50 protein-coding genes, 3 tRNA genes and 2 riboswitches (2 of these 55 cut by a window edge) are annotated in these 55,100 nt (G+C 68.3%); of the genes, 16 read left to right on the forward strand and 37 right to left on the reverse strand.

Going from position 1 to position 55,100, the window contains the following annotated elements; translation table 11 throughout:
* The 5 genes from AC1DH3_RS15545 to rpsB all read right to left on the reverse strand — a co-directional run.
* Positions 1-187, reverse strand: the 5' end (the start) of a protein-coding gene (locus AC1DH3_RS15545; protein ID WP_476893532.1) for a phosphatidate cytidylyltransferase. Its footprint begins 734 nt before the window's first position; 187 of the gene's 921 nt are visible here — the first part of the coding sequence; it begins with the start codon at positions 185-187; the stop codon falls past the left edge of the window.
* Complete coding sequence (gene frr, locus AC1DH3_RS15550; protein WP_138769830.1) at positions 187-744, reverse strand: ribosome recycling factor; 558 nt, start codon at positions 742-744, stop codon at positions 187-189. Before frr ends, AC1DH3_RS15545 begins: the two co-directional genes overlap by 1 nt.
* A gap of 74 nt (positions 745-818) precedes the next feature.
* Positions 819-1,556, reverse strand: coding sequence for a UMP kinase (gene pyrH / locus AC1DH3_RS15555; protein WP_146335261.1), 738 nt, complete (start codon positions 1,554-1,556; stop codon positions 819-821).
* 137 nt (positions 1,557-1,693) lie between these two features.
* The gene (tsf, locus tag AC1DH3_RS15560; protein ID WP_441419319.1) at positions 1,694-2,530 is read right to left on the reverse strand and encodes a translation elongation factor Ts; all 837 of its coding nucleotides are present in this window, start codon (positions 2,528-2,530) and stop codon (positions 1,694-1,696) included.
* Between the two features lie 144 nt (positions 2,531-2,674).
* Positions 2,675-3,583, reverse strand: a complete 909-nt coding sequence (gene rpsB / locus AC1DH3_RS15565) for a 30S ribosomal protein S2 (RefSeq protein ID WP_476893531.1) — start codon at positions 3,581-3,583, stop codon at positions 2,675-2,677.
* A 463-nt stretch (positions 3,584-4,046) separates the two neighbouring features.
* Here rpsB and AC1DH3_RS15570 point away from each other — a divergent pair, with 463 nt between their 5' ends.
* A complete protein-coding gene (locus AC1DH3_RS15570; RefSeq protein WP_476909717.1) occupies positions 4,047-4,562 on the forward strand; it encodes a murein hydrolase activator EnvC family protein in 516 nt (171 codons plus the stop codon).
* 56 nt (positions 4,563-4,618) lie between these two features.
* Here AC1DH3_RS15570 and AC1DH3_RS15575 read toward each other — a convergent pair whose 3' ends face one another.
* From AC1DH3_RS15575 to AC1DH3_RS15600, 6 genes are all read right to left on the reverse strand, one after another.
* A complete protein-coding gene (locus AC1DH3_RS15575; protein ID WP_441419316.1) occupies positions 4,619-5,809 on the reverse strand; it encodes an acyl-CoA dehydrogenase family protein in 1,191 nt (396 codons plus the stop codon).
* Between the two features lie 371 nt (positions 5,810-6,180).
* A tRNA-Ile gene (locus AC1DH3_RS15580) sits at positions 6,181-6,254 on the reverse strand.
* Between the two features lie 111 nt (positions 6,255-6,365).
* Positions 6,366-7,565: a glycosyltransferase gene (locus AC1DH3_RS15585; RefSeq protein WP_441419370.1), complete on the reverse strand. Its 1,200-nt coding sequence runs from the start codon at positions 7,563-7,565 to the stop codon at positions 6,366-6,368.
* A 108-nt stretch (positions 7,566-7,673) separates the two neighbouring features.
* Positions 7,674-8,579, reverse strand: coding sequence for a DMT family transporter (locus tag AC1DH3_RS15590; protein ID WP_476909718.1), 906 nt, complete (start codon positions 8,577-8,579; stop codon positions 7,674-7,676).
* Positions 8,579-9,241, reverse strand: coding sequence for a CDP-alcohol phosphatidyltransferase family protein (locus tag AC1DH3_RS15595; RefSeq protein WP_441419314.1), 663 nt, complete (start codon positions 9,239-9,241; stop codon positions 8,579-8,581). The genes AC1DH3_RS15590 and AC1DH3_RS15595 overlap by 1 nt, the downstream gene beginning before the upstream one ends.
* 55 nt (positions 9,242-9,296) lie before the next feature.
* Entirely contained in the window at positions 9,297-10,190 is an 894-nt protein-coding gene (locus AC1DH3_RS15600; RefSeq protein WP_476909719.1) for a phage holin family protein, read from the reverse strand.
* A 437-nt stretch (positions 10,191-10,627) separates the two neighbouring features.
* On the opposite strand from AC1DH3_RS15600, the gene AC1DH3_RS15605 reads away from it, so the two are divergent.
* Together AC1DH3_RS15605 and AC1DH3_RS15610 are read left to right on the forward strand one after the other, a co-directional pair.
* Positions 10,628-11,788, forward strand: coding sequence for a multidrug effflux MFS transporter (locus AC1DH3_RS15605; RefSeq protein WP_441419369.1), 1,161 nt, complete (start codon positions 10,628-10,630; stop codon positions 11,786-11,788).
* Between the two features lie 483 nt (positions 11,789-12,271).
* Entirely contained in the window at positions 12,272-12,679 is a 408-nt protein-coding gene (locus tag AC1DH3_RS15610) for a hypothetical protein (protein ID WP_476893526.1), read from the forward strand.
* Positions 12,680-12,821: 142 nt separating this feature from the next.
* Here the strand turns inward: AC1DH3_RS15610 and AC1DH3_RS15615 are convergent.
* The 6 genes from AC1DH3_RS15615 to AC1DH3_RS15640 form a co-directional block, all read right to left on the reverse strand.
* Positions 12,822-12,894, reverse strand: a tRNA-Asn gene (locus tag AC1DH3_RS15615).
* Positions 12,895-13,042: 148 nt separating this feature from the next.
* Positions 13,043-13,115 (reverse strand) — tRNA-Asn (locus AC1DH3_RS15620).
* A gap of 65 nt (positions 13,116-13,180) precedes the next feature.
* Positions 13,181-15,124 (reverse strand): DNA primase, encoded by a 1,944-nt coding sequence (gene dnaG / locus AC1DH3_RS15625; protein ID WP_476909720.1) that lies wholly within the window; start codon positions 15,122-15,124, stop codon positions 13,181-13,183.
* Positions 15,125-15,188: 64 nt separating this feature from the next.
* The gene (locus tag AC1DH3_RS15630; protein WP_441419310.1) at positions 15,189-16,487 is read right to left on the reverse strand and encodes a deoxyguanosinetriphosphate triphosphohydrolase; all 1,299 of its coding nucleotides are present in this window, start codon (positions 16,485-16,487) and stop codon (positions 15,189-15,191) included.
* Positions 16,471-17,649, reverse strand: coding sequence for a tRNA dihydrouridine synthase DusB (gene dusB / locus AC1DH3_RS15635; RefSeq protein WP_441419309.1), 1,179 nt, complete (start codon positions 17,647-17,649; stop codon positions 16,471-16,473). The genes AC1DH3_RS15630 and dusB overlap by 17 nt, the downstream gene beginning before the upstream one ends.
* Positions 17,650-17,741: 92 nt before the next feature.
* Positions 17,742-19,190 carry a YibE/F family protein gene (locus AC1DH3_RS15640; RefSeq protein ID WP_476909721.1) on the reverse strand — a complete coding sequence of 483 codons (1,449 nt, stop codon included), beginning with the start codon at positions 19,188-19,190 and terminating at the stop codon, positions 17,742-17,744.
* Between the two features lie 253 nt (positions 19,191-19,443).
* On the opposite strand from AC1DH3_RS15640, the gene AC1DH3_RS15645 reads away from it, so the two are divergent.
* From AC1DH3_RS15645 to AC1DH3_RS15660, 4 genes are all read left to right on the forward strand, one after another.
* Positions 19,444-20,184: an alpha/beta hydrolase gene (locus tag AC1DH3_RS15645; RefSeq protein ID WP_476909722.1), complete on the forward strand. Its 741-nt coding sequence runs from the start codon at positions 19,444-19,446 to the stop codon at positions 20,182-20,184.
* On the forward strand, positions 20,184-20,993 hold the full coding sequence (locus AC1DH3_RS15650) for a DUF1295 domain-containing protein (protein ID WP_476893522.1): 810 nt from the start codon (positions 20,184-20,186) through the stop codon (positions 20,991-20,993). Before AC1DH3_RS15645 ends, AC1DH3_RS15650 begins: the two co-directional genes overlap by 1 nt.
* A 15-nt stretch (positions 20,994-21,008) precedes the next feature.
* On the forward strand, positions 21,009-21,848 hold the full coding sequence (locus tag AC1DH3_RS15655) for a lysophospholipid acyltransferase family protein (protein WP_476909723.1): 840 nt from the start codon (positions 21,009-21,011) through the stop codon (positions 21,846-21,848).
* Between the two features lie 73 nt (positions 21,849-21,921).
* On the forward strand, positions 21,922-23,361 hold the full coding sequence (locus AC1DH3_RS15660; protein WP_476909724.1) for a short-chain fatty acid transporter: 1,440 nt from the start codon (positions 21,922-21,924) through the stop codon (positions 23,359-23,361).
* 80 nt (positions 23,362-23,441) lie between these two features.
* Here AC1DH3_RS15660 and AC1DH3_RS15665 read toward each other — a convergent pair whose 3' ends face one another.
* The 3 genes from AC1DH3_RS15665 to AC1DH3_RS15675 form a co-directional block, all read right to left on the reverse strand.
* Complete coding sequence (locus tag AC1DH3_RS15665) at positions 23,442-24,449, reverse strand: GNAT family N-acetyltransferase (RefSeq protein ID WP_476893519.1); 1,008 nt, start codon at positions 24,447-24,449, stop codon at positions 23,442-23,444.
* Between the two features lie 2 nt (positions 24,450-24,451).
* Positions 24,452-25,837 (reverse strand): glycine--tRNA ligase, encoded by a 1,386-nt coding sequence (locus tag AC1DH3_RS15670; protein WP_441419523.1) that lies wholly within the window; start codon positions 25,835-25,837, stop codon positions 24,452-24,454.
* Between the two features lie 122 nt (positions 25,838-25,959).
* On the reverse strand, positions 25,960-26,961 hold the full coding sequence (locus tag AC1DH3_RS15675) for a DMT family transporter (RefSeq protein WP_441419522.1): 1,002 nt from the start codon (positions 26,959-26,961) through the stop codon (positions 25,960-25,962).
* Between the two features lie 33 nt (positions 26,962-26,994).
* On the opposite strand from AC1DH3_RS15675, the gene AC1DH3_RS15680 reads away from it, so the two are divergent.
* The gene (locus tag AC1DH3_RS15680; RefSeq protein ID WP_441419521.1) at positions 26,995-27,231 is read left to right on the forward strand and encodes an RNA-binding S4 domain-containing protein; all 237 of its coding nucleotides are present in this window, start codon (positions 26,995-26,997) and stop codon (positions 27,229-27,231) included.
* A gap of 14 nt (positions 27,232-27,245) precedes the next feature.
* Here AC1DH3_RS15680 and AC1DH3_RS15685 read toward each other — a convergent pair whose 3' ends face one another.
* Positions 27,246-27,908: an alpha/beta hydrolase gene (locus AC1DH3_RS15685; RefSeq protein WP_441419520.1), complete on the reverse strand. Its 663-nt coding sequence runs from the start codon at positions 27,906-27,908 to the stop codon at positions 27,246-27,248.
* Positions 27,909-27,978: 70 nt separating this feature from the next.
* On the opposite strand from AC1DH3_RS15685, the gene AC1DH3_RS15690 reads away from it, so the two are divergent.
* On the forward strand, positions 27,979-28,854 hold the full coding sequence (locus AC1DH3_RS15690) for an SGNH/GDSL hydrolase family protein (RefSeq protein ID WP_441419519.1): 876 nt from the start codon (positions 27,979-27,981) through the stop codon (positions 28,852-28,854).
* 89 nt (positions 28,855-28,943) lie between these two features.
* On the forward strand, positions 28,944-29,447 hold the full coding sequence (locus tag AC1DH3_RS15695; RefSeq protein ID WP_476909725.1) for a hypothetical protein: 504 nt from the start codon (positions 28,944-28,946) through the stop codon (positions 29,445-29,447).
* Positions 29,448-29,549: 102 nt separating this feature from the next.
* On the opposite strand, the gene AC1DH3_RS15700 is transcribed toward AC1DH3_RS15695, so the two are convergent.
* Both AC1DH3_RS15700 and mmsB read right to left on the reverse strand, forming a co-directional pair.
* Complete coding sequence (locus tag AC1DH3_RS15700) at positions 29,550-31,034, reverse strand: CoA-acylating methylmalonate-semialdehyde dehydrogenase (protein WP_476893515.1); 1,485 nt, start codon at positions 31,032-31,034, stop codon at positions 29,550-29,552.
* Positions 31,035-31,066: 32 nt separating this feature from the next.
* Positions 31,067-31,969 (reverse strand): 3-hydroxyisobutyrate dehydrogenase, encoded by a 903-nt coding sequence (gene mmsB, locus AC1DH3_RS15705; RefSeq protein WP_476909726.1) that lies wholly within the window; start codon positions 31,967-31,969, stop codon positions 31,067-31,069.
* Between the two features lie 147 nt (positions 31,970-32,116).
* Here mmsB and AC1DH3_RS15710 point away from each other — a divergent pair, with 147 nt between their 5' ends.
* The gene (locus AC1DH3_RS15710; protein WP_476909734.1) at positions 32,117-33,016 is read left to right on the forward strand and encodes a LysR family transcriptional regulator; all 900 of its coding nucleotides are present in this window, start codon (positions 32,117-32,119) and stop codon (positions 33,014-33,016) included.
* Positions 33,017-33,127: 111 nt separating this feature from the next.
* On the opposite strand, the gene AC1DH3_RS15715 is transcribed toward AC1DH3_RS15710, so the two are convergent.
* From AC1DH3_RS15715 to AC1DH3_RS15725, 3 genes are all read right to left on the reverse strand, one after another.
* Positions 33,128-34,510, reverse strand: coding sequence for an MFS transporter (locus tag AC1DH3_RS15715; protein WP_476909727.1), 1,383 nt, complete (start codon positions 34,508-34,510; stop codon positions 33,128-33,130).
* 171 nt (positions 34,511-34,681) lie between these two features.
* On the reverse strand, positions 34,682-35,833 hold the full coding sequence (gene metX, locus AC1DH3_RS15720) for a homoserine O-acetyltransferase MetX (protein WP_476909728.1): 1,152 nt from the start codon (positions 35,831-35,833) through the stop codon (positions 34,682-34,684).
* A gap of 11 nt (positions 35,834-35,844) precedes the next feature.
* A riboswitch (SAM riboswitch) is annotated at positions 35,845-35,960 on the reverse strand.
* Between the two features lie 184 nt (positions 35,961-36,144).
* Positions 36,145-37,461, reverse strand: coding sequence for a bifunctional o-acetylhomoserine/o-acetylserine sulfhydrylase (locus AC1DH3_RS15725; RefSeq protein ID WP_175323105.1), 1,317 nt, complete (start codon positions 37,459-37,461; stop codon positions 36,145-36,147).
* Between the two features lie 62 nt (positions 37,462-37,523).
* Positions 37,524-37,639, reverse strand: a riboswitch (SAM riboswitch).
* A 213-nt stretch (positions 37,640-37,852) separates the two neighbouring features.
* On the opposite strand from AC1DH3_RS15725, the gene AC1DH3_RS15730 reads away from it, so the two are divergent.
* Entirely contained in the window at positions 37,853-38,491 is a 639-nt protein-coding gene (locus AC1DH3_RS15730) for a VOC family protein (RefSeq protein WP_476909729.1), read from the forward strand.
* A gap of 125 nt (positions 38,492-38,616) precedes the next feature.
* Here the strand turns inward: AC1DH3_RS15730 and AC1DH3_RS15735 are convergent, their stop codons facing one another.
* Positions 38,617-39,393, reverse strand: coding sequence for a CPBP family intramembrane glutamic endopeptidase (locus AC1DH3_RS15735; RefSeq protein WP_476893511.1), 777 nt, complete (start codon positions 39,391-39,393; stop codon positions 38,617-38,619).
* Between the two features lie 80 nt (positions 39,394-39,473).
* On the opposite strand from AC1DH3_RS15735, the gene AC1DH3_RS15740 reads away from it, so the two are divergent.
* Complete coding sequence (locus AC1DH3_RS15740; protein ID WP_476893562.1) at positions 39,474-40,130, forward strand: histidine phosphatase family protein; 657 nt, start codon at positions 39,474-39,476, stop codon at positions 40,128-40,130.
* Here the strand turns inward: AC1DH3_RS15740 and AC1DH3_RS15745 are convergent.
* The 5 genes from AC1DH3_RS15745 to tdh are packed head-to-tail and all read right to left on the reverse strand — an operon-like array spanning position 40,127 to position 46,254.
* Positions 40,127-41,533, reverse strand: coding sequence for a phenylacetate--CoA ligase family protein (locus AC1DH3_RS15745; protein ID WP_476893510.1), 1,407 nt, complete (start codon positions 41,531-41,533; stop codon positions 40,127-40,129). The genes AC1DH3_RS15740 and AC1DH3_RS15745 overlap by 4 nt on opposite strands.
* 32 nt (positions 41,534-41,565) lie before the next feature.
* Entirely contained in the window at positions 41,566-42,777 is a 1,212-nt protein-coding gene (gene hutI / locus AC1DH3_RS15750) for an imidazolonepropionase (protein WP_441419511.1), read from the reverse strand.
* Between the two features lie 11 nt (positions 42,778-42,788).
* On the reverse strand, positions 42,789-43,904 hold the full coding sequence (locus AC1DH3_RS15755) for an NAD(P)/FAD-dependent oxidoreductase (protein ID WP_441419510.1): 1,116 nt from the start codon (positions 43,902-43,904) through the stop codon (positions 42,789-42,791).
* 41 nt (positions 43,905-43,945) lie between these two features.
* Positions 43,946-45,151, reverse strand: a complete 1,206-nt coding sequence (locus AC1DH3_RS15760) for a glycine C-acetyltransferase (protein ID WP_441419509.1) — start codon at positions 45,149-45,151, stop codon at positions 43,946-43,948.
* 56 nt (positions 45,152-45,207) lie between these two features.
* On the reverse strand, positions 45,208-46,254 hold the full coding sequence (gene tdh, locus AC1DH3_RS15765; RefSeq protein WP_441419508.1) for an L-threonine 3-dehydrogenase: 1,047 nt from the start codon (positions 46,252-46,254) through the stop codon (positions 45,208-45,210).
* A gap of 145 nt (positions 46,255-46,399) precedes the next feature.
* Here tdh and AC1DH3_RS15770 point away from each other — a divergent pair, with 145 nt between their 5' ends.
* Positions 46,400-47,308 (forward strand): LysR family transcriptional regulator, encoded by a 909-nt coding sequence (locus AC1DH3_RS15770; protein ID WP_441419507.1) that lies wholly within the window; start codon positions 46,400-46,402, stop codon positions 47,306-47,308.
* Between the two features lie 3 nt (positions 47,309-47,311).
* On the opposite strand, the gene gatB is transcribed toward AC1DH3_RS15770, so the two are convergent.
* From gatB to AC1DH3_RS15790, 4 genes are all read right to left on the reverse strand, one after another.
* A complete protein-coding gene (gene gatB, locus AC1DH3_RS15775) occupies positions 47,312-48,817 on the reverse strand; it encodes an Asp-tRNA(Asn)/Glu-tRNA(Gln) amidotransferase subunit GatB (protein WP_441419506.1) in 1,506 nt (501 codons plus the stop codon).
* The gene (gatA, locus tag AC1DH3_RS15780) at positions 48,817-50,388 is read right to left on the reverse strand and encodes an Asp-tRNA(Asn)/Glu-tRNA(Gln) amidotransferase subunit GatA (RefSeq protein ID WP_476909730.1); all 1,572 of its coding nucleotides are present in this window, start codon (positions 50,386-50,388) and stop codon (positions 48,817-48,819) included. The genes gatB and gatA overlap by 1 nt, the downstream gene beginning before the upstream one ends.
* Before the next feature lie 4 nt (positions 50,389-50,392).
* Complete coding sequence (gene gatC / locus AC1DH3_RS15785; RefSeq protein WP_175323093.1) at positions 50,393-50,689, reverse strand: Asp-tRNA(Asn)/Glu-tRNA(Gln) amidotransferase subunit GatC; 297 nt, start codon at positions 50,687-50,689, stop codon at positions 50,393-50,395.
* A 139-nt stretch (positions 50,690-50,828) separates the two neighbouring features.
* Complete coding sequence (locus AC1DH3_RS15790; protein ID WP_476909731.1) at positions 50,829-52,304, reverse strand: CitMHS family transporter; 1,476 nt, start codon at positions 52,302-52,304, stop codon at positions 50,829-50,831.
* Between the two features lie 179 nt (positions 52,305-52,483).
* On the opposite strand from AC1DH3_RS15790, the gene AC1DH3_RS15795 reads away from it, so the two are divergent.
* Both AC1DH3_RS15795 and AC1DH3_RS15800 read left to right on the forward strand, forming a co-directional pair.
* Complete coding sequence (locus tag AC1DH3_RS15795; RefSeq protein ID WP_441419503.1) at positions 52,484-54,226, forward strand: sensor histidine kinase; 1,743 nt, start codon at positions 52,484-52,486, stop codon at positions 54,224-54,226.
* Positions 54,219-54,890, forward strand: a complete 672-nt coding sequence (locus tag AC1DH3_RS15800) for a response regulator (protein ID WP_441419502.1) — start codon at positions 54,219-54,221, stop codon at positions 54,888-54,890. The genes AC1DH3_RS15795 and AC1DH3_RS15800 overlap by 8 nt, the downstream gene beginning before the upstream one ends.
* Positions 54,891-54,910: 20 nt before the next feature.
* On the opposite strand, the gene AC1DH3_RS15805 is transcribed toward AC1DH3_RS15800, so the two are convergent.
* A protein-coding gene (locus tag AC1DH3_RS15805; RefSeq protein WP_441419501.1) for a hypothetical protein crosses the window boundary here: on the reverse strand, positions 54,911-55,100 show its 3' portion. 332 nt of this gene lie beyond the right edge of the window; only the last 190 of its 522 coding nucleotides appear in the window; its start codon lies off the right edge, out of view — the gene reads right to left on this strand; it ends in the stop codon at positions 54,911-54,913.

Consider the following 55,100-nt stretch of genomic DNA (forward strand, 5'->3'; position numbering starts at 1 on the left):
CAAAGGCGGTGACGATCAGTACGAAGGCCAGGGGCAGGAACAGCAGGCCGCCCAGCACGGCGAAGAGCATGGCAAGGCCTACCGCCGTGGCGGCAGGAAGGTTCCTGCCGGCTTTGGGCGTCGGATTCTTCCGCTCTCTCCCCCGCACCCGGACGCGAGGTCCGGATGCCTGCTGTTCGTCCCCCATCAGACCTCGAGCAGCTCGGCTTCCTTGCGCTTGAGCAGCTCGTCGATGCCGTCGACGTGGGCCTTGGTCAGGGCGTCGAGTTCCTTCTCGCCGCGGGTGCCCTCGTCTTCGCCGGCTTCGCCGTCCTTAACCAGCTTGTCCAGGGTTTCCTTGGCCTTGCGGCGGATGTTGCGGATGGACACCTTGGCGTCCTCGCCCTTGGACTTGACGATCTTGACGTATTCCTTGCGGCGTTCCTTGGTCAGCTCCGGGATGGTGATCCGGATGACGTTGCCATCGTTGGAGGGGTTGGCCCCCACCTCGGAGTCGCTCAGGGCCCGCTCGATGTCCCGCAGGGCGGTCTTGTCGAACGGGGTGATGAGGATGGTGCGGGCGTCCGGGACAGCGAAGGAGGCCAGCTGCTGCAGCGGCGTCGGCGAACCGTAGTAGTCCACCAGAACCTTGTTGTACAGGCCCGGGGTGGCACGTCCGGTGCGGATCGAGGCGAAGTCTTCCTTGGCTACCTCAACCGCCTTGTCCATCTTGTCCCCGGCTTCGAGCAAGGTTTCTTCGATCACGTTCTCTCCTCAGAAATTGGTGCGCACCCCTTTGCCCGGGGAGCGGAGCTGTCCTAAAAACATCCTAGCCGCAGCTAGGGGGTGACTACGGTGCCCAGGTCCTCGCCGCGGATGGCCCGGGTGACGTTGCCTTCGCCCTCCATGCCGAACACCACCATGGTCAGGTTGTTGTCCTTGCACATGGTCATCGCCGTCTGGTCCATGACCCGGATATCGCGGCGCAGGGCCTCGTCGTAGCTGAGCCGGTGCAGTTTCTCGGCTGAGGGGTCCTTCTTCGGATCGGCGGTGTAGACGCCGTCGACCCCGCTCTTGGCCATCAGGACGACGTCGGCGTGCACCTCCATGGCGCGCTGCGCGGCGACGGTGTCGGTGGAGAAGTACGGCAGGCCGGCGCCGGCGCCGAAGATCACGACGCGGCCCTTCTCCATGTGGCGGATGGCGCGGCGCGGAATGTACGCCTCGGCAACCTGGCCCATGGTGATGGCGCTCTGCACGCGGGTCTCCACGCCGGCCTGTTCCAGGAAGTCCTGGAGGGCGAGGCAGTTCATCACGGTGCCGAGCATGCCCATGTAGTCGGCGCGGGAGCGGTCCATGCCGCTCTGCGAGAGTTCGGCGCCGCGGAAGAAGTTCCCGCCGCCGACGACGATTGCGACCTCGACGTCGGGAACGGCGGCCGCGATCTGCTTGGCGACTCCGCGGACCGTGTCCGGGTCAACGCCCAGTTTGCCGCCGCCGAAGACCTCGCCGGACAGCTTCAGGAGCACGCGGCGCCTGGTCTTCTTTGGCTGGGCTGAATTGTTGACGGTATCCATGGTGCCTTCCCGTTGGTGAGCTCTGAAAAAGGTTATCGTGCCGGGGGCCAAAGGCTGCATTCCGCCCCGGGCCAGCGTGAGCGGATGCATGCAAAAGGGGCGGCCACCGCAGTGACCACCCCCTCAGCGTGACTTACTTAGGAACCGACGCGGAAACGCGTGAAAGCGGTTGCCTTGACGCCGGCCTCTTCGAGGACCTGCGCGACGGACTTCTTGGCATCCTTGGCGAATGCCTGGTCAACGAGGACCTCGCCCTTGTAGAAGCCGGTAACGCGGCCTTCCACAATCTTGGTCATGGCAGCCTCGGGCTTGCCCTCGGCCTTGGCGGTTTCCTCGGCGATGCGGCGCTCGGACTCGACCAGCTCGGACGGAACGTCCTCGCGGGTCAGGTAGTTCGGGGCCATCGCGGCGATGTGCACGGCGACGTCGTGGGCGGCGGTGGCAGCAGCTTCGCCTTCGCCGTCAACGGCGAACAGCACGCCGACCTGGGCCGGGAGGTCCTTGGAGGTCTTGTGCAGGTACGCGTCGACCGTGGGGGCCTCGATGCGGGCAATACGGCGGACGACAACCTTCTCGCCCAGGATGGCGCCTTCTTCGACGACGACCTCGGAGAGCGGCTTGCCGTCGACGTCGGTGGCCAGCAGGGTGTCGAGGTCGGCAGCGCCGGACTCAACAGCAACAGCGAGCACCTTGTCGGCGAGCTGGATGAACTTGTCAGCCTTGGCGACGAAGTCGGTCTCGCAGTTGACCTCGATCATCACGCCGACGCCGCCGTCGACCTTGGCAGCAACCAGGCCTTCCGCGGTGGAGCGGCCTTCGCGCTTGGTGGCGCCCTTGAGGCCCTTGATGCGGATGATTTCGATGGCCTTCTCGGCGTCACCGTTGGCTTCGTCAAGAGCCTTCTTGACATCCATCATGCCGGCGCCGGTGCGCTCGCGCAGAGCCTTGATATCAGCGGCAGTGTAGTTCGCCATGTGAACCCCTCTGTCTAGAAATTTTGTGTGGTGTACGGACTGACAGGACGGCTGCTCACCGAGTGAGCGGCCATCCTGTCAGTACCCCTTGCGCAGCAGGCAGCTGCCTGCAGCGGTCGGGGAGATCCAGATTTACTTGTCTGACTACTTGGCTTCGTCGGCGGCCGGAGCAGCTTCGGCAGCGTCAGCGGCCGGGGCAGCTTCGGCGGCGGGAGCCTCCGGGGCAGCCTCTGCGGCTTCCGGAGCAGCAGCTTCAGCGGCGGCCGGAGCGGCAGCCTCTTCGGCCTTGCTGCCTTCGAGGAGCTCGCGCTCCCACTCGGCCAGCGGCTCTTCCGGAGCTTCCGTGGTGCCGGTGGCGCGCTGGTTGCGGGCGATCAGGCCCTCAGCAACGGCGTCGGCAACAACGCGGGTCAGCAGGTTTACGGAGCGGATGGCGTCGTCGTTGCCCGGGATCGGGAAGTCGACTTCGTCCGGATCGCAGTTGGTGTCCAGGATGGCCACAACCGGGATGTTCAGCTTCTTGGCCTCGTCAACGGCGAGGTGTTCCTTCTTGGTGTCGACAACCCAGAGGAGCGAAGGCGCCTTGGTCAGGTTGCGGATACCACCGAGGTTGGTCTCCAGCTTGGTCAGCTCGCGGCGAAGGAGCAGCAGTTCCTTCTTCGTGTAAGCGGAACCGGCGACGTCGTCGAAGTCGATCTCTTCGAGTTCCTTCATGCGCTGGATGCGCTTGGAAACCGTCTGGAAGTTGGTCAGCATACCGCCGAGCCAACGCTGGTTCACGTACGGCTGGCCGACGCGGGTTGCCTGCTCGGCGATGGCTTCCTGTGCCTGCTTCTTGGTACCGACGAAGAGGACGGTGCCGCCGTGTGCAACGGTGGCCTTCACGAACTCGTAGGCACGGTCGATGTAGGACAGCGACTGCTGCAGGTCAATGATGTAGATGCCGTTGCGCTCCGTGAAGATGAAACGCTTCATCTTCGGGTTCCAACGACGGGTCTGGTGTCCAAAGTGGACGCCGCTGTCAAGCAGCTGGCGCATAGTTACGACGGGCATGCCGACGCTCCTTCCGGCAGGTCATTCATGAGAAAGCCCTGGGCTCTCTTACCCTGCCAATAGTTGACGGTTATTTAGCAACACCCAGGCGGGTGTTCCTCCTGGCATCCACCGCACCCCTCATCCGGACCCTGGGGCCGGACCGTAAGAGGCGCAGTCCTCCGCACCCGGAAGCCGGGCTTCGGACAGGGAGGGCTGGATACGCGTAGTCAGCCACTGCTCCCGCACTCCTGAATGAGATGTGCTGCCGCTCCAAATGACTGGAACAAAAACGGATCCAGCCAAAGTGAACAAGGCATGAGGGCACAGCAAACTGCTCCACCAAGTGTACTACAGCAGACCTGCCCGAATGGACCGTCTCGGGGTGCCCGCGGAGGGGGCTCCGAGTGTGGCTCCGGCGGGAAATCCACATAGCCTTCGAGGGGACTTTCCGGGCCCGGGCCGGCCGCCGCAGGCTGACAGCATGAAGGCTACTCTCTTATTCGCAGCATTGCTGCTAGTCCCGGCCCCGGCAACAGGACAGCCGGCTTCCCCACCCGGGAGCTGGAGCTGGCCGCTCTCCCCCAGGCCCGCGGTGCTGCGCGTCTTCGACCCGCCGGACCGGCCCTGGCTCAGCGGCCACCGCGGCGTGGACCTGCAGGCTGCGTACGACGGCGCTCCGGTGACCTCGCCGGCGGCGGGCACGGTCGCCTTTGTGGGCTTTGTGGTGGACCGGCCGGTGGTCACCATCGACCACGGCAACGGCCTGCGGAGCAGTTTCGAACCCGTCGCAAGCACGCTGCGGCCCGGCGAGGCCGTCGCGGAGGGGTCGGTGCTGGGACGGGCGCTGCCCGGCCACTGCGGCGGGACGCCCTGCATCCACTGGGGCGTGCGGCGCGGCGACGATTACCTCAATCCGCTGGCCTTCGTGATGGACCTGCGGCCCTCCATCCTGCTGCCGCCCGTGAATCCCGGTCCGGGACAGGGCGGCTCCGGATGAAGGGCCGCAAGGGTGCTGCGCGGGACGGCCGGCGTGCACGGCCGGCCGAGGACCGATTAGACGATGGCCGAGATCCCCGTGATTGCCCGGCCGGTGACGAGGGTGTTGATCTCGTGGGTGCCCTCGTAGGAGTAGATCGCTTCGGCGTCGGAGAAGATCTTGGCCATCTCGTAGTCCGTGACGATGCCGTTGCCGCCGAGGAGGCTGCGGCCGATGGCGACACTTTCGCGCATCCGCGCCGTGGTGAACGCCTTGGCCAGGGCCGACTGCTCGTCCTTGGCCTCGCCGGCGTCCTCAAGCTGGGACAGGCGGACCATCATGCCCATCGAGCTGACGACGTTGCCGAGAATCTGCACGAGCTGGTGCTGGACCAGCTGGAAGGAGGCGATCGGGCGGCCGAACTGGCTGCGCTCGACGGCGTAGCGGCGGGCGACGTCGAACGCGGCGAGCTGCTGGCCGACGGCCTGCCACGCGACGGACAGGCGGGTAACCTTCAGGACCTTGTTGGTGTCCCGGAAGCTGTTGGCGTTGGCCAGCTTGAAGAAGTCCGGCACCACGACGTTCTCGAGGGTGATGTCGGCGTTCTGGACGGTGCGCAGCGAGATCTTGTTCTCGATCTTGGTGGCAGTGTATCCCTCGGTCTTAGTGTCCACGAGGAAGCCCTTGACCTGGTTGTCGGCGAGGTCGCGGGCATAGATGACCACCCAGTCGGAGAAGGTGGCGTTGCCGATCCAGCGCTTGGCTCCGTTGAGGATCCAGCTGTCACCCTCGCGCCGGGCGGTGGTGCGCGTGCCACCGGCGACGTCGGAGCCGCCCAGCGGCTCGGTCAGGCCGAAGGCGCCGATTTTCTTCAGGGAGTAGATGTCCGGCAGCCAGGCGTCCTGCTGCTCCTGCGAGGCGAGCGCCTCGATCGAGCCGGTGAAGAGCCCGTCGTGCACGCCCAAGAAGGTGGCGATCGAGGTGTCCGCACGGGTTGCCTCGGCATGCAGGATCCCGGCGAAGAGATTCGAGTAGCCCTGGCGCTTGACCGGGCTGACCAGGTCGATCTCGGCCAGCTTCGGGATCAGGTCCATCGGGAACTCGCCGCGGTTCCAGCAGTCCACCGCGATCGGCTTCACCTCACGGGCCAGGAACTCGCGCACCTCCGCCAGCCGGTCCTTCTCCTTGCCGCTGAGCAGCTGTTCGAAAGCGAAGAAATCGCCATCGGCGTAGGGGAGGTTGTTGATGTCGATTGCAGCTTTGGACATGTTGTTCCTTCACTTGTGATCGGCAGCGATCAAAAGGGCGCGGGCTTCGCGCCGCGGATATGTTACTCGTGAGTAACATATCCCAGCTTTCGGCCGGGTGGCAAGTGACGGGGCACACGGCAGGCCATGGATCCTCCCGGCAGGAGGCGAGGGGTGCGCCCGGATACCGGGTCGCAGCGGGATGGCTGCCGGATGGCAGGGGGTCGCCGGGACGGTCGCTGCGCGGGGTCGCCGGGCAGGCCGCTGCGCGGGGCCGCTGGGCGCGGTCGCTGGACCGGCCCCTGGGGCGGGAGACGAAAAGGGCCGCAGCTGACGAAGGACGTCCGCTCCGGCCCCGGGGACACGGCGTGTCCAGGGAACTGTTGATGATGTAGGGCTACTCGGACTTGAACCGAGGACCTTAGGATTATGAGTCCCGCGCTCTAACCAGCTGAGCTATAGCCCCGTGGGCCGGAACGGTCACGCCCTGACGGGCCCGACCATTCCGGGCAAAAACACTCTAGCAATAGTAGTCGCCCCGGCTCGGGCAACGACCGCCTACGGCGATCCGGGCCGCTTAGACGACCAGGTCGTCGTAGCTGGCGCCGCGGTAGATGTCCTCGAAGGTTTGCAGGGTGCGTTCGATGCTGTGGCTTTCCACCATGCTTCGGCTCGCCTTGCCCATGGCCGCACGCTCGTCCGCCGGCAACGACAGCACGCGTTCGATCTTGGCCGCCAGGTCGTTGCTGTCATTCGGCGTGAACAGGTAGCCGTTCTCGCCGTCGTGGACCAGGTGAGGCAGGGCCATGGCGTCGGCCAGCACCACCGGGGTGGACGCGGACATCGCCTCCAGGGTGACGAGGGACTGCAGCTCGGCGGTGCCGGGCATGCAGAACAGGTCCGCGCTCAGGTAGGCCCGGCGCAGTTCCTCGTCGCTGGCCAGGCCAAGGAACTTCACACGGTCTTGCAGGCCCAGCCGTTCCACCTGTGCCTCGAGTGCGGGCCGGACCTCGCCGCCGCCGACGACCTCCAGGTGGACGTCGAGCGCCGCCGGCGTCTTGGCTACGGCGTCGATCAGCACGTCGATGTGCTTTTCTTCGGCGAGGCGGCCGACGAACAGCACGGTGGGGCTGGCGTGCGGCGTTGATTCCTCGCCCGGCTTCAGTTCGTAGGCTGCGGCATCGATGCCGTTGGACAGCGGCAGGACCTTGCGCAGGAAGGCGTGCTGGTGCATGGCCTTGGCCGCGAGCGGCGTCGGCGTCGTGACGACGTCGGCCTGGCCCATGACCTTGCCCATGTCGCGCCACGACACGCGGCCGACGATGTCCTTGAACCACTGCGGGAAGGGCAGGAACGGGTTGAGGTTTTCGGGCATGAAGTGGTTGGTCGCGACGATCCTGATGCCGCGCTTGACCGCCTCGTAGAGGACGTGTTCGCCGATCATGTAATGGCTTTGGATGTGCACGACGTCCGGCTGGATCCGGTCGAACAGCAGGCCTATTTCCTTCTTGATCTCCCACGGGAAGGTGATCCGGAAGTACTCGTGGGTCGGCACCGAGTGCGAGCGGAGCCGGTGCACGGTGGCCTCGTCGCGGAACTCGCTGAAGCTCTTGCCCTTGCTGGGCCGGCACGCCAGGACATGGACGTCATGCCCGCGGCCGGTCATGCCCTTGGCCAAGCGGTAGCCGAACTGTGCGGCACCGTTGACATCCGGCGGGTAGGTGTCAGCGGCAATCAGGATGGTCAGCTTTTTGTCGGCTTGGTCATTCTCGGGCATGGTCACGGGGATAGCTCCTGGTGGTCACGGTGCGGTCAGCGGGGCTGTGGTGGCCGGCTGGCCATCGGCACAGGCGGCGGGCCTGCGCCAGAAGTCTGTGGCGCCGCCCTAGGACAGCCGTCCCGCGGCTTTCCGCGCGTCCTTCTTGCGCTTGGTGACCTCGGGGTGGTGCCTTGAAAGGGCGATCACTCCCACGATAGCAAGGAGTGCGGCCGCGCCCATGGCAATCGCCGTCACGGCGTGGACGTCGGGCCGCAACTCCCCCAGGATCACGATGCCGATCGCGATGCCGATAATCGGGTCGATGACGGTCAGTCCGGCGATCACGAGGTCGGGCGGACCTCCGGAGTAGGCGCTCTGCACAAACCATGAGCCCAGCCCGCCGGCGGCAAGGATGGCGACCAGCGTGTACCACTGGACGTTGAGCAGGAACTGCCCGTTCGGGTCGACCAGGTGCTTGCCGATAATGCGGGTCAGGACCGCCACGAAGCCGAACAGGACGCCGGCGCCGAGGATGTACACGAAGGCGCTCATCCGGTGGTTGAAGAGCAGCGCCAGTGTTCCAAAGAGGCTTACGGCCAGGGCCAGCAGCAGCACGATGGTCAGCTCGTCCGAGCCGCTGACGTGGTGGTTTTCCTGGGTGACGTTCACAGCGAGCACCACGAACAGGGCCGAACCGGTGACGCACGAACTGATGGCCACGACGGTGGCCCGGTTCATGCTCAGCCCTTGGTCTTTGGCATTGATGATGGTGGTGATGACGAGGGCGATCGCTCCGATCGGCTGGACCACGGTCAGTGGCGCCGAGACCAGGGCGACGGCATTCATCGCCGTCCCGACGCAGAGCAGCATGAGCCCCAGGACCCAGCGCGGGTTGCGGATCAGGCGGAGCAGTCCGTGGGAACTGAGCGCCAGCCCTCCGGTGTCTGCCTTGACCGCACTCCCCTGCCGTTGGGCGCCGAAGGCCAGGAAGAAGGAGCCAAGTACCGCCAGCACAACCGCAAGCCAGACCATCAGCGGAGGCCGCCGTCGTCGATGTCGCCCTCGCTGGCGTGCTGACCGCGGGCGTTGCCGGCTTTGAGGTCCCGGCCCTTGCGGATGATGGCCCAGAAGTAGTTGTAGGCCGCGATCCAGTGCCCCACGAGGCCCAGCCCCAGGAAGATCCAGGCAGCCACAAAGTAGGCGTCGGTCCCGGGGACGGGCAGCTTGGAGAGCACCAGCAGGGGGGTGCCGACCAGCAGCAGGGCGGTGCGGATCTTGCCGGTCCGGCTCACGGGCAGGTCCGGGTGGCTGTGGAAGTAAAACAGCGAGATGGAGAGCAGCACAAGGTCAGGGACGAGCAGCGCGGTCAGGTACCACCACTCGACGACGCCGGCGATCACGAGGGTGACGGCCACCGCGATGAGCGAGAGCCGGTCCGCGATGGGATCCATGATGCGGCCCAGCTTGGACATCTGGTTGAAACGGCGGGCAATGTAGCCGTCCACCCAGTCGGTGCTGCCCATGACCGCCAGCACCAGGGCGGCGGCGCCGTATTCCTGCTTGGCCAGGACCAGCCAGATGAAGAGCGGGACGCCGAGGAACCGGACCACGGTCAGCAGGTTGGGAACGGTGAAGACCAGGTCGTGATGGATCTGGGGCTGTCCGGGGCGTGTGCCAGCGCCGATGAACTTCATCCGTTCCCCCTTTCCACAGCCGGCAACGATTTAGTGTCGGAGTTCAGGGCGAAGCCTAGCCCTTGAGGAGTCGGCGCAGCAGGAACACGAGCGCCGTTGTGGAAGCTGCAAGGGCGGCGAGCGGCTTCCAGCGCTTGCCGAGTTCGGCAGCGGCTCCAGACCTGTTGGCCGTGGCACCGGGGGTGGCGGCCCTTTCGGCCGAGGCCTTGGCCTGGCTGCGGAACCCGGCGATCTTGTCGTCCACGAGCTCCCTGCCCTCCTCCAGCTTGTGCTGGGTGGCGGTGAGGAGGGCCTGGGCCTGGGTCTTGACGTCGAGTTCCTGGCCGAGCTCGTCGCGCACGCCGGTGAGGTGCCGGCGGCGCGTCTCGAGCCGGCGGCGCAGCTCGTCCTCGGTCGGGGCGGGGCCCAGATCGGGCTGTTCTGCGGCCTTCTTGGCTTCCTTTTCGGCCTTAGCCTTTGCGGCAGCCTCTTCCTTGGCGGCTTTGGCTGCCTTGGCCTGCGGGGAGTTGGGGTCAAGGACGGCGGGGTCGAAGGAAGAGCCTTCCTTCGCAATGCCGAGGTCGTATTTGAGGCCGCGGATGGTCTCCTCGGGGAGCAGCGGCATGGCCTTCTTGAACCGGCCGTAGCCGATCAGGCCCACGATCAGGGCAATTACCAGGAAGGCGGCGCAGACCAGCAGGGCCGCGAGCCAGGCCGGCATGACGGTGGCCAGGCCCATGATGGCCGCCACGATGAGCCCGATCACGAGGAAGGCGACAAAGACGAGGGCGACGCCGAAGAAAGCTGCAGCGACCCCGAGCTGGATGCCCTTGCGCTTGAGTTCGGCCTTCGCGAAGGCAATCTCGTCATTGAGTTGCCGGGGTGCCAGCTTGAAGATCAGTTTCAGGGTCTTGGGCAGCGCGGAAAGGCGCAGCCCCCCGTTTGTCCTGCCGGTGTGCCGTCCGCTCATCGGTTCCGCCTAACTGGTTCCATCTGTGATTCCGCTTCCGCTGGATTGCCGGGTCTGCGCGGCTTCGCGCACTCCCAGGTGTCAAAACTACCATTCAGGGTCCGGCCGGCGTCCCGCGCGCGCCCGTCGGGACGGGCGTGGCGGGCTGGGCCGCCGTGCGGCGGCTTACGACGGCGCCCGGCGAGCACCGCGTCGGCGTCGTCGGGCTGCTTGGTGCGGACGACGTCGGGCTGGGCCGTCCCGGGCAGCGGGCTGCGCCGGGTAGGCGCGACGGGCTGCGCCGGGCAGCCGCCGCGGGCTACGCCGGGCAGGCGCGACGGGCTGCGCCGGGCAGGCGCCGCGGTCGACGCCGGGCGGGCCTAGGATTGACCTCTGTGCATACACACAGCAATCCCGGGGACTCCCTGACCCGCCGTCGGAAGCTCCTCTACATCCTGATGCTCGGCGCCTTGACGGCCCTTGGGCCGTTCACGGTGGACCTCTACCTGCCGGCATTTCCTGCCCTGGAGGCGAGCCTCGGTGTCACCGAGGCCGCAGTGCAGCTGACCCTGACCGGCACGACGGTAGGTTTCGCCCTGGGCCAGCTGGTGGTGGGGCCGCTGAGCGACAAGTTCGGACGACGTCTTCCCCTGATCCTGGCCACCGCGGTGCACATCGGAGCCTCGCTCGGGGCCGCCCTTTCCACCGACATCGGCACGCTGGGCCTCTTCCGCGTGCTCATGGGCATCGGTGCCGCCGGCGGAGGCGTGGTGGCGATGGCGATGGTGCGGGACCTTTTCAGCGGCTACGCGATGGTCCGGATGTTCTCCCGGATGGCGCTCGTCAACGGCTTGGCCCCGATCCTGGCACCGGTCATCGGATCGCAACTGCTGCTGCTGATGCCGTGGCCGGGCATCTTCTTCTTCCTTGCCGGCTACGGCAGCTGCGTGATCATCGCGGCCGTGTTTGTGGTGCGCGAGACCTTGCCGCGCGAGCTGCGCGGCACCACAGGCCTGACGGTCCGCCAGCGCTACGGCGTCCTTTTCGCCGACCGGATCTTCGTTGGCCTGCTGCTGCTGGGCGGCATGAACTTTGGCGGTCTCTTCACATATCTCTCGGCCTCGCCGTTCCTGTTCCAGGACGTGTACGGCTTCTCCCCGCAGCAGTATGGCCTGCTGTTCGGCATCAACTCGCTGGGGATCGTCGCTGGGGTCCAGACCAGCTCCCGGCTCATCAAGCGCGTCCCGCCGCAGTGGATCCTCGCCTGCTCGACGGCGTGGATGTTCCTCATGGCGGTGCTGATCGTGGTCTTCGACCAGCTGGGCTTCGGCTTGTGGGGCGTCATGGTGCCGCTCTGGTTCTACATCCTGGGCGCCGGATTCACCTTCCCCTGCGTCCAGGTGCTGGCCCTGGCCAAGCACGGCGCCCAGGCCGGAACCGCAGCCTCCTTGCTCGGTGCTGCGACCTTCCTGATGGCCGGCATCATCTCCCCCGTGGTCGGCTGGCTGGGCCTCGGCTCGGCGACGCCGATGGGGGCCGTCCAGGCCGGCTGCATCCTCCTGGCGGCCGCGTCACTCTGGCTCGTGGTCCGGCCGCGGACCGTGCCTTCCATCCACTAGCACCGGCCGCCCTTTGGGGGACATGCCCCACGCACGGCACGCGCGGGTGGGTATGCCCCCTGCGGAGACGACAGGGTGGACATGCCCGGTCCCCGCGACCAAGAGTGGACATAACAGGCATATGTCCATGCTTCGACGCACCCTAGGGGCATGTCCGATGGCAGGCACGGGCACCGCACATGCTCCCAGGGTGGACATGCCCAGTCCCCGAGACCAAGAGTGGACATAACAGGCATATGTCCATGCTTCGACGCACCGTAGGGGCATGTCCGGTGGCAGGCATGGGCATCGCTCATGTTCCCAGGGTGGACATGCCCGGTCCCCGCGACCAAGGGTGGACATAACAGGCATATGTCCATGCTTCGAGGCGCAGAAGGGGCATGTCCGGTGTTGGACGGCACGTAGGGGCATGCCCAGCAGCGGAGACTGGGCTGGGGCCATGCTGCCCTGTTCGCGGCCTGCGGCTGGCGATAAAGTTGTTGTGTGCCTGACTGGCAGGACCCTCCTCCCCTACCGGCCACGTGGCAGCGGTGCGACGACGGTATTCTGCCTCTGTGGTGGGAGCGGCTGTGCTCGCAGACCAGCCCCCAGTCGGCGGCCCTCTATGCGGCCGGGCTGTTCACTGAGGACCGGCGCCGGCCGATCGCGCAGTGGTACAACCCAGCCTACGACTCAGCCCTGCTGGTGGCCCCCGAGACCTCGCCCGAATGGCCGGTGCAGCGCTTCGGCATCTTCTACGCGCCCCCGCGTGGCGGCTTCACCCGCGTCCATTCGTCGGCCCACGAGTGGCACCCGCGGGAGCCGCGGCAGTCCCCCACGGAGGATGAAGCCTTCCAAGCCGCCGTGGCCGAGGCGGAGCGCTTCCTGCAGGTAGAGATGTTCTTCGTCTGAGGGCTCGTACGCCGAAACCCGGAGTCTTACCGACGGCCCCGCGCCCGCCCCGGTGACCTGAACCACAGGAAGCCAGGGCAGCGTATCGAGCCAAGAAAAAAGGCCCCGCAGCCGGTTATTCACCGGCCGCGGGACCTGTCTGCTCCTCCTGCTGGACTTGAACCAGCAACCCTTCGATTAACAGTCGAATGCTCTGCCAATTGAGCTAAGGAGGAATGAAGCAGGTATGACATTAGCAAAGGTTTTACCGCTAGGGAAATCGGCGGCGCAGGATCCGGAACCCGCGCACTCCGCCACAATCGAATACCCCCTCCGGGTATACAAAAAGTCCCCGTCCCGGTGACCCGGAACGGGGACTGTGCGCTCCTCCTGCTGGACTTGAACCAGCAACCCTTCGATTAACAGTCGAATGCTCTGCCAATTGAGCTAAGGAGGAATGAAGCGGATATAAGCCTAGCAAACACCGTGCCGGGAAGCGAAATTGGCCGCCCAGCGGGGCAATCAGGAGTCCATGCGGAGCGAGCGCCGCTGCATCTCCAGTTCCATGAGTTCCCGATTCAGCCGCTGGAATGCTTCCGGGTCCGCCGTGGCGTCGAGACGCTGCAGCTGGCCCATCTTGTCGGCCTTGACGCGGGTGATTTGCAGCTCGAACAGCCGCGCCAGAATGTCGCGGCAGTAGCGTTGGACGGCTTCGGCGGTGCTGGCTGGCAGCGGCACGACGGCGAGTTCGGACACGAGCGGCCGGAGCGGTTCAGGGACCTCCCGCAGCAGCTGCTCGACCCACCGCGCAGGGTCACCGATGGAACCCGGACCGGAGGCACGGATCGCTTCGTGGATCGCGAGGTAGGCCGGCGTGGAGAACCGCGCCTCGGAGAAACGCTGCCATGTCGCCCCCTCAAGGGTCGAAGGATGCTGGAGTACCACCTCGAGCGCCTGGCGCTCCATCGCGGCCACCGGATCGCGCGGGTCGGGCCGGTTGAAGGCCGGCAGCGTGGCCGACGGCGGCAGGGGCGCCACGCCCGGGGCGGCACCGGGGGCCGTTTCGGCCGGGCGCGTCGGGTTCTGGCCATGGCCCTGGCCATATCCCTGTCCGGCGCCTCCGGACGTTCCCTGGGCGTTACGTTTGATCGCGGCGCCAACGGCACGGCTGACTTCCTCGACCGGCATGCCCAGCCACCCCGCCAGTTCGCGGGCGTAGGCGGGCCGGATGCCGGCATCACGGATTTGGGCGACCACTGGAGCCGATTCTCGCAGGGCCGCGATCCGTCCCTCGACGGTGTCCAGGTTGTGCCGCCTCAGGCTGGCGCGGATCGCGAATTCGAACAGCGGCCGGCGGGTGCCGATCAGGTCCCGGACGGCGGAGTCGCCCTTGGCCTGTCGCAGCTCGCAGGGGTCGGATCCGCCGGGTTCCACTGCGACGTAGGTCTGCGCCACGAAGCGCTGGTCCTCTTCGAAGGCGCGCAGCGCCGCCTTTTGGCCGGCGGCGTCGCCGTCGAAGGTGAAGATGACTTCTCCCCCGCTGCCGTCGTCGGAGAGCAGCCGGCGGGCAATCTTGATGTGCTCGGTGCCGAACGCCGTGCCGCAGGTGGCCACCGCCGTCGTGATCCCGGCCAGGTGGCAGGCCATCACGTCGGTGTAGCCCTCCACCACCACCAGTTGGCGGTCCTTGGCGATGTTCCGTTTGGCGAGGTCGATCCCGTAGAGGACCTGCGACTTCTTGTAGAGCGCGGTCTCGGGGGTGTTGAGGTACTTGGGGCCCTGGTCGTCCTCGTAAAGCTTGCGGGCGCCGAAGCCGATGGTGTCGCCGGCGATGTCGCGGATCGGCCAGATCAGCCTGCCGCGGAAACGATCGTAGATCCCCCGGCCGCCCTCGGAAAACATGCCGGTGAGTTTGAGTTCCGCGTCGGTGTAGCCGCGGCCGCGGAGGTGCTTGAGCAGCGAGTCCCAGCCCTGCGGGGCGTAGCCGACGCCGAACTGTTCCGCCGCGGCGCGGTCGAAGCCGCGGCCGTAGAGGAAGTTCCGGCCCTCGGTGGCGCCCGGGGTCAGCAGCTGCGCGCGGAAGAATTCGTCGGCGATCTTGTGCGCATCGAGGAGACGCTGGCGGCGGCCGATTTCCTCGCGGTTGGGGCCGGACCCGCCGTCCTCGTAGCGCAGTTCATAGCCGATCCGGGCAGCGAGCTTCTCCACGGCCTCATGGAAGGTGGTGTGGTCAAGTTTCTGCACGAAGGAGATGACGTCGCCGTCCTCGCCGCAGCCGAAGCAGTGATAGCGGCCCACCTGGGGGCGCACGGTGAACGAGGGTGAGCGCTCATCATGGAAGGGACACAGGCCCTTGAAGGACCCCAGCCCGGCACCCTTGAGGGTCACATAGCCGTCGACAACTTCCTTGATGTCGGTGCGCTGGCGTACCTCGTCGATGTCTTCACGTTTAATCAGGCCGGCCACGGTGCCATCCTAGTACCCGGGTACGACGCCGGTCGGCGGCGTATGGCGCCCGTCACCCGCACCGTCACCACAGCGACGGCAGGCTGCCGACGAGCCGTTCGTACATGGCCAGCGCGGAGCCGTCGGTCAGTGAGGCGACCTGGTCGATGACAACGCGCAGCCGGGCGCCGTCGTCCTCCGCGGCGCGCCAGTCGGCGGCGAACATCGGCTCCAGGTGGCGGTCGCCGCTGGCGCTAAGCGCGGTCACGAGCGCGTGCAGGACCTCGCGCTGGCGTTCGTAGATGGGCTGCCGGTGTTCGGTGGTCATCACGAACGTGGTGGCCAGGCCCTTCATCACGGCGATCTCCATCACGGTCTCGTCCGGGACGATGAGTTCGGCGTTGTAGCGGGTGAGATTTTCCGGGCCGTAGACGGTGCGGGTGGTCTCGAGCGCGCTTTGGCAGAACCGGCCGATCAGCTGGCTGGTCATGTCTTTGAGCGCAGCCATGGACTTGCGGCTGCCGTCGGCCTCGCGGACCCAGACACTCGTGGCCTCCAGCCGGGCCAGGGCGGCGTCGATGGCGGCTGGATCGTTGTGCGGCAGGTACCACTGCTTCGCGTAGCCCACCACCCGGGCGCGGTGGTCGGGATTGTCCATCCAGCGAAGCTGGAAGTGCCCGGCGACGATCGCGTCCTCGACGTCGTGCACCGAGTAGGAGATGTCGTCCGCGAGGTCCATGACCTGGGCCTCCAAGCAGGAGCGCCGCTCGGGTGCCCCCTCGCGGATCCAGTCGAAGATCGGCAGGTCGTCCTCGTAGGCGCCGAACTTGCTGGTCCGCTGGCCGTGGATCACCGGCGCGTTCTCGGCCGACCACGGGTATTTCGCGGCGGCGTCGAGGCTGGCGCGGGTCAGGTTAAGGCCGGCGGGGCGGCCGTCCGGGGCCAGCACCTTGGGCTCCAGCCGGGTCAGCAGGCGCAGCGTCTGGGCGTTTCCTTCGAAGCCGCCGATCGCGTGCGCGACCTCGTTCAGGGCCGACTCGCCGTTGTGGCCGAACGGCGGGTGGCCGAGGTCGTGGCTGAGGCAGGCGGTGTCGACGACGTCGGGGTCGCAGCCCAGGGCGCGGCCGAGTTCACGGCCTACCTGCGCCACCTCGAGGCTGTGGGTCAGCCGGGTGCGGACGAAGTCGTCCGTGTCCGGCGCGACCACCTGGGTCTTGGCCCCGAGCCGGCGCAGCGCCGAGGAGTGCAGGACGCGGGCGCGGTCGCGTTCGAAGTCGGAGCGGTAGGTGCTCTTGGGCGGTTCCTCGACCCAGCGGGCGCAGTCGCGGTCCACGTAGCCGTCCAGCACGGGCGCGCTCGTCCTGGTTTCAGCCACCGGAGACATCCAGTTCGGCGAAGGAGATGTCGCGGGTCTGTTCGGAGTCCAGGCTGCGGTTGAGCAGCCAGTCCTTGGGCAGGGCGGGCTTCTTGGGTGAACCGGCGCGGCCGCGCGGGCCCTCGGCGTCGGCGCCCGGGTAGGGTGAATCAAGGTCCAGTTCGTCGAGGGTGCCGCGGAGCACCTCGAGGCTTGTCACGAGCGCCAGCCGGTTCCGCAGCTCGCTGCCCACCACGTACCCCTTGAGGTACCAGGCCATGTGTTTGCGGATTTCGCGCAGCGCCTTGCCCTCGTCGCCGAAGGTCTCAACCATGAGTTCGGCGTGCCGGTAGATGCTTTCCGCCACCTGGCGGAGTGCCGGGGTGTGGCGGACGTCGCTGCCCTCGAAGGCAGCCATGAGGTCACCGAACAACCATGGCCGGCCCTGGCAGCCGCGGCCCACCACGACGCCGTCCACGCCGGTCTCGCGGACCATCCGCACCGCGTCTTCGGCGGACCAGATGTCGCCGTTGCCGAGGACCGGGATGTCCGGGAGCGCCTCGCGCAGCCGTGCGATGGCGGACCAGTCGGCCTTGCCGGAGTAGAACTGCGCGGCGGTGCGGCCGTGCAGGGCGACGGCGGCGACGCCGGAGTCGCGGGCAATGCGGCCGGCGTCGAGATACGTGAGGTGGTCATCGTCGATGCCCTTGCGCATCTTGATGGTCAGCGGGATGTTGCCCCTGGACGCTTCCTTCACCGCGGTCTGGACGATCGAGGTGAAGAGATCCGTTTTCCAGGGCAGCGCCGAGCCGCCGCCGCGCCGGGTCACCTTGGGCACCGGGCAACCGAAGTTGAGGTCGATGTGGTCCGCGCGGTTCTCCTCGACCAGCATCCGGACGGCCTGGCCGACGGTCACAGGGTCCACGCCGTAAAGCTGGACGGAGCGGACTTTCTCGTCCTCGTCGTGCGAAATGATGCGCAGCGATTCGGGCGTGCGCTCCACCAGGGCACGGGAAGTCACCATCTCCGCCACGTACAGGCCGCCGCCGTATTCACGGCAGAGCCTGCGGAAGGCGGAGTTGGTGATGCCCGCCATCGGAGCCAGGATCACGGGAGTGTCCACCGTGAGGGGACCCAGCTTCAGGGGCGGCAGTTCCAGCTTGGGGGCGGGAGGCGTTGCTACAACAGTCACCCGTCCATTGTCTCAAAGCCGGGCAAATCGGCGGGATCCAGGCCGGCTATGTGGAAATCGCGGCGTGTACCGGGCGGCGCGCAGCGGCCCGGTCAGCCGGGCACGGCGGCGCGTCGGCCGCGGCGGCCCGCCGGCGCCGGTTCCGAGCCCCCGTCGTCGGGCGATCCCCCGTCGGACGAGTCCCCATTAGCAGAGCCCCCATCAGCAGAGCCCCCACCGGACGGGCCGGCCTCGACCGGGCTCCCGGCGGGAGCGGTGGCGGGCCGGCCGCCGTCGTCCGCCGCGCTCCCGCCCTTCAGCCCGGTGGCCTTCACGACGAGCACCGCGATCAGCGTGGTCACGGGGATGGCCAGGACCAGGCCGATGGAGCCGACGAGCGTGCGGATCACTTCCTCGGAGAGTTCGGCGCTGGTGAGGGCGTCGCCCAGCGGGCGCTCGTAGAGCATCACGATGATCAGGATCGGCAGAGCCGCCCCGGCGTAGGCGAAGGCGATGGTGTAGACGGTGGAGGCGATGTGGTCCCGGCCGATCCGCATGGCCGCGGCGAACAGCTTCCGCGCGGACGTCCCGGGAGCGAGTTCCCAGAGCTCCCAGACCGCGGAGGACTGGGTGATTGTCACGTCGTTGAGCACACCGAGTCCGGAAATGATGAGCCCGCACAGGATGATCCCCGAGATCGAGATGTGGTCCGAAACGTTGGCGAGTGTGGCGGCGTCATGGTTGCCCACCCCTGCAAGGTTCGCCGCGTCGGTGGCCCAGGCCGCGAGCGCGGCGGTGATGCCCAGGCCGAACATCGTCCCCAGCAGCGCCGTCGAGGTCCGGGCGGTAAAGCCGTGCGCGAAGTAGAGCACGCCGATCATGATCACCGTGGATCCGACCAGGGCCAGCAGCAGCGGCGGTTTGCCTTCCACCAGGCCGGGAAGCATAAACGAGACCAGCACGGCGTAGGCGCCAACAAGGCCGATGAGGGCGCGCAGCCCGCGCCAGCGCGCCACTGCGATCACGACCACGGCGTAGAGCACGGCGAGCAGGATGATGGGCAGGGTCCGGACAAAGTCGACGAACACGTAGGCGGGCGCGCCTCCCGCGGCGGCGCCCTGGGCCTTGGAGAGGTTGAGGTAGCGGATGTTGTCGCCGACCTTGACGCCGTGGGACTTGGCGACGTCGGGGTTGATCACCACCTTGACCGGGTTGCCGCCCTTGTCCGGGTCCGTGTAGGCGAAGGTGCACTGCGAGCCCTGTCCGGGCCCGGCAGCGGCCGGGGCGCCCGGCTGGGCGGTGCCGTCCATGCAGCCTGCGACGACGACGCGCTGGATTTTTCCGGTGTCGAAGCTGACGCCTGGCGCGGCCGCATAGGGACTTGAGAGTTTAAGGCCTTCCTTGCTGCCCGAGGGCCACAGCAACACCATGGCCACGATGGTCAGCAGGGTCAGCGGAACCAGGACGGCGGCCAGGATCCAGTTGGCTTTCTTCCGCGCGGCGAGCGCCCGGGGAGTCGGGTCGAGGTGCCCCGGGGTCGTGTGTGAATGTCCGGCGCCCATCAGCAGTTCAACCTCATGCCGAAAACTTTACGGGGTCGGAACCGCCGGCCGGTGCCAGTGCCCTGCCGCCGGGCAGGATCCAAAGTGCCCTGCCCCCGCGCAACGCCCATCCCCCGGCAACCCGGCCGCGAATGACCTATGGGAATGAGCGTGCAAACCGGCGCGGAAACGCTCACGGGAACGCCGGCGCGCAACTTATTGTTGGTAATTGCAGGGACCAAACGAGGTGGAGGACACTAGCGTGGCCAGACGCATGACAGACGACCGGGAGCACCAGGCAGCCGGGGCAGGCCCGGCGGCCCGCGCCGAGCTCAGCATCGCGGACGCCGCCGGGCAGACGCGCGGCGTCGCCCTGGTGCTGCACGGCGGCCGCGCGGACAGCTTCGAGGCGGTCCGCGCCCGGCACCTCAGCCCGGCCAGGATGCTGCCCTTCGCCCAGGCGCTCCGGAACGAGGGCGCCCCGCACGGCCTGGCCGTCTGGACGCTCCGGAACCGGTACCGGGGCTGGAACGGGCCGGACATGTCCCCGGTCCAGGATGCCCGCTGGGCCCTTGCCCAGATCAGCCGCGAACATCCCGGCGTGCCCGTATACCTGCTGGGCCACTCGATGGGCGGCCTCACCGCGCTCTGCGTCGCGGACCACCCGCAGGTGGAAGCCGTCGTCGCGCTGGCCCCGTGGCTGGACCGGTCCACGCCGGTGGAACCCGTCGCCGGGCGCCGTGTCCTGATCGTGCACGGCAGCGAGGACCGCTGGACGAGTCCCAAGAACTCGCTGGCCTATGCCCGGCGCGCCGAGGGTGTGGCGGCGTCGATCGACTACGTCTCGCTCAAGGGCGCCGGCCACTTCATGTTCCGCCGGGTCCGGCTCTGGAACTCACTTGCCAACGGCTTCATCCTTGACGCCTTCGGCAACAGCGCCGGCACTGAACTCCCTGGCACGGACGCGCTCCGCCAGGTCCTCCCCGCCGCGGCCAGCCTCCCGGTGGTGCTGTGATGCCGGCCTTCCCGCTGGAAGCGTTCCTGGCCAGTCTGCCCTGGGTGGCGCTGGGACTGTTGGCGCTGCTGGCCGTGACATTTGCCGTCGCCGTGCGCCAGAGCCGCCACTCGGTCATCGACACTGTCTGGGGCCTCGGCTTTGTGGTGGCAGCCGCGGTCTCCTGGGCGCTGTCCGCAGGCCACGGCGACGACGGCCGCCGCCTCTTGCTGCTGGCCCTCGTTGCGGTCTGGGGCATCCGGCTGGCCGTCCACATCGGCATCCGGGCCCGCGGCGGCCATGAGGATCCGCGCTACGTGGACATGCTCTCCTCCGCCCCCGGCTCCCGCAACACGTACGCCCTGCGCCGCGTGTACCTGCCGCAGGGCATCGTGATGTTCTTCGTCTCGCTCACCATCCAGGTGGGCATGTTCAGCACCGGCACCCTGGGTTGGCTGGCGCTGCTGGGCGTCCTTTTGTGGATTGTCGGTTTCGTCTTCGAGACTGTCGGGGACTGGCAGCTGGCTCAGTTCAAGGCGGATCCGGCCAAGCGCGGCACCGTCCTGGACACCGGTCTCTGGCGCTATACCCGGCACCCGAACTACTTCGGCGACGCCGCCGTCTGGGCCGGCCTATTCCTCGTCGCCGCGGACTCCTGGCCCGGCGTGCTGACCATCCTCTCCCCCGCGCTGATGATCTGGACGCTGGCCGGCAAGACCGGGAAGCCCCTGACCGAGAAGGCCATGTCCGCCCGGCCCGGCTACAAGGAATACGTCGAATCGACCTCCGGCTTCCTGCCCTGGCCGCCGCGCCGGCCGGCGGAGCGCTGAGATGCGCGGTTCGACGTGAGCTGGCGGCCGGCGCCCAGCGACCGCTTCTACCGCGTCATCGTCCGGACCGGCCAGGCGCTGCGCTGGCTGTTCCGGATCCGGGTCCTCGTCACCGGACGGGAAAACCTGCCTCCGGTGCTCCCGGACAACGCACGCGACAGCGCCCCGCAAGGCGGCTCGCGGCACCCCACCCCGGGGACGGGCGCGGTCGTCGCGATCACCCATTTCGGCTACCTCGATTTTGCCTTCGCCGAGCTGCTGCTGTGGGGGCACAACAGGGCCCAGATGCGCTTCCTGATCACCCAGGGCGCGGCCGACCACTGGTTCGCCGGGCCGGCCGTCAGCGCCGCCGGGCACGTCGTCGTCGGCTATGACACCGGAGCGCACGCCTACGACGCCGCCGTGCAGAAGCTCCGCGAGGGCGAATACATCGCGATCCTGCCCGAGGCCGGGGTGAGCCGCAGCTTCCAGGTCCGCGAGTGCAAGACCGGCGCGGTGCGGATGGCCGCCGAGGCCGGGGTGCCCATCATCCCGGTCTCAGTCTGGGGCGCGCACCGGATCATGACCCGGCACCACGGCTTCTCCCCGCTCCGCGCCTGGCGGGCACCCGTGCGTGTGCACGTGGGCGAACCCCTCACCCCGGCCCCGGGGCTGGACGTCCCGGCGGCCACCGAGGCGCTGCGCGAAGTCCTCCAGCGCGGGATCGACGCCGGCATCGCGGACTTCCCCCTGAAGCCGGCACCCGGCGCCTGGTGGATGCCGGCCGCGCTCGGCGGCGGGGCCCCCACCGAGGAGGAGCGCCAGCGGCTGGACGAGGCTGAGGGGCCGCGGCGCGCGCGCAGCCGGCGCCGATAAGCCCGGTTCACCCCAGCGACTTGACTAAACTCCATCGGGTACAAAAACGCACTCAATGGAGAGGTACCCCTCTGTGGCAAACACAGTCCTGACGAAAAGCCGAATCGGCGAAGAACGCGGTCTCGCCCGAATAGCCCAACGGATGGCCGCGTGGACCGAGAAGTGGTTCCCGGACGCCTACATCTTCGCCCTGGCCGGCGTGATCATCATTGCCCTGGCCGCACTGGCCATTGGCGCCTCACCCCAGTCCATCGCGGATTCCTTCGGCAACGGTTTCTGGGACCTGACCGCCTTCACCCTGCAGATGGCCATGGTGGTCCTCACCGGCTACGTCGTGGCGACCTCCCCGCCGGTGGCGAAGCTGATCAACCGACTGGCCCTCGTCCCGGCCACTGCCCGCACCGCCGTGAGCTTCGTTGCCCTGATGTCGATGTCCGTCTCCTTCCTCAACTGGGGCCTGAGCCTGATATTCGGCGGTCTGCTGGCCCGGGCCATTGCCCGCCGCAAGGACCTCACCGTGGATTACCGGGCCCTGGGCGCGGCCGCTTTCATGGGCCTCGGCGCCGTCTGGGCGCTCGGCCTGTCTTCTTCCGCCGCGCAGCTGCAGGCCACGGCGGCCTCCTTGCCGCCGGCCCTGCTGAAGATCACCGGCATCCTGGACTTCGGCACCACGATCTTCACCTGGCAGTCGCTGCTGACCCTGGCCATCCTGATGGCGCTCACCACGGTGATCGCGCACTTCTCGGCTCCGCAGGGCGGCGCGATCCGCACCGCCGAAGACCTCGGCGTCGACCTCGACGACGAACCGAGCGAGCCGGCGCCGCGGTCCCGTCCGGGCGAGTGGCTCGAATACAGCAAGATCCTGCCCGTCCTGGCCGGCATCCTGACCCTCGGCTGGCTGGTCTCGCAGTTCCTGACCAAGCCGTTCCTGAGCGTGGTCAGCAGCCTCAACGGCTACCTGCTGGTCTTCCTGATCCTGGGCCTGGTGTTGCACGGCACGCCGCGCAACTTCCTGCAGGCCGTCACCAAGGCCGTCCCGGCGACCGCCGGCATCCTCGTGCAATTCCCGCTCTACGCGGCGATGGCGGCGATCCTGACCAAGGCCACCGGCCACGGCGGGATGTCCATCTCGGCGCACCTCGCCGGGTTCTTCTCGGAGATCGGCAGCGGCGGCGGGTTCGCCGTCGTCATTGCGCTTTACACGGCCGTGCTGGGCCTGCTGGTCCCCTCCGGCGGCGGCAAGTGGCTGGTCGAGGCGCCCTACGTGATGCAGTCCGCCACCGATGTGCAGATGAACCTCGGCTGGACCGTGCAGATCTACAACATCGCCGAGGCGCTGCCAAACCTGGTCAACCCGTTCTTCATGCTGCCTTTGCTCGCGGTGCTGAGGCTGCGCGCCCGGGACCTGGTCGGCTTCACCTTCCTGCAGTTCGTCTTCCACCTGCCGGTGGTGTTGCTGCTGGTCTGGCTGCTCGGGATGACCTTCCAGTTTGTTCCCCCGGTCCTCCCCTAGCCGCCCCTAAACCGAACTGACCCGCAGTTGTTGTCGCATCAAAACGACAACAACTGCGGGTCAGTTTGCGTGTTGAAGGCCTAGGCGGGGTCGGAGACGATCAGGGTGTCCGCGCCGGCCTGCCGGGCCTTGCCGCTGTCCAGCAGCGGCTCGACGACGGCGCGCAGGGCCGTCATCGAATCGTCCAGTTCCAGCAGCACCGGGTACTGGTACGCGATCAGCGCCAGCAGGTCCCGCACCGCGGCGCGGGCATCGTCGTCGGACAGCTCCGGATCATGGCCCAGGAACACGTCGGAGGGTTCGCCGGCCTTCGCCGCGTGACCTTCTTCGGGACCGCCCATTTCCGGGCCGCCCTGTGCGTAGCTGACCGCGAATGCCTGCAGCCGGCCCTTCTTGCTGGCCGGCACGCCCGCGCCGAAGGCACTTGCTTTGGGCGCGCGCAGCACAATCGCGCCGTGCGCACCGCTGAGGTCGTCCAGGAAGAGCCGCTGCACGGTGGCGATGCTGAGCTCGCCGGGGCTGTCCCAGTGGTGCACGGCGGTGTAGTACCGGCCCACGACGTCGCTCAGCTCCACCGAGCCGGTGGCCAGGTCCTCCACCTGCTCGGAGGCCGCGGCCTCCGAGCCGTCGCCGAAGACCGGGAGCTTCAGGGAGCCGGGCTCCACGACCACCAGGCGCGAACGCTGGATCGGGGCGAGACCGGCTGCCTCGGCGAAGGCGGCGCCGGGCGTGCCCGGCTCCACCTTGGTCCGCAGCCGGGAGATGCCCGACGGCGACCGTTCGGCCTCGTGCCGGAGCATGCCCAGCAGCGTGGACCCGATACCGCTCCGGCGGTGGTCCCGGGCTACCTCGACGTACACCCAGAGGCGTTCCGGGTGCAGCGAGGCCTCGTGCACCACGCCGGCCGCGACGGGGATGGCGACGCCGTCGACGACGTCCTCGGCCACAATGCAGCGGCGCCACGGCGCGTTGCCCGAGGGCGCCAGGGTGCCGCGGAACTGCCGGGCCTGGTCCGTCTCGGGCCCGCCCCACACTTCCAGCAGCGCGAGGTCGTCGCCCTCACGCCATTCACGGTATTGGATCGCCATGCTCAGGCGCCGATCAGCCGTGCGGCCAGGTAGCCCTCCACCTTGTCCAGGGAGACTCGTTCCTGGCTCATGGTGTCGCGTTCACGGATGGTGACGGCCTGGTCCTCGAGCGTGTCGAAGTCCACCGTGATGCAGAACGGCGTGCCGATCTCATCCTGCCGGCGGTAGCGGCGGCCGATCGCGCCGGCGTCGTCGAACTCGATGTTCCAGTTCTTGCGCAGCTGCGCGGCGAGGTCCTTGGCCTTCGGGGACAGGTCCTCGTTGCGGCTCAGCGGGAGCACCGCCGCCTTCACCGGGGCCAGTCGCGGATCGAGCTTGAGCACGGTCCGGACGTCGACGCCGCCCTTGGCGTTGGGTGCCTCGTCCTCGGTGTACGCGTCGATCATGAACGCCATGAAGGAGCGCGTGAGGCCCGCGGCGGGTTCGATCACGTACGGGGTGTAGCGCTCGTTCGTGGCCTGGTTGAAGTAGCTCAGGTCCTGGCCGGAGGCCTTCGAGTGCGTGGAGAGATCGAAGTCGGTGCGGTTGGCGATGCCCTCGAGCTCGCCCCATTCGGAGCCGTGGAAGCCGAAGCGGTATTCGATGTCCGTGGTGCCCTTGGAGTAGTGGCTGAGCTTCTCCAGGGGGTGCTCGAAGAAGCGCAGGTTCTCCTCGCGGATGCCCAGGCCGGTGTACCAGTCCATGCGCTCCTTCATCCAGTACTGGTGCCACTGCTCGTCGGTGCCGGGCTCGACGAAGAATTCCATCTCCATCTGCTCGAACTCGCGGGTGCGGAAGATGAAGTTGCCCGGCGTGATCTCGTTACGGAAGGACTTGCCGATCTGGCCGATGCCGAACGGCGGCTTCTTGCGCGAGGTGGTGAGCACGTTGTTGAAGTTCACGAAGATGCCCTGCGCGGTCTCGGGCCGCAGGTAGTGCAGGCCCTCTTCGCTGGCCACCGGGCCGAGGTAGGTCTTGAGCAGGCCGGAGAATTCCTGGGGCTCGGTCCATTCGCCGCGGGTGCCGCAGTTGGCGCAGGCGATGTCCTTGAGGCCGTTCTCGGCGGGGCGGCCCTTCTTTTCCTCGTACTCTTCCTCGAGGTGGTCCGCGCGGTAGCGCTTGTGGCAGGAGAGGCACTCCACCAGCGGGTCGGAAAAGACCTCGACGTGGCCGGAGGCTTCCCAGACCTGGCGGGGCAGGATCACCGAGGAGTCCAGGCCGACGACGTCCTCGCGGCCGCGGACCACGGACTGCCACCACTGGCGCTTGATGTTTTCCTTCAGCTCGGCACCGAGGGGACCGTAATCCCAGGCAGAACGGGAGCCACCGTAGATTTCACCGGCCTGGAAGACGAAACCCCGTCGCTTGGCGAGGGAAATGATCTGGTCGAGTACGGATTTTGCTGCCATGGGAACTCCAATTTCTACAGGGCCGCTGGGTGCGGTCCGTGCTGTCAGCCCCGGGTCACCGGCTGGTTGCCGGGCGGGGTGTTGCGAACGGTGTGATGCAAACTCCTAGCCTACCCGCGCTGCTACCTCTTGAGGGCTCCGCGGGACCAGGGCAGGCTGGCCAGGATAATGGCGGCCAGCGTCAGCAGCGTGCCGAGCACGGTGGGCAGCGCGATGACGGTGCCGGGCGCGGGCAGGACCAGGTCGAGGCCGAGCGAGCCCAGCAGCTGCCCCGCGATCATGCCCAGCCCGGTGACCAGGACGCCCAGGCCGCGGACCAGGAAGGCGGCGACGCCAATGAAAATGCAGCCCATCGGCCCGCCGAGGTAGTACCACCATTCGCCGGGGAGGGCGTTGCCGGGCCCGGCGACCGCCAGTTTGATCAGCCAGGCAAGCCACAGCACGATGCTGCCGGCGATGAAGTTCACCAGGGTGGCGGTGATGGGCGTGCGGTAGTGCACGGTGGCCGTGCCGTTCATGGCCTGCTGGAAACTCATCAGGAACCCGGCCAGCACCGGCAGCAGCACCGGAACCAGCAGCTGCAGCGGGCCGGCCTCCGTCCCCGAGGGAGCGCCTGCGCCGCCCGCCGCGCTGCCGTCGAAGCGCGGCGAGACGGCCCAGGCGACGGCGGCGACGGTCAGTATGCTGCCGAGCACGCGGATGCCGGTGACGGGTTTCTTGCCCGCCGGGCCGATCCCTATCCGGTCCACCAGCAGGCCGCTCAGGGTCTGCCCGGTGACGGCGGCGACCGTAAACAGGGCGACGCCGAGCAGCCCGACCGTGAAGGACTGGGCGAAGACGAAAAACGCGCCGATGCCGCCGGCGAGCGCGTAGTAGCGCGGGAAACGGCGTTCCCGCAGCGCCGGCAGGACGTTGGCCAATCCGGCGCGTCCCTTCGGCAGGGCCAGGGAGACGACGATCATCAGCGCCAGGCCGACACTGAAACTGACCACCGCGGCGGCGAGTCCGTCGGCCAGGACGGTGCCCAGGGCGCCGTTGATCCGGCCCTGGACGGGGACGAAGAGGCCGGCCGAAACGGCGAGGAGCAGTCCGACGGGCAGTGGAAGCCGCGGTGCGTGGGTCATTGGTGCCACCTTTGGTCAGGCATTATTGCTTGTATGAGCAACCCGGAAATTGAAGACATTCCCATCCGCGACGACATGATCCGGCTGGGCCAGCTGCTGAAGCTGGCCAACCTGGTCGAGGACGGGGTGGAGGCTGCCGAGCTGATCAAGAACGGCCTGGTCAAGGTCAACGGCGAGATCGACGACCGCCGCGGACGCCAGCTCCACCACGGCGACACCGTCACCGTGAACGGGCAGACCGTCCGGATCGTCACACCTAACGGAGTTTAACCCGCCGTCGGGGACTACTTGTTGAGGACCTCGTGGGTGAGGAACTCGCCGACGTGGCCGATCTCCTGCTGGTTGATGCCGTGCCACATGCCGGTGTAGAGCACCTTGGTGAGCTTCACGTGCTTGCGCACCCAGCCCATGGTGAACTCAATCTTGTCCGGGGTGATCACGGGGTCCTGCTGGTCGCGGCCCCAGAACATCGGCACGGTTCCGTCCAGTTCCGCGTCGCGGAAGCTGGGGTCCCCGGCGGCGTCGACGGCAAAGCCGGAGAGCCCGACGACGGCGGCATAGCCGTCCGGGCGCTGCCGCAGCAGGGTCGTGGCCATGGCCATGCCCATCGAGAACCCGAGCAGGGTTACCGAAGGGTGGCTGTCCCTCACCGAGTCGATCCAGTCCTGCGCGTAGGCGGCGGCGTGCTTGACGGCGTCGAGCGAATAGTCGATGGACGCCGTGAGCGGGAACCAGGTGAAGCCGGGACCGGAGACCAGCGGGGCGCGGAGCGAGGCCACCACGAATTCCTCCGGCAGCAGGTCCGCCAGGCTGAGCAGGTCCTGCTCGTTGGCGCCGTAGCCGTGCAGCAGCACCAGCAGGGGCCTGCCGGCGCGGTCCTCCTCGGGCCGGGACCACAGAACAACGGGGGCAGGAAAGGCAGCGGGATAGGCAGCGGCTTCAGTCATGGCTCCATTCTTACAGTTACCTATGAGTAACAAGCTACGCTGGCGCCGCTTTGTGGGAAGGGGGCAGGATATGAAGGTGAGTGAAACAGAAGCAACGGAGAACTTCCCGGACCGGACCGTCAACCACCCTTGGACCCGCTACGTGGCGATGGGCGACTCCTTCACCGAAGGGATCGGAGATCCCGAACCGGCGAGCCCGGGCGGGCACCGCGGCTGGGCGGACCGGGTGGCCGAGGAATTGAGCCGCGGCCACGAGGATTTTGCCTATGCCAACCTCGCCGTGCGGGGCCGGCTCCTGCAGCAGATTGTGGACCAGCAGCTGGCCCATTGCCTGTCGCTGAAGCCGGACCTGGTGACCCTGTCCGCGGGCGGGAACGACCTGATCCGGCCCGGCGGGGACCCGGATGTCCTCGCCGAACGGCTTGACTCCGTGGTGCAGATCCTGAGCCTGGGCGGCGCCACCGTGGTCCTGTTCAACGGCCCGGACACGGGCTCGTCGGTGCTGGGCCGGATCCGCAGCAAGGTGGCGATCTACAACGAGAACCTGCGCACCGTGGCGGCCCGGCACGACGCCGTCATTGCCGACATGTGGTCGCTGCGTCAGCTCAACGACCCGCAGATGTGGGACGCGGACCGGCTGCACTTTTCGCCGCTGGGCCACCACACGATCGCGGCCATGGTGCTGGACTCGCTGAACGTCCAGCACACGCTGGAGCCACTTTCCCCGAAGCCGCTGCCGCAGCGCAGCTGGCGAGAGGCCCGCACCGGGGACCTGATCTGGGCCCGCGAGCACTTCGTCCCGTGGGTGGTCCGCCGGCTCCGGCACCGCTCCTCCGGCGACGGCATCACGGCCAAGCGCCCGCTGGCCGGACCGGTGTTCGGCCCCGGGGTCCCGCTCGGCTCGGGCGAGGGGCCGCCCGGCGCCGAGGATGCCCTGCGGTCCTGAACTCCGGGTACCGAGTGCCGGGCGGCCCGGCACCCCGGGCACGGGGTGCGCGTTAAGCTGGAAAGACACCTTTTGAGAGGCGCGGTACCGTGAGTATTTTCTTTTGGATCATCATCTTGACCTTCGTGGTCCCGGCGGCCATTCGTATGTACCGCAAATCGGTCCGCGGACGCGGCCAGGACCAGGGCATGCCCGGCGGCTTCCCAGGTCAGTTCCCTGGTCAGTTCCCTGGCCAATATCCGGGCCAGCAGAGCAACCAGCCGCGGGACGGCTTCACCCAGCGCGACTACTACGGCGGATTCGGCCAGCTGGGTGCGCCGCAGCCCCCGGCCAACCAGCCGCCGGCGAACCAGCAGTACCCGGTCCCGTACGAGGACAGCCCGGAGTACCTGAACAACCCGCCGCAGCCCGCGTCGCCGCAGCAGTGGCAGCCCCAGGCGCCGGCGCCTGGCGCCGCGGAGGTGCCGCCGGTGCCGTCGGGGCCGCAGGGCTACCGCGCGCGCAAGCTCGCCGAGCTGGACCAGAAATACAGCAACGGCGAGCTCGCCATGGAGGACTACATGGCCCAGCGCGCGGAGATCATGAAAGGCTGACCCCCGGAACCTACAAGCAACGCGGGGTCACTTACGGCCCATAATCCACTCGTGGATAGGCCGTAAGTGACCCCGCGTTGCTGTTGTCCGGGAGGGCTGCGCCTAGTCGACCTGCGGGAAACCGAGGTCGATCACCGAGGTGGACGGATCCGGCCAGCGCGTCGTAACGACCTTGCCGCGGGTGTAGAAGCGGATGCTCTCCGGGCCGTACATGTGGGTGTCGCCGAAGAGCGAGTTCTTCCAGCCGCCGAAGGAGAAGGTCCCTACCGGCACCGGGATCGGCACGTTGACGCCCACCATGCCGGCCTCGACGTCGAACTCAAACTGCCGGGCGGCGCCGCCGTCGCGGGTGAAGATCGCCACGCCGTTGCCGAACTCATTGTCATTGACGAGTTTGACGGCGTCGGCGTAGCTCTCGACGCGCACCACCGAGAGGACGGGGCCGAAGATCTCGTCGTCGTAGACCTTCATGCCGGGCTTGACGTGGTCGATCAGGCTCACGCCGATGAAGAAGCCGTTGGAGTCGAATTCCTGCTCCCGGCCGTCGACCACCACGGCGGCGCCCTCGTCTGCGGCGCCGGCCACGTAGGAGGCCACCTTGTCGCGGTGCTCGGCGGTGATCAGCGGACCCATCTGGGAGGCCGGATCAGTGCCGGGGCCGATCTTGAGCGTTGCCATCCGGGTCTTGATCGCGTCCACGAGTTCGTCCGCGATGTTCCCGACGGCGACCAGGACGCTGACGGCCATGCAGCGCTCCCCCGCGGAGCCGTAGGCTGCGGAGACGGCGGCGTCGGCGGCCATGTCCAGGTCCGCATCCGGAAGCACCACCATGTGGTTCTTGGCCCCGCCGAGGGCCTGGACGCGCTTGCCGTGGTCCGCGGCGCGCTTGTAGATGGACTGGGCGATCGGCGTCGAACCCACAAAACTGACAGCCTTGACGTCCGGGTGCTCGAGCAGCACGTCGACGGCTTCCTTGTCACCGTGCACGACGTTCAGGACGCCCGCCGGCAGGCCGGCCTCGGCGAAGACCTGGGCGATGAAGAGGGCGGAGGACGGGTCCTTTTCGCTCGGCTTGAGCAGCACGGTGTTGCCGCAGGCCAGGGCGCTGCCGATCATCCATAGCGGCACCATGGCCGGGAAGTTGAACGGCGTAATGCAGGCGACGACGCCGACCGGCTGCCGGACGGAGTGGACGTCGACGCCGCCGGACACCTGCTCGGAGCGTTCGCCCTTGAGCGCGTGGGACAGGCCGGTGGCGAACTCGATGTTCTCCAGGCCGCGGGTGATCTCGCCCTCCGCGTCGGAGAGGACCTTGCCGTGTTCGCTGGTCAGCAGGGCGGCCAGTTCGGGGCGGCGCTGCATAAGCAGCTCGCGGACCTTGAAGAAGATGGTGGTGCGCTTGGCCAGGCTCGTGGCCCGCCAGCCGGGCAGGGCGGCACGGGCGGCGGCGATAGCTTCCTCGACCCGAGCGGCGGAGGCGAGCGCCACTTCCTTTTCCTGTTCGCCGGTGGCGGGGTTGAAGACGGGGCCGTAGCGCTCGGCGTCGGACACCAGGGCGCCGTTGATGAAGTGCGGAATGCGTTCCATGGGGAGGATCTCTTTCTAAAAGGTTTGGGGGGCTACTTGGCGGACTCGAACGAGCCGTCGACCAGTTTGACGATGGCGGAGCAGTCCGTGCCGGACTGGCCGCCGTCGATGAGCCGCTGGAAGAGCTGCTGGACGTGCTCGCCGATCTCCAGCGGCGTGCCGGTGTCGCGGGCGGCGCTGATGGCCAGGCCGATGTCCTTGTTGGCGAGCTCGGCAGTGAACGTCGGCGCGAAGTCGTTGTTCGAGGCGGCGGTGGGCACGACGCCGGCCACCGGGTACCAGGTGCGCAGCGCCCAGCTGTCGCCGGAGGAAACGGAGGCGATGTCCCAGAAGACCTGCTTGTCCAGGCCCAGGCGGTCCGCAAGCACCGCACCTTCTGCCGTGGAGGCGAGGTTGATGAAGAGCATCAGGTTGTTGCAGATCTTGGCGGCCTGGCCGGTGGTGGCGCCGCCGGTGGGGATGATGTTGGCGGCCATCGGGCGGATGTATTCGGTGGCGTCGGCGACGGCGCTGGCTTCGCCGCCGATCATGAAGGTCAGCGTGGCGGCCTTGGCGCCGCTCATCCCGCCGGAAACGGGCGCGTCGACGAAGCGGAAGCCTGCCTCCGCGGCGGCGTCGTGCAGGGCCTGGGCCGAGGCGATGTCAATCGTGGAGGAGTCCACCAGCAGGGTCCTGGTGTCGGCGTGGGCCAGGACGCCGTCCTCGCCCAGGTAGACGGCCCGGGCGTGCTCGCCCTTGGGGAGCATCGAGAAGACGACGTCGGCGCCTTCCACGGCCTCGGCGATGCTGCCGGCAGGCTTGACTCCCCCGGCCTCGGCAGCCGCGAGGGCCTCCGGGTTGAGGTCGAATCCGCGGACCTCGTTTCCGGCCTTGGCCAGGTTCACTGACATGAACCCGCCCATGTTTCCCAGTCCGATCCAGGCGACAACTGCCATGGCATAAGCTCCTTTGCTTTGCATTGTGTCCGGCGCATTTGCCGGTTGTTCCGTGTCCACCATCACACCCTGTTACAGTGCAATCAAGGGGAAAAAGTGAAGATGCCATGTGCATCAATGCACATCGACGAAAGGCCAATGGTGGACTTGAAGCGGCTCCCCAGCCCGGACGACCTGCTGATTCTGCTGACCGTGGCCCGGCTGGGCCGGTTCAACGCCGTCGCGGAGACCCTGGGCACCACGCACACCACCATCTCGCGCCGGATCCTCGCCCTGGACAAACAGCTCGGCGGCCGGACACTCGAGCGCAGCCCGCACGGCTGGGAACTCACCGAACTTGGATCACTGGCCGTGGCAGCGGCGGAAGCCATTGAGGGAACACTCGGAGCACTGTCCGGCCGGATCGCCCGGACCGAGGACGTGCTCTCCGGCCTGGTCCGGATCAGCACCCCGGACGGATTCGGCGCGGAATTCGTCGCCCCGGCCCTGGTCCGTTTGCAGCAGGAACATCCGTTGCTGAACGTGGAGATGCTCAGCGCCACCCGCAAGGTCAGCCAGAACCGCTCCGGGGTGGACCTGGAAGTGGTGGTCGGCAACCTGGAGGTCAGCAACGCTCAGACCATCTTCCTGTCCAACTACTTCCTGCGGCTGTACGCCAGCCCGGAGTACGCCCGCGAGCACGGGCTGCCGACGACGCTCGACGACGTCCGGCAGCACGGATTCGTCTCCTACGTCGAGTCGGCCCTGCAGGTCGCCGAGCTCGGCCACCGCTCCACCCAGCTGCCGATGCCGCGCTCCAGCTTCCAGGCCACCAGCATCTTCGCCCAGCTGGAGGCCGTCCGCCGCGCCGCCGGGATCGGGCTGCTGCCGAATTTCCTCGTCGTCGGCAAACCGGGGCTCGTACCGGTCCTGCCGGACGACTTCCAGCGGCAGCTGCCGATTTGGGCAGTTGCGAGGTCGGAATCGCTGCGTTCGGCGCCGGTGCAGGCCGTCGTGGCGGCCGTCCGGGCCGAGATCGCCGAACGCCAGGATGTGCTTGCCGGCTGAGCCCGGCGCGCTGCGGAGGCCGCCACAAGATCCCCGGATGACAGCAGCCCCCGTCCCCGCAGCGCGGGAACGGGGGCTGCCTGTTCGTTGGGTTGTGCAGCTGCGTGCTGGTTACCGCTTACCGGCGGCCAGCAGATCGGCGGTGCCCTGGGCGTCGGCGGCGTCGACGTCGTGCAGGGAGGTGCCGCGCGTTTCCTTGAGGAAGAACACCGCGACGGCCGTGACGGCGCAGGCGATGAGCAGGTAGATGGCCACCGGGACGGAGGACTTGTACTGGCTCAGCAGCGCGACGGCGATGATCGGGGCGAGCGAACCGGCCACGATCGAGGTCACCTGGTAGCCGAGCGAGACGCCGGAGTAGCGCATCCGGGTCGGGAACATCTCGGCCATGATGGCCGGCTGGCCGGCGTACATCAGGGCGTGGAACAGCAGTCCGATGATGACAGCGGCAAGGATCATGAAATCGTTGCCGGTATCCATCATCGGGAAGGCGAAGAAGCCCCAGGTGGCGCCCAGGACGGCACCGGCCATGTAGACGGGCTTGCGGCCGAAGCGGTCCGAGAGACGGCCGACCACCGGCACCGCGGAGAAGTGGATGAAGTGCGCCACGAGCAGGAGCAGCAGGATCCGGGCGGTGTCGGCGTGGACAACGGTCTTGAGGTAGGTGATCGAGAAGGTGACCACCAGGTAGTAGAGGATGTTCTCCGCGAAGCGCAGGCCCATGGCGGTGAAGACGCCGCGGGGGTAGCGGCGGAAGACCTCGGCGACGCCGTAGCCCTTGTTCTCCGTGACAACTTCCTTTTGTGCCTCGAGGAAGATCGGGGCGTCGCTGACCTTGGTGCGGATGTAGTAGCCGACGACGACGATCACGGCGGAGAGCCAGAACGCGACGCGCCAGCCCCAGCCAAGGAAGTCCGCGGAAGACAGCACGGAGGACAGGATGAACAGCACGGCAGTGGCGAGCAGGTTGCCCAGCGGGACGGCGGACTGCGGCCAGCTGGCCCAGAAGCCGCGGGACTTGCTGGGGCTGTGCTCGGCGACGAGGAGGACGGCGCCGCCCCATTCACCGCCGACGGCGAAGCCCTGGGCGAAGCGCAGGAAGACCAGCAGGGCCGGGGCCCAGTAGCCGATCTGCGCGAAGCCCGGGAGGCAGCCCATCAGGAAGGTCGATACGCCGACCAGGATGATGCTCAGCTGCAGCAGCTTCTTGCGGCCGAACTTGTCGCCGAAGTGGCCAAAGACGATGCCGCCGATCGGGCGGGCCACGAAGCCAACCGCATAGGTCAGGAACGCGGCGAGGATGCCGTCCAGTTCCGTTCCGGAGTTGGGGAAAAACATCTTGCCAAAAACCAGGGTGGCGGCGGAGGCGTAGAGGAAGAACTCGTACCACTCCACTACCGTGCCGGCCATGGAGGCCGTTACTACCTTCTTCAGGCCGGACGTCTTGACGTCGGGCTCCTCTGCGCGCCTTGCGGCGGCGTTTTCCGTGCTCATGCGAACTCCTTCGGTGTCGTCGTCGACACCCTGTGGACCATTAGGTTGACTACGTGTGTGTGAGTTGGAACACACGGCGTCATTCTCCACGAGTATGGACTTCGATCGAGGCAAGCTCAACGACTAATCGCGCAGAGTGCGTCTGCAAAAATGCACACACGGCGGTGCCGGCTAGGCGAAGAAGTTGCCCCGGAGCTGCTCGCTGAGCTGGCCGATTTCGGTCAGGAAGCCGTCGTGGCCGATCGGGGCCTCGATGACGTGCACGGCGACCTCCCCCGGCAGGGCGTCGGCGAGCTCTCGGGATTGGGCGGGAAAGTACAGCCGGTCCGAGTCCACGGCCGCCACGAAGAACTCCGCGGTGGCCAGGGAGACGGCCTGCTCCAGGCTTCCCCGGCCGCGGCTCACGTCGTGGCTCATGAGCGCCTCGGTGATGGCGATGTAGCTGTTGGCGTCGAAGCGTCGCACCAGCTTGTTGCCCTGGTGGTCCAGGTAGCTCTCCACCTGGTAGCGCCCACGGCCGGCCAGCGACCCGGCCTCCAGCGGGGCCTCGGCCGCCTGGGCGTTGCGTCCGAAGCGCCCGTCCAGCTCGGCTGCGGAACGGTAGGTGATGTGCGCGATCCGGCGCGCGAGGGCCAGTCCGGCGTGCGGTTCCGGGCCGCCGTAGTAGTCGCCGCCGTTGAAGTTGGGGTCCTGGCGGATTGCCAGGGTCTGGGCCTGGGCGAAGGCGATCTGTTCGGCGGTGCTGCTGGCGCCGACCGAAATCACGGCGCAGCGCTGCACCCGCGCCGGGTAGGTCACCGCCCACTCCAGCGCGCGCGCTCCGCCGAGCGAGCCGCCGAGCACGGCATACCAGCTGCTGATCCCCAGCGCGTCGGCGAGCCGGGCTTCCGCCGCGGTGCTGTCCCGGAGGGTGACGAGCGGGAAGCGCGAGCCCCAGGGCCGGCCGTCCGGGGCCGGCGTGGAGGGCCCGGTGGAGCCGTAGCAGCCGCCGAGGATGTTGATGGAGACCACGAAGTACTTGTCCGTGTCCACCGGGGCGCCGGGGCCTGCCAGTTGCTCCCACCAGCCCGGTTCCTCGCCGGCGCCGCGGGTCACGTGGGTGTCGCCGGTCAGGGCGTGCTCGATCAGCACCGCATTGGAGGCATCGGCGTTCAGCGTCCCCCAGGTCTCGTAGGCGAGGGTGACCTCAGGCAGGGTGGCACCGGATTCAAGGGCCAGGGAACCGATCGGGAGGTACTGCACCGTCCCGTCGGGAACAGCACCGTCGGGAACAGTGGAGGGTTTGCTTTCGGGTACACCCGTGCGGGCGACGGCAATCGTCATGTGAGGACCTAACTTCGCGCTTGCCCGCCGTCAGCTGACCGGCAGGCCAGGTCTTCACCCGGGGCACCCCGCCGCAAATGGAGGGTTGCCGGCCAGCAAGCCGGGGCTGTCACTGGCACTCATGACCTGCGTCGATTCTACGAAACACGGCCGCGCAAGCGCGAAGATTGTGACGGCTGTGTGACAGCCGGACCCGTCAACACCGCAGTTTCCCCACCTTTGACAGACGCGCCCGGCGGGTCGCCCCGAAGTGTCGGCGATTCCCGGGGCCATCCCCGCAAAGGTGGGGAAATTCGGCGTGCTGCGTGACCTCAGGCGTTCTTGGCCGCCCGGAAGCCGGCATCGAGGTCCGCGATGATGTCGTCGATGTGCTCGAGGCCCACCGAGAGCCGGACCAGGCCGGGATTGACGCCGGCGACCGCCTGCTGCTCCGGCGAGAGCTGGCTGTGCGTGGTCGACGCCGGGTGGATGACCAGCGAGCGCACGTCACCGATGTTCGCCACATGGGAGTGCAGTTCGAGGGCGTCGACGAAGCGTTTGCCGGCCTCCGCTCCCCCTGCGAGGTTGAACGCGACGACGGCGCCGGTCCCCTTCGGGCCGTACTTGCGGCCGCGCTCGTACCAGGGGCTGGACGGCAGCCCGGCGTAGGCGACGGATTCGACGTCGTCCCTGGCTTCCAGCCATTCGGCCACCCGGAGGGCGTTGGCGACGTGCCGTTCCACCCGCAGGCTCAGCGTCTCGATCCCCTGGGCGATGAGGAAGGCGTTGAACGGCGAGACGGCCGAACCGAGGTCGCGCAGCAGCTGGACCCGGGCCTTGAGGATGAAGGACAGGTTCGCTCCCAGCGCCCCGTCCGCCCCGAGGTCGCGGGCATAGACCAGGCCGTTGTACGTGGGATCCGGGGTGTTGAAGCCGGGGAAGCGCTCCGGGTCCTTGCCGAAGTCAAAGTTGCCGGAGTCGACGATCACGCCGGCAATCGCGGCACCGTGTCCGCCGAGATACTTGGTGGCCGAATGCACCACGATGTCGGCGCCCCACTCGATCGGGCGGATCAGGTAGGGGGTGGAGAGGGTGTTGTCCACGATCAGCGGCACCCCGGCCCGGTGGGCGACGTCCGCGACGCCTTCGATGTCCAGCACGTCCTGGCGGGGGTTGGACACCACCTCGCCGAAGAACAGCTTGGTGTTCGGCTGCACGGCATCGCGCCACTGCTCAAGGTTGTCCGGGTCCTCCACGAACGTCACCGAGATACCGAACTTCTTCAGCGTGTGGGCCAGCAGGTTGTAGGTCCCGCCATAGAGGCTGGGGCTGGCGACGACGTGGTCTCCTGCCTCGGCGATGTTGAGGATCGCGAAGGTTTCGGCGGCCTGGCCGGAACTGAGCAGGAGCGCCCCAAGGCCGCCCTCCAGGCTCGCGACCCGCTGTTCCACCGCGTCCTGGGTGGGGTTGCCGATCCGGGTGTAGATGGGGGCGAGCTCGGCCAGCGCGAACCGGTTGGCGGCGCTCTCCGCACTGGGGAAGACGAACGACGTCGTCTGGTAAATCGGCAGCGACCGCGCGCCGGTGGCGGAGTCCGGCTCCTGGCCGGCGTGGATCTGGCGGGTTTCAAAGGACCAGGCGTTGGACATCGGAGAGCTCCCTAATGACTGGGCACAGGCCGCCCCTGGCCTCTGGGGCCGGAACGGCTCTGGCGCCGCGCTTGCCTGCCGGCGGACGCCGGCGGGCCAGGTCTTCACCCGGGGCACCCCACCGCGCAAGGAGGGTTGCCGGCCAGCAAGCCGGGGCTCGATGCTGGCGCTCATGACCTGGCTTCAGTCTAGGAACGCGTCCCGTCGGCTGGATAGCTTTGTGACGAAAATGAAGAACGGCCCCGCCGCCGCCCGGCGGACGCCGCGGGAGCCGGAAAGTGCCGTGGCTCTGGCCGGGCAAATCCGAGCGGTAAGCCTCGGAAAATGACATCCCATCACGGTAAGGGCAGCCTAAGCTGAGAGCTCCATCACAAAGTGCCAAGATGAGGGCATGCGCATGGATCACGTCTCTTACGCCTGTGAACAAGATGGCCTGGCTGCCACCACCGAACGTATTGCGACCGCCCTCGGGGTCGAAGCCGTCAAGGGCGGAATACACCCCCGGTTCGGGACCCGCAACATGATTATCCCGCTTGCCGGGCACAAGTACCTCGAGGTCGTGGAGGTCCTGGACCACCCGGCCTCCGACAAGGCGCCGTTCGGGCAGGCAGTCCGGGCCCGCTCGGCCGCCGGCGGCGGCTGGATGGGCTGGTGCGTCGAGGTTGACGACCTGGCGCCGTTTGAGGAGCGGCTGGGCCGCTCCGCCGTCAACGGCAACCGCAAGTTCCCCGACGGCCGCGAACTGGTCTGGAAGCAGATCGGTATCCTGGGCCTGATCGCGGATCCGCAGGTCCCCTACATGTTGAAGTGGGAAGGCGACCCCGCCCTGCACCCGTCCAACGCCTATGCGAGCAATGTGAAGATGTCTGCCCTCACGATCGCGGGCTCGGCCGAGCGGGTCACCGAGTGGCTGGGTGAACCGGTCGAGAAGCCGCTGGAGGATGTGGACGTGAACTGGCTGGCCCCGCACGGGACGCCGGGAATCCTGTCCGTCACCTTCGAAACCGATTCCGGAGCCGTCACGATCTGACGCTTCCTGCCCGAAAAACTTCGGCCGCCAGCAGCGGGTGCCAATGATGCCACCCACCGCTGGCGGCCGAAACACTTTAACCCGTTGCCGTCGGCGGGCCCTTGGGGCGACGCGGGTGTGTGGGCTCAGCCCAGGCCGATTGACTTGCCGAAGAGGCTGAATCCGACGAAGGCCACGATGTCCAGCAGCGCATGCGCAATCACCAGCGGCATCACCCGGCGCGTCTTCGTGTAGATCAGCGCGAAGATGACGCCCATGATGGCGTTGCCGATGAAGGGCCCGAAGCCCTGGTAGAGGTGGTAGCTGCCGCGCAGCATCGAACTGGCGAAGATCGCCAGCGGCATGCCCCAGCCGAACTTGCCGAGCCGGTCCAGCAGGTAGCCCACCACGATCACCTCCTCCACGATCCCGTGCCGGATCGCGGAGAGGATGAGGACCGGCACCGTCCACCAGTAGGAGTCCAGTGCGCTGGGGATGATCGCCGTCGTGATCCCCAGCGCCCGGCCGGCCGCGTAGAGCCCGAGCGACGGTATGCCGATCAGGGCGGCGAGGCCGAGGCCCTGGAGCAGGTCCTTGCCGGGACGGGCGAAGTCGAAGCCCAGCTTCCGGAACGCCGAGGTGCCCGTGCCGGCGGCCATGCCGGCGGGCCGGAGTTCGGTCAGGAAATAGATCACCAGCACCACCGGGACCAGGGCGAAGATGATGTCCAGCAACTGGTACGTGAGGTCGAAATACTCCCGGCTGCTTTGCGAGCGGTTCAGCGTGGAGGTGCCCTGCGCCAGCGGCGCCCGGGTCATCTTGTCCAGCAGCTGCACTACCGAGTACACCGCCGACTGCCCGAGGGACAGGCCCAGGACAATCCAGACTTCTAGCCGCAGCCGACGGCGGGAGGGAACCAACATGGTTCTATCTTGCCTGCCGTTGCCGGGAGTTGACTGCACGTGCCTATGCTTGGGCTGTGAGTGCGCCCGGGAAAATCATCATGATCCGGCATGGCCAGTCCGCCGCCAACGCCGACACCTCGATCTACAACCGGGTGCCCGATTACCGGATCCCGCTGACCCCGCTCGGCGTCGAGCAGGCCGCGGCCGCGGGCGAGCAGCTGCGGCGGGAGCTGGACGGGCAAAGGGTGTGCGTCTACGTCTCCCCCTACCTGCGGGCCTACCAGACCCTCGAGGCGCTCCAGCTGGGCTCCCTGATCGAACGCGTGATCGAAGAGCCGCGGCTGCGCGAACAGGACTGGGCGAATTTCCAGATCGCCGGGGACATCGAGGACCAGAAGGAGCTCCGCAACGCCTACGGCCACTTCTTCTACCGGTTCCGGGAAGGCGAATCGGGCTCCGACGTCTACGACCGGATCTCCTCGTTCATGGAGACCCTCTACCGGCACTGGTCCAAGCCGAACTATGCGCCGAACGCCTTGTTCGTGACGCACGGGCTGACCATGCGGCTGTTCTGCATGCGCTGGTTCCACTGGTCGGTGGAGTACTTCGAGTCGCTGAACAACCCGGACAATGCCGAAATCCGGACCCTGCTGCGCACCCGGCAGGGCAAGTACGAGCTGGACAAGCCGTTCAGCCAGTGGGAGGACCGCCGGGTGGACGAGACCGTGCTGGACGCCCCGCCTATGTTCTTCTAAGGGATGTTCTTCCAGACGCTGTCCGGGGCGGGCCTCAGGGCGATGACCTGGTGGAACTTCCCGCTCGCGCCGGTCTGATCCGGTGCTTCCTCCGCCCGGACCAGTTCCACGTTCGCCAGGCCCTGGGCGGCCAGGAACCCGGACAGCTTCGCCGCCACGTCCTGCCACACCGCGTCCGCCGCGGCGCCCGGCTCCAGCTGGAGCCGCACCCGCAGCGCCGCCGGACCGGACTGGACCAGCTGGCAGCGGTGGACGCCCGGCGCGTCGTCGATGGGGGCTGTGATGGCGAGGGGCAGGACACTCACCGTGCCGCCGCGGCCGTTGTCCAGGTGCAGGACGTCATCGTGCCGGCCGGCCACCCGGATGGCGGGCAGCGGGTTGCCGCACTCACAAGGGCCGGGCTTGGCGACGACGGAGTCACCGAGGTCGTAGCGGATCAGCGGCTGGACCCGGTTGGCGAGATTGGTCAGCAGCACCGTGTGGGACGGCTCCCCCGGGGGCGTGGGACCGTAGTCCTCCTCGACCGGTTCCAGGATGACCCAGTCACTGTTGACGTGCAGCCAGCCGCGGGGGCAGTCCAGGGCGATCGGGGTGAACTCGGAGGCAGCGTAGACATTGTGCACCGCGCCGCCCAGCGCCGCGGCCAGGCGCTCCCGGTCCCCGACGGATTCGCCGCTGGACTCCACAATCACGGGCCGGATGTGCAGCCGGCCCGCGTCCTGTTCCTCGGCCAGCAGTTCGAGGGCGCTGGGGTAGGCCACCAGCAGGGCCGGGTCGAAAGCGTTAAGCGCCTGCACCAGCGTCTCCAGCGGTTGCTGCACGGAGAACATGCGGTAGGCCCGTCGGCGGCCCCGGCTGCGGCGCCGTTCGGACTCGAGCCAGACGGCCCCGGCGAAGTGGCCGCCGGTGCCCAGCACCGCGGCGGCACGGATTCCCCGCCGCAGCATCGCGAGCAGCCGGCGGGCGTCGAGGGCGGTCCCGACGATCCGAACGCCCTGGGCCCGGTAGCAGGCGACGGCGGCCTGGTCGTGCACGAATAATCCGGGGTGGCCCGTGGTTCCGGAGCTGGTGCAGGCGAAATAGCGGCCGCGGTAGCGAGTGCCGACCAGGGACGGGTCGGCGACGAAGCCCTCGAGGTCCGCCCGGGTGATGGCCGGATCGGTCACCCAGTCGTCGAAGCGTGCCATCAGCTGCGACTTCGTGACCGGCGGCAGGTCCCGGAGCGGGATGTCCTCGGCCGGGAGGCCGCGGTAGAGCTCCCGGTAGAACGGGGAGCTCGTGCGGGCATGGGCCACGAGGGCGGCCAGCCGGGCGTCCCGGCGCCGGGCCAGGGCCGGCACTCCGCCGCGCTTGGCCCGCACCAGGTCGATCATGGTGGCGAGTTCCCTGGCGAAGCCGGTCATGGCGTTCCTCCTTGGCCTCCGGTGCGCGCCGGTCAGCGGGCGCGGACCCCGGCGCGCCAGACGGCGTGGGTGAGCGGCATGCCTGGCCGGTATGCCAGATGGGTGGCGGACGGGGCGTTGAGCAGGTGCAGATCCGCCCGGTTGCCCACGGCGATGGAGCCGACCGCCCGCTCGCCGTCGACGTCGTTCCCGGACTCCCGGCCCAGCGCCAGCGCACCGCCGTACGTCGCCGCCCGGACGGCTTCGTGCACGCTGAGCCGCATCTGCAGCACGGCGGTGGTGACGCAGAACGCCATCGAGCTCGTATAAGAGGTGCCGGGGTTGCAGTTGGAGGCGAGCGCTAGCTGGACGCCGGCGTCAAGCAGTTCCCGGGCCGGAGCCAGCGGCTGCCGGGTGGACAGGTCGCAGGCCGGCAGGCAGGTCGCGACGGTGCCGCGCTCGCCCGCGCCGGCCGCTGCCTCCCAGCCGGACCAGCTGTCGGCGAGGGCGTGGACGTCCTCGCGGGAGAGGTAGTTGACGTGGTCCACGCTCGCGGCGCCGAACTCCACTGCCAGCCGCACCCCGGGACCCTCGCCCAGCTGGTTGCCGTGCACGCGCAGGCCCAGTCCGGCGTCCCGGCAGGCCTGGAGCACCCGGCGGGACTGGTCCTCGTTAAACGCGCCGCGTTCGCAAAACACGTCGGCCCAGCGGACGTAGGGCCGGACCGCGGCGAGCATTGGTCCGCAGACCAGCTCCGTGTACTCCTCCGCGTCGAGGCCTTCGGGTACCAGGTGCGCGCCGAGGTAGGTGACCTCGTCCGCGACGGTGGAGGCGATCCTCGCGCTGCGGGCCTCGTTCTCCACGTCCAGGCCGTAGCCGGTCTTGGTCTCCAGGTAGGTGGTCCCCTGGGCGACGGCTTCCGCCACCCGGCCCAGCGCGAGCCGGGTGAGGTCGAAGTCGCCCGTGGCCCGGGTGGCTCCGGTGGTGACGGCGATGCCTCCGGCGCTGTAGCTCTCCCCCGCCATCCGTGCCTCGAATTCCGCGGTCCGGTCGCCGGCGAAGATCAGGTGCGTGTGTGAATCCACCCAGCCCGGCAGGAGCGCGCGGCCGGCGGCGTCGACGGCGTCGTCCGCCGCCGGGGCGTCCGCGGCGGCACCCAGCCAGGCGATGCGTTCGCCCTCGATCACGATGGCCGCATCCTTCAGGACCCGGTGGTCCGCGTCCTGGGTCATCAGTTCGGCGATGTTGGTGATGAGGGTGCTCATGGGTCCATTCTTCAGCCCCGGATAGACATCCGGGTCGCTGCCAGTGCCGCGGCTGTCCGGGATGCCGGACTGTCGGCCGGGAGCGGCTGTGCCGAACCCTGGCCGGCGAGGATCAGCTCCGCGGCCAGCTCCGCGATGCCGGAGGAGGTCTGGAAGCCGTAGCCGCCCTGCCCGGCGAGCCAGAAGAAGCCGGTGGCCTCGGCGTCGAATCCCACCACGGGGATACCGTCGGAGGCCTCGGTCCGCAGCCCGGTCCACGCCCGGCTGACGCTACCGATCCCCATCGTGGTCACCGTGTTGAGCCGCTCGATCAGCGCCTCGATGTCGCCCGGATACGGCTGGGCGTCCTCGGGGCCGCTGGGCACAGTTTCCGACGGCGAGATCAGCACCTGCCGCCGTCCGTCCGGGCGGAAGTAGAAACTGCCGGCCGACGCCACCATCGGGCAGCCCTGCGGGAGGGGGTGCTCGACGTCGACAATCGCCGCGGTGCGGCGGTAGGGCTGGAGTCCGAGCTTCTCGACGCCGCTGAGCACCGCGAATTCGTCCGCCCAGGCGCCGGCGGCGTTGACCACGACCGCGGCTTCGAAACCTTCCTGCCCGGCGCCGAGCTCCCAGCCGGAACCGAGGCGCTGCGCCGAGTGGACCCGTGCGCCGGTGATGATGTCCACGCCGCCCTCGACGGCCCGCTCGCGGTGGTCCTCCAGCAGCAGGGACGCGTTGCAGGCAAACGAACCGGAGTCCAGGCCGGCGGCCGCGAAGGAGTCCGGTTTGAGCGCGGGGCAGATTTCCAGGGCCTCGGCGTGGCTGATCCGGTGCATAAAGCCGCTTGCCTGCTGCCGGACGGCGTCCTCGTCACCGATCAGCATGAAGCGGCGCGGTGAGAGCACGGGTTCGGGCCGGGTACCCTCCTTGGTGCCGATGAGCTCCAGCGTGCGCATGGTGAGCTCCTGGACCACGGGCGGCCCGTAGCTGGGGATCAGCTGCCGGGCCGAGCGCGCGGAGGTGTGGTAGCCCAGCGATTGCTCGGCTTCGACCAGGGCCACGCTGCATTTGCCGGCGAGGGCGGAGGCCAGGGACAGGCCGGCAATGCCGCCGCCCACGATCACGACATCGTATTTAGCTGACATGCCTCCATCCTTGCACCCGGCGGGAGGTCGCGTCAGTACTTTCAGGCCACCGTCTCGCGGCTGCGGACGAACGCCTGGACGCAGCTCTCGACGTCGTCCGCGCTGTGCGCGGCGGAGAGCTGGACCCTGATGCGGGCGGCGCCCTTCGGCACGACCGGGTAGCTGAAGGCGGTGACGAAGACGCCGTTGGCGAGCATTGCGTCCGCGACCTTCGCCGCCATCACTGCGTCGCCGAACATGACCGGGACGATCGCGTGTTCGCCGTCGAGCAGCTCGAAGCCTTCCTCGCCCATCCGGCGGCGGAAGAGTTCCGCGTTGGCGAAGAGCTTGCTGCGCAGTTCGCCGGAGTTCTCCACCAGGTCCAGGGCCTTCAGCGTGGCGGCGACGATGGCCGGTGCCAGCGAGTTGGAGAACAGGTAGGGGCGTGCCTTCTGGCGGAGCATGGCGATGACTTCGCGCCGGCCCGAGACGTAGCCGCCGGAGGCTCCGCCAAGGGCCTTGCCGAAGGTGCCGGTGTAGATGTCCACCCGGTCCGAGACCCCGGCGTGCTCCGGGGTGCCGGCGCCGGTGGCGCCCATGAAGCCGACGGCGTGCGAGTCATCCACCATGACCATGGCGTCATACTTTTCGGCGAGGTCGCAGATCGCCTCGAGCGGGGCGAGGAAGCCGTCCATCGAGAAGACGCCGTCGGTGACGATGATCTTGCGGCGGGCCGGGTTCTCCTGAGTGGTGGCCTCGATCAGCCGGGACTCGAGGTCCGCCATGTCCTGGTTGGCGTAGCGGAAGCGCTGGGCCTTGCACAGCCGGATCCCGTCGATGATCGAGGCGTGGTTCAGCGCGTCGGAGATGACGGCGTCTTCCGGGCCGAAGAGCGACTCGAAGACGCCGCCGTTGGCGTCGAAGCAGCTCGAGAACAGGATGGTGTCCTCGGTGCCGAGGAACTTCGACACCCGCTCCTCGAGGGCCAGGTGCAGGTCCTGGGTGCCGCAGATGAAGCGCACGCTGGCCATGCCGAAGCCGCGTTCGTCCATGGCCTCCTTGGCGGCTGCGATGATCTCGGGGTGGTCCGCGAGGCCGAGGTAGTTGTTGGCGCAGAAGTTCAGCACCTCCGAGCTGCCCTGGCCGAGCTGGCCCGCCTTGATGTGGCTGGCCTGCGGCGAATCGATGTGCCGTTCGGTCTTGAACAGGCCGGCACCGCGGATCTCGTCGAGTTCGTGCTGCAGCTGGTCCTTGATGGCTGAATACATGGGGTGCGCTCCTGTGCAGGGGTGAATTTTTGTACGGTACCGGAAACGGGCGGGGGCTAGAAGCCGGTCCAGTCGAGGACGACTTTGCCGCCGACGCCGGCGCGGGCGATCTCGAAGCCCTTCTCCCAGTCCGATGCGGGCAGCGTATCGGTGACCACGGCGGAAATGTTCGCGTGCAGCACCGGGTTGGAGGACAGCATGGCGCTCATGGCATACCAGGTCTCGAACATCTCGCGGCCGTAGATGCCTTTCATGGTCAGCATGTGCGTGACCACTTTGCCCCAATCGATGTCGATGGACTGGCTGGGCAGCCCCAGCATCGCGATCCGGCCGCCGTGGTTCATGTTGTCGATCATCTCAGGCAGCGCCGTGGGGTGCCCGGACATTTCCATGCCGATGTCGAAGCCTTCCCGCATGCCCAGTTCGCGCTGGCCGTCCTTGACCCGCATCCGGGAGACGTCGATCGCGAGGTCGACGCCGAGCCGGCGGGCCAGTTCCAGGCGCGGGGCGGAGACGTCGGTGATGGCGATCTTGCGTGCCCCGGCGTGGCGGGCGACGGCGATCGCCATCAGGCCGATGGGTCCGGCGCCGGTGATGAGCACGTCCTCGCCCACCAGCGGGAAGCTGAGCGCGGTGTGCACGGCGTTGCCGAACGGGTCGAAGATGGCGCCGAGCTCCGGGGTCACGGACGGATCGTGGTGGACCCAGACGTTGGTTTCCGGGATGACGACGTACTCTGCGAACGCTCCGTCGCGCTGGACGCCGACGCTGACGGTGTTGATGCACATCTGCTTGCGGCCGGCGCGGCAGTTGCGGCAGATGCCGCAGACGATGTGGCCCTCGCCGGAAACCCGGTCGCCGACCTTGACGTCCATGACGTCCTCGCCGATCTCCACGACTTCACCGTAGAACTCGTGGCCGGCGATCAGCGGCGCGTTGATGATGCCCTGCGCCCAGGCGTCCCACGACTGGATGTGCAGGTCGGTGCCGCAGATTCCGGTGGTCATGACGCGGATCTTGACGTCCCCGGCCCCGGTCTCCGGCTCCGGGCGGTCGACCAGTTCGAATCCCGCGTGGGCGCCGGACTTGTAGAGAGCCTTCATGGGCCTGCCTAACTGTGCTGGCCGCTCCGGGACGGGAGCGGTGGTGTGGGACAACTCACCTCATTAGACCCGGCGGAAAGCATTAGCACAACCGGATTTTTCTCAATCGACGATTTAGCACTGGCTTAGCTCTAGGATGGTGGCCATGGAAATCCACCAGCTCGAAATGCTCCGCGAACTCGGCGCCCTGGGCAGCGTCAAGGCCGTCGCGGAAACGCTTCTGGTCACGCCCTCGGCGGTGTCCCAGCAGTTGGCCGCCCTGCAGAAGTCCGTGGACGTGCCGCTGACCCGGAAGGAGGGCCGGAACCTGGTCCTCACCGAGGCCGGCCAGGTGCTCGCAGACGCCGGGGCCGCCGTCGTGAGCGCGATGGCGGACGCCAGGACGGCGATCGGCGCGTACCACGGCTCGCCGGTGGCGCCGGTGTCCCTGAGCGGGTTCCACAGCGCCGGCCAGGCCTTGTTCGCGCCGCTGGCCCGGCTGCTGGCCGGACCCGGGCAGCCGAGGATCCAGCTCTCCGACGAGGACGTGGCCCAGCAGGACTTCCCGGCGCTGACCGCCCGGTATGACCTGGTCCTCGCGCACCGGATGGACCACAGCCCTCGATGGCCCCAGGAGCGGGTGGCGGTGATCCCGCTCGCGCACGAGCCGCTGGACGTGGCGCTGCCGGCCGGGCACCGGCTCGCCGGGCAGCGGGCGGTGACGGCCGACGACGTCGTTGGCGAACCCTGGGTGACGAGCCACACCGGCTACTCCCCCGCCGACGTGCTCTCCGCCGTCGCGGCCGTATCCAGCCGCGAGCTGAACATCGTGCACCGGATCAATGACTACTCCACGGTGGCGGCGCTGGTGGCGACCGGGAGCGTGATCGGGCTGCTGCCCCGGCACACCGCGCGCCCTGTGCTCAACCCGGAGATCGTGCTCAGGCCGCTGGAGGGGATCAGCACCCGGCGCCGGATCGACATCCTGGCCCGGCCGGAGAACCTTAAACGCAAATCGGTCATGATGGTCTGCGAAGCGCTGCAGACCATCATGACCGATCTAGTGGGCGGTTAGGGCCTAGCCTTCGACGCCGAGGCGCTGCAGGATCAGCTCCTTGACGCGGCCGGCGTCGGCCTGCCCGCGGGTGGCTTTCATGACGCCGCCGACGATCGCGCCGATCGCCTGGAGCTTGCCGGCGCGGATTTTGTCCGCGACTCCGGGCTGCGCGGCGAGGACCGCGTCGATGGCTTCGAGCAGCGGGCCGTCGTCGGAGACCACGGCGAGGCCGCGCTTCTCGACGATTTCCGCCGGGGTGCCCTCGCCGGCGAGGACGCCGTCCAGGACCTCGGAGGCCATCTTGTTGTTGATCTTGCCGTCCTCGACCATCTGGTTCAGTTCCACGATGGTGGCCGGGGCGACGCCGAGCTGGCCGGGGTCGACGTCGGCGTTCTTGGCGCGTCCGACGATCTCGCCCATCCACCACTTGCGGGCCACGGTGGCGGTGGCGCCGGCGGCGATGGTTTCCTCGATCTCGTCCATCACGCCGGCGTTGACGACGTCGCGGAACTCCAGGTCGGAGTAGCCCCAGTCGGCCTGCAGGCGCTTGCGGCGGGCGGCCGGCGGCTCCGGCAGCGTGGCCCGGAGCTCCTCGACCCACTCGCGCGACGCGACGATCGGCACCAGGTCCGGTTCCGGGAAGTAGCGGTAGTCGTCGGCGTCGGACTTGGGCCGGCCCGAGGTGGTGGAGCGGGTGTCCTCGTGCCAGTGCCGGGTCTCCTGGATGACCGGCTGGCCGGACTCCAGCACGGCGGCGTGCCGCTGGATCTCGTACCGGACGGCGTGTTCGACGGCGCGCAGGGAGTTGACGTTCTTGGTCTCGGAACGGATGCCGAAGCGTTCGCGGCCGTGCGGGCGGAGTGAGACGTTCGCGTCGCAGCGGACGTTGCCGCGTTCCATCTTGGCGTCCGAGACGCCGAGGTTCTTGACGATTTCCCGGACCGCGGCGACGTAGGCCTTGGCCAGCTCGGGCGCGCGGCTGCCGGCGCCCTCGATCGGCTTGGTGACGATCTCGACCAGCGGCACGCCGGAGCGGTTGTAGTCCACGAGCGAGTAGTCCGCGCCCTGGATGCGGCCGGCGGCGCCGCCCATGTGGGTGAGCTTGCCGGCGTCCTCCTCCATGTGGGCGCGTTCGATCTCGACCCGGAACACGGTGCCGTCGGAGAGTTCGATGTCCAGGTAGCCGTCGTACGCGATCGGCTCGTCGTACTGGGAGGTCTGGAAGTTCTTCGGGGTGTCCGGGTAGAAGTAGTTTTTCCGGGCGAAGCGGCAGGTCTCGGCGATCTTGCAGTTCAGCGCCAGGCCGATCTTGATCGAGGATTCGATCGCGGTCTTGTTCACCACGGGCAGCACGCCGGGCATGCCAAGGTCCACCTCGTTGACGTTGGTGTTCGGTTCGTCGCCGAAGACGTTCGGGGCGGAGGAGAACATCTTGGTCTTTGTGTTGAGCTCGACGTGGACCTCGAAGCCCAGGACGGGGTCGTACTTCTCCATCGCCTCTTCGAAGCTGAGGGTTGCGTCAGTCATTAGTGTGAACCTCCGTGGCTCGAAGCGGCAGCGTCAGAAAGGGCGGAGCCCGTCAGGGAAGGGGCCTTGTCCAGCAGCGGTCCGCCCCACTGCGCCTCAAGCAGCGACTCGAGCACGGCGCCGACACGGTAGAGCCGGGCATCCTGGCGCGCCGGGGCGAGCAGCTGGACGCCCACCGGCAGTCCGTCCTCGTCGGCGAGGCCGCCGGGCAGGGAAAGCCCTGGGACGCCGGCCATGTTGGCCGGGATCGTGGCGACGTCGTTGAGGTACATCGCGAGCGGGTCGTTGAGCTTCTCGCCGAGCTTGAAGGCCGTGGTCGGCGCCGTCGGGGAGATCAGCACGTCGGCCTGGGCAAACGCGGCGTCGAAGTCGCGCTGGATCAGGGTGCGCACCTTCTGGGCCGAGCCGTAGTAGGCGTCGTAGTAGCCGGCGCTGAGGGCGTAGGTGCCCAGGATGATGCGGCGCTTGACCTCGTCGCCGAAGCCGGCAGCGCGGGTGGCTCCCATGACGCGTTCGATCGTCAGCGGGCCCTCTGCGGGCAGCGCCCGCAGGCCGAACCGGACGCCGTCGAACTTGGCCAGGTTGGAGGAGGCCTCGGAGGGCATGATCAGGTAGTAGGCGCCGAGCGCGTACTTGAAGTTGGGGCAGGAGACCTCGACGATCTCGGCGCCGGCGCCCTTGAGCAGCTCCAGCGCCTCGTTGAAGCGGTTTTCGACACCGGCCTGGTAACCCTCGCCGTGGAGTTCCTTGATGATGCCGATCTTCATGCCCTCGACGTTGCCGGTCCGGGCCGCGGCCACGAGGTCCTCGAGCGGGTCCGGCAGTGAGGTGGAGTCGCGCGGGTCGTGGCCGCCGATCACCTGGTGCAGCAGGGCCGAGTCCAGCACGGTGCGGGAGACCGGGCCGATCTGGTCCAGCGAGGAGGCCATCGCGATGGCGCCGTAGCGGGAGACGCCGCCGTAGGTGGGCTTCACGCCGACGGTGCCGGTGACGGCGCCGGGCTGGCGGATGGACCCGCCGGTGTCCGTGCCGAGCGCGAGCGGGGCTTCGAAGGCCGCGACGGCGGCAGCGGAACCGCCGCCGGAGCCGCCCGGGATGCGCTCCAGGTCCCAGGGGTTGTGGGTGGGGCCGAACGCGGAGTGCTCGGTGGAGGAGCCCATGGCGAACTCGTCCAGGTTGGTCTTGCCCAGGATCGGCATCTTGGCGGCGCGAAGGCGCTCCACCACGGTGGCGTCGTAGGGACTGTGCCAGCCTTCGAGGATCCTGGAGCCGGCGGTGGTGGGCTGGCCGATGGTGACGATCAGGTCCTTGACCGCGATCGGGACGCCGGCGAGCACGTGCAGCTCTTCGGCAGCGGCGCCGCCGGCGGCGCGGATCGCGTCCACCTCGGCGGCGACGGCGAGGGCTTCCTCGGCGTTGACGTGCAGGAAGGCGTGGACCTGGCCGTCGACGGCGGCGATCCGGTCCAGGTGCGCCTGGGTGACCTCGACGGCGGTGACCTCGCGCGCAGCGAGCTTCTCGGCGAGCGCGGCCGCGGAGAGGCGGAACAGCTCGGGGGTGGTTTCAGTCATGGTCTTAGTCCTCATCCAGGATTGCCGGGACCTTGAAGCGGCCCTCATACGCGTCGGGGGCTCCGGAAAGTGCCTGCTCGGCCGTGAAGGTGTGGCCCACAACGTCCTCGCGGAACACGTTGGTCAGCGGGATCGGGTGGGATGTGGCCGGGACGTCATCACCGGCGGCTTCACTGACGGACTTAACCGAATCGACGATGACGGCGAGTTCGCCGGCCATCCTGTCCAGCTCTTCAGCACTCATCTCGATGTGCGCGAGACGCGCGAGATGCGCGACGTCGTCGCGGTTGATCGCAGCCATGGATCTCCCCTGCAAGTTCGGATTATTTTCCGTCCCAGTCTACGTGGGTTGAACTGCTGTTACCGTCGGACGCCGAGATGACAGTTCACGGCAATGTTTTGTGCAAACACTGCCGCGAACTGTCATCTCGTGCGGTTTGTCAGCCGATGCCGATGGCTCCGGTGAGTACCCCTACTCCCAGCATGACCAGGGAGATCACGGCGGTGCGCCAGAGGACCTTCTTGTGGTGGTCGCCCAGGTCCACCTTGGCCAGGGAGACCAGGAGCAGGATGGCCGGCACCAGCGGGCTCTGCAGGTGGAAGGGCTGGCCGGTAATCGAGGCGCGGGCCATGTCCGCGGCGCCGACGCCGTAGTGGGCGGCCGTTTCGCTCAGGACCGGCAGGACGCCGAAGTAGAAGGCGTCGTTGCTCATGAAGAACGTCATCGGGATGCTCAGGACGCCGGTGATGACGGCCATGAACGGGCCCATGTCGGCCGGGATGATCGCAACGAGCCATTCGGACATGGCTTTGACCATGCCGGTGCCGTTGAGCACACCGGTGAGGACCGCAGCGGCCATGACCATGCTGACGACGGCGACGATCGAGGGTGCGTGCGCGATCAGCTGGGCGCTCTGGTCCTTGACCTTGGGGAAGTTGACCAGCAGGGCGACGGCGGCGCCCACCATGAAGACGAACGGCAGCGGAATGATGTTGGCGACGAGTGTCACCATCACGGCGACCGTCAGACCCAGGTTGAACCAGAAGAGCTGGGGACGCAGGGTCTTGCGGTTGGGATCCAGCGCGGTGTCCGCCATGGCGGAGTCGCGCTCGTCGACGAGGTCTTCGGTGCGCTCCAGCACGGCGACGGCGGACCCGCCGCCGGCGGCGGGGGCTCCCCCGGCGGGGCCGGTGACCTTCCGTCCGGAGCCGAAGCGGCCAAGGCGGCCAGTGCCGCCGGCTGCACCGGCGCCGGCTCCGCCGTCGAACTGACCGCCCTCGGCCCAGATCTCCGGGGCCACGGTACGCAGCCGGTTGCGTTCCTGCAGGCCCAGCAGCCAGGCGAAGACAAACACGATGACGAGGCCCGCGACCAGCGAGGGGATCATCGGGACGAAGACGTCGGAGACGCTGATCTTCAGCGCGGAGGCGGCGCGGGCGGTCGGTCCGCCCCAGGGCAGGATGTTCATGGTGCCGTTGGCCAGGCCGGCCACGCAGGTGAGGACCACGGGGCTCATCTTCAGCCGCAGGTAGACCGGGAGCATGGCGGCGGTGGTGAGGATGAAGGTGGTGGAGCCGTCGCCGTCGAGCGAGACCGCCGCGGCGAGGATCGCGGTGCCCAGGACCACCTTGGCCGGGTCGTTGCCGAGCTTGCGCAGGATGAACCGGACCAGCGGGTCAAAGAGCCCGACGTCGATCATCAGGCCGAAGTAGATGATGGCGAACATCAGCAGCGCGGCCGTGGACGTCATCGACTTCATCGAGTCGAGCACCATGGGGCCGATGCCCAGGCCGGCGCCGGCGAACAGTCCAAAAACGGTGGGGACGATGATGAGCGCCAGTACCGGCGTCAGCTTCTTCGTCATGATCAGCACCATGAAGACCGCAATCATGGCGAATCCAAGTAATACCAGCACGGCCGGCTCCTTCTTCTGTGTTCCGCACCACTCCGCTGTGATGCGCACTACAGACGTTAGGGTGGCGTGCGTCACGGGAGTGCCTTTGCCTCAATTGATTGGCATACTGCTTGTTGGACGCATTTTGCGCATTTTGCTCACAGCTGTTGAAGTCACCGGATCATCGAAGGAGGGCCGCCGTGGGAGCCCTCAAAGGCCGCACTCCCTTGCGGTTCACGACCCAGACCCTGCTGCTCCAGCTCGGGGTTGTGGCCCTCGTGGTGCTGCTCAGCAGCGCCGTGCACGCCTGGCTGACGTACGAGCGGCTGGGCCGCGAGGCGGAGAACCAGGCACTGACCCTGGCCCGCACGGTGGCGTCGGACCCGGCGGTCCGGGCCGAGGTGCAGCAGATCAGCGCACGGCCCGGCACTCCCCCGCCCGCGGAGCTGCTTGCCGGCCCGCTGATGGCCGCCGCGGAGGGCGCCCGGGCGCGCACCGGCGCACTGTTCGTCGTCGTCACCGACGAGACCGGACTGCGGCTGGCGCATCCCGACGCCGACCGGCTGGGCCAACGGGTCAGTACCGATCCCTCCGAGGCGCTCTCCGGCAAGGAGGTCACCACCCGGAACACCGGCACCCTGGGCCCCTCGGCCGGCGCCAAGGTCCCGGTCTTCGCGCCGGGCTCGTCCGCCGTGGTGGGCGAGGTCAGCGTGGGCTACTCCACCGAGACCATCGGCCAGAGCCTCGCCCGCGACATCGTCCCGATCGCACTGACGGCGGCCGGCGCGCTGCTGGCCGGCGTCCTCGTCTCGTTCCTGCTGCGGCACCGGCTCCGCCGGCTGACCCTGGGGCTGGAACCGGAGGAAATCAGCACCCTGGTCCACGACCAGGTGGCGGTCCTGCAGGGCGTGGACGACGGCGTGATCGGCGTGTCCGCCGACGGCCGGATCAGCGTCTTCAACGCCGCGGCCCGGCGGATGCTGGCCCAGCCGGACCTGGCCGGAACCAGCTGGGCGGCGGCGCCGGTGCCCGTACCGCTCAAGGCCCTGACCAGGCCGGACGCCGCCGAGGGCGACGCCGTGGAGTTCCTGGCCGGCGGCCGCGTGCTGGTGGCGAGCGCCCGCAAGGCCCTGCACGGCCGGGAGGACCTGGGCTGGGTGGTCATGCTCCGGGACCGGACCGAGCTCCAGCAGCTCACCCGCCAGCTCGATGCCGTTGGGACCATGTCCACCGCCCTGCGCGCCCAACGCCACGAGTTCGCCAACCAGCTGCACACGATCGCCGGCTTCATGAGCATCGGGCAGCACCAGCAAGCGCGCGACTACCTGGCCCGGCTGGCGGCCACCGGGCCGTTGAAGTTCCCGGTGGAACAGGCCGAGCTGCTGCAGGACCCCTACCTGCAGGCGTTCCTGGGCGCCAAGGGTGTGGAAGCCGACGAGCGCGGCGTCAGCCTGCGGCTCGGCCCCGAAACCCTGGTCCGCGGCCACGTCATCGAGCCGCAGGAGGTCACCACCGTGCTGGGCAACCTGATCGACAACGCCGTGAACGCCGCGGTCGCCGGCGCCGCGGCCGACCGCTGGGTGGAAGTCGAGGTGCTGGACGCACCCGGCGACGGCGGGGCCGCCGGCACCCTGCACATCATCGTGGGCGACTCCGGCGACGGCCTGCCCGGCGGCGGCGACGGTTTCACGGCTGCCGGCGGCGGCGGTGCCGACGGCGGTGCGGAAGACGTTTTTGCCGAGGGTTTCACCACCTCGGGGCAACCCGCCCGGGCCGGTGCCGGGCAGGGCCTGGGGCTGGCCCTGGCCCGGCAGCTGGCCCGGCGCCGCGGCGGTGACGTGACGGTGCTGGAGCGGGGTGCGCCCGGCGGGCCGGGAGCCGTGTTCATGGCGACCCTCCCCGGGACCATCGCCGACTCGACCGAAGGAGACAACGATGTCTGAAGATTTCCGGGTGCTGATTGTGGACGACGACTTCCACGTCGCCAAGCTCCACGCGGCCTATGTGGATTCCGTGGCGGGCTTCCTGGCGCTGGCGCCCGCCGGGTCGGCGTCGCAGGCCCTGCAGTCCATCCACAGCCTCCGCCCGGACCTGGTGCTGCTGGACGTGTACCTGCCGGACGCCTCCGGGCTGGACCTGCTGCACCAGCTGGATGTGGACACCATGATCCTCAGCGCCGCCTCGGATGCGGCGTCAATCCGGGTCGCCTTCCGGCGCGGTGCCCTGGGCTACCTGCTCAAGCCGTTCACGGCCGAGTCGCTCTCCCAGCAATTGCGCTCCTACGCGCGCTACCGCCGCATCCTGGCCCAGCCGGGGAACCTCACGCAGGAGACGGTGGAACGGGCCAAGCGCGCCCTCATCCCGGGCGACGTCACGGCCTCCGCGCGGCCGCGGTCCGCCACGGAGGCGGCGGTGCTGGAATCGCTGGAACCCGGGGAACAGTATTCGGCGGCGGAAGTGGCCGCCCGCGTGGGCGTCTCCCGGGCCACCGCGCAGCGTTACCTCTCCTCGCTGGCGGACGACGGAGCCGTCGACATCCAGCTGCGCTACGGCACGACGGGCCGCCCGGAGCACCGCTACGGGGTGCCCGCGCTCCCCGGCCGCTAGGAACTCCCTCGACCGGCCGCTCAGCCGGTGATGCTGCGTCCCCTGCGGAAGGCGTTGCGGCGGGCGTGTTCGTGCACGCGGCCCAGGGCTTCGATCTGCGCCTGCCCCTCGGCGGTGAGATCGGCAAATCTGGACGGATCGAGACCCAGTTCCGGCGCCAGTTCCTCCAGCGTCTGCCAGCCGCCGATCTTGGCCAGGACGGCGGCGCGC

This window comes from Arthrobacter sp. 05L428 (genome assembly GCF_056397665.1).

Bases quoted from the DNA above. Each gene is read 5' to 3' on its own strand.
- pyrH (WP_146335261.1), bottom strand. From the start codon at position 1,556: ATGGATACCGTCAACAATTCAGCCCAGCCAAAGAAGACCAGGCGCCGC.
- tsf (WP_441419319.1), bottom strand. From the start codon at position 2,530: ATGGCGAACTACACTGCCGCTGATATCAAGGCTCTGCGCGAGCGCACC.
- rpsB (WP_476893531.1), bottom strand. From the start codon at position 3,583: ATGCCCGTCGTAACTATGCGCCAGCTGCTTGACAGCGGCGTCCACTTT.
- AC1DH3_RS15570 (WP_476909717.1), top strand. From the start codon at position 4,047: ATGAAGGCTACTCTCTTATTCGCAGCATTGCTGCTAGTCCCGGCCCCG.
- AC1DH3_RS15575 (WP_441419316.1), bottom strand. From the start codon at position 5,809: ATGTCCAAAGCTGCAATCGACATCAACAACCTCCCCTACGCCGATGGC.
- AC1DH3_RS15585 (WP_441419370.1), bottom strand. From the start codon at position 7,565: ATGCCCGAGAATGACCAAGCCGACAAAAAGCTGACCATCCTGATTGCC.
- AC1DH3_RS15590 (WP_476909718.1), bottom strand. From the start codon at position 8,579: ATGGTCTGGCTTGCGGTTGTGCTGGCGGTACTTGGCTCCTTCTTCCTG.
- AC1DH3_RS15595 (WP_441419314.1), bottom strand. From the start codon at position 9,241: ATGAAGTTCATCGGCGCTGGCACACGCCCCGGACAGCCCCAGATCCAT.
- AC1DH3_RS15600 (WP_476909719.1), bottom strand. From the start codon at position 10,190: ATGAGCGGACGGCACACCGGCAGGACAAACGGGGGGCTGCGCCTTTCC.
- AC1DH3_RS15605 (WP_441419369.1), top strand. From the start codon at position 10,628: ATGCTCGGCGCCTTGACGGCCCTTGGGCCGTTCACGGTGGACCTCTAC.
- AC1DH3_RS15630 (WP_441419310.1), bottom strand. From the start codon at position 16,487: ATGTCTCCGGTGGCTGAAACCAGGACGAGCGCGCCCGTGCTGGACGGC.
- AC1DH3_RS15640 (WP_476909721.1), bottom strand. From the start codon at position 19,190: ATGGGCGCCGGACATTCACACACGACCCCGGGGCACCTCGACCCGACT.
- AC1DH3_RS15645 (WP_476909722.1), top strand. From the start codon at position 19,444: ATGACAGACGACCGGGAGCACCAGGCAGCCGGGGCAGGCCCGGCGGCC.
- AC1DH3_RS15650 (WP_476893522.1), top strand. From the start codon at position 20,184: ATGCCGGCCTTCCCGCTGGAAGCGTTCCTGGCCAGTCTGCCCTGGGTG.
- AC1DH3_RS15665 (WP_476893519.1), bottom strand. From the start codon at position 24,449: ATGGCGATCCAATACCGTGAATGGCGTGAGGGCGACGACCTCGCGCTG.
- AC1DH3_RS15670 (WP_441419523.1), bottom strand. From the start codon at position 25,837: ATGGCAGCAAAATCCGTACTCGACCAGATCATTTCCCTCGCCAAGCGA.
- AC1DH3_RS15675 (WP_441419522.1), bottom strand. From the start codon at position 26,961: ATGACCCACGCACCGCGGCTTCCACTGCCCGTCGGACTGCTCCTCGCC.
- AC1DH3_RS15680 (WP_441419521.1), top strand. From the start codon at position 26,995: ATGAGCAACCCGGAAATTGAAGACATTCCCATCCGCGACGACATGATC.
- AC1DH3_RS15685 (WP_441419520.1), bottom strand. From the start codon at position 27,908: ATGACTGAAGCCGCTGCCTATCCCGCTGCCTTTCCTGCCCCCGTTGTT.
- AC1DH3_RS15690 (WP_441419519.1), top strand. From the start codon at position 27,979: ATGAAGGTGAGTGAAACAGAAGCAACGGAGAACTTCCCGGACCGGACC.
- AC1DH3_RS15700 (WP_476893515.1), bottom strand. From the start codon at position 31,034: ATGGAACGCATTCCGCACTTCATCAACGGCGCCCTGGTGTCCGACGCC.
- mmsB (WP_476909726.1), bottom strand. From the start codon at position 31,969: ATGGCAGTTGTCGCCTGGATCGGACTGGGAAACATGGGCGGGTTCATG.
- AC1DH3_RS15715 (WP_476909727.1), bottom strand. From the start codon at position 34,510: ATGAGCACGGAAAACGCCGCCGCAAGGCGCGCAGAGGAGCCCGACGTC.
- metX (WP_476909728.1), bottom strand. From the start codon at position 35,833: ATGACGATTGCCGTCGCCCGCACGGGTGTACCCGAAAGCAAACCCTCC.
- AC1DH3_RS15725 (WP_175323105.1), bottom strand. From the start codon at position 37,461: ATGTCCAACGCCTGGTCCTTTGAAACCCGCCAGATCCACGCCGGCCAG.
- AC1DH3_RS15730 (WP_476909729.1), top strand. From the start codon at position 37,853: ATGCGCATGGATCACGTCTCTTACGCCTGTGAACAAGATGGCCTGGCT.
- AC1DH3_RS15735 (WP_476893511.1), bottom strand. From the start codon at position 39,393: ATGTTGGTTCCCTCCCGCCGTCGGCTGCGGCTAGAAGTCTGGATTGTC.
- AC1DH3_RS15740 (WP_476893562.1), top strand. From the start codon at position 39,474: ATGATCCGGCATGGCCAGTCCGCCGCCAACGCCGACACCTCGATCTAC.
- AC1DH3_RS15745 (WP_476893510.1), bottom strand. From the start codon at position 41,533: ATGACCGGCTTCGCCAGGGAACTCGCCACCATGATCGACCTGGTGCGG.
- hutI (WP_441419511.1), bottom strand. From the start codon at position 42,777: ATGAGCACCCTCATCACCAACATCGCCGAACTGATGACCCAGGACGCG.
- AC1DH3_RS15755 (WP_441419510.1), bottom strand. From the start codon at position 43,904: ATGTCAGCTAAATACGATGTCGTGATCGTGGGCGGCGGCATTGCCGGC.
- AC1DH3_RS15760 (WP_441419509.1), bottom strand. From the start codon at position 45,151: ATGTATTCAGCCATCAAGGACCAGCTGCAGCACGAACTCGACGAGATC.
- tdh (WP_441419508.1), bottom strand. From the start codon at position 46,254: ATGAAGGCTCTCTACAAGTCCGGCGCCCACGCGGGATTCGAACTGGTC.
- AC1DH3_RS15770 (WP_441419507.1), top strand. From the start codon at position 46,400: ATGGAAATCCACCAGCTCGAAATGCTCCGCGAACTCGGCGCCCTGGGC.
- gatB (WP_441419506.1), bottom strand. From the start codon at position 48,817: ATGACTGACGCAACCCTCAGCTTCGAAGAGGCGATGGAGAAGTACGAC.
- gatA (WP_476909730.1), bottom strand. From the start codon at position 50,388: ATGACTGAAACCACCCCCGAGCTGTTCCGCCTCTCCGCGGCCGCGCTC.
- gatC (WP_175323093.1), bottom strand. From the start codon at position 50,689: ATGGCTGCGATCAACCGCGACGACGTCGCGCATCTCGCGCGTCTCGCG.
- AC1DH3_RS15800 (WP_441419502.1), top strand. From the start codon at position 54,219: ATGTCTGAAGATTTCCGGGTGCTGATTGTGGACGACGACTTCCACGTC.